Source organism: Corynebacterium sp. ACRPF (genome assembly GCF_022347395.1).
Classification (GTDB): Bacteria; Actinomycetota; Actinomycetes; order Mycobacteriales; family Mycobacteriaceae; genus Corynebacterium; species Corynebacterium tuberculostearicum_D.
Genome location: NZ_JAKRNB010000010.1, coordinates 56,363 through 104,810, shown reverse-complemented (window position 1 = coordinate 104,810; position 48,448 = coordinate 56,363). Strand labels below are relative to the sequence as shown.

General features: G+C 59.3%; 44 protein-coding genes (1 of these 44 only partly in view). 9 read left to right on the top strand and 35 right to left on the bottom strand.

Going from position 1 to position 48,448, the window contains the following annotated elements; all coding sequences use genetic code 11:
• Positions 1-150 precede the first annotated feature (150 nt).
• The 18 genes from MHX61_RS06380 to MHX61_RS06295 all read right to left on the bottom strand — a co-directional run bounded on the left by MHX61_RS06380 (position 151) and on the right by MHX61_RS06295 (position 20,014).
• A complete protein-coding gene (locus tag MHX61_RS06380; protein WP_005328906.1) occupies positions 151-603 on the bottom strand; it encodes a cell division protein SepF in 453 nt (150 codons plus the stop codon).
• Positions 604-707: 104 nt separating this feature from the next.
• A complete protein-coding gene (locus tag MHX61_RS06375; protein ID WP_239193623.1) occupies positions 708-1,406 on the bottom strand; it encodes a YggS family pyridoxal phosphate-dependent enzyme in 699 nt (232 codons plus the stop codon).
• Complete coding sequence (gene pgeF / locus MHX61_RS06370) at positions 1,406-2,137, bottom strand: peptidoglycan editing factor PgeF (RefSeq protein WP_204608365.1); 732 nt, start codon at positions 2,135-2,137, stop codon at positions 1,406-1,408. The genes MHX61_RS06375 and pgeF overlap by 1 nt, the downstream gene beginning before the upstream one ends.
• Positions 2,138-2,161: 24 nt before the next feature.
• Positions 2,162-3,481, bottom strand: a complete 1,320-nt coding sequence (gene ftsZ, locus MHX61_RS06365) for a cell division protein FtsZ (protein ID WP_204608363.1) — start codon at positions 3,479-3,481, stop codon at positions 2,162-2,164.
• 312 nt (positions 3,482-3,793) lie between these two features.
• A complete protein-coding gene (locus tag MHX61_RS06360) occupies positions 3,794-4,465 on the bottom strand; it encodes an FtsQ-type POTRA domain-containing protein (RefSeq protein ID WP_239193622.1) in 672 nt (223 codons plus the stop codon).
• Entirely contained in the window at positions 4,465-5,928 is a 1,464-nt protein-coding gene (gene murC / locus MHX61_RS06355; protein WP_239193621.1) for a UDP-N-acetylmuramate--L-alanine ligase, read from the bottom strand. Before murC ends, MHX61_RS06360 begins: the two co-directional genes overlap by 1 nt.
• A complete protein-coding gene (gene murG / locus MHX61_RS06350; RefSeq protein ID WP_239193620.1) occupies positions 5,929-7,029 on the bottom strand; it encodes an undecaprenyldiphospho-muramoylpentapeptide beta-N-acetylglucosaminyltransferase in 1,101 nt (366 codons plus the stop codon). It lies immediately after the preceding gene.
• A gap of 23 nt (positions 7,030-7,052) precedes the next feature.
• Positions 7,053-8,453 (bottom strand): FtsW/RodA/SpoVE family cell cycle protein, encoded by a 1,401-nt coding sequence (locus MHX61_RS06345; RefSeq protein WP_239193619.1) that lies wholly within the window; start codon positions 8,451-8,453, stop codon positions 7,053-7,055.
• A gap of 29 nt (positions 8,454-8,482) precedes the next feature.
• The gene (murD, locus tag MHX61_RS06340) at positions 8,483-9,874 is read right to left on the bottom strand and encodes a UDP-N-acetylmuramoyl-L-alanine--D-glutamate ligase (RefSeq protein ID WP_239193618.1); all 1,392 of its coding nucleotides are present in this window, start codon (positions 9,872-9,874) and stop codon (positions 8,483-8,485) included.
• A 42-nt stretch (positions 9,875-9,916) separates the two neighbouring features.
• Positions 9,917-11,023, bottom strand: coding sequence for a phospho-N-acetylmuramoyl-pentapeptide-transferase (gene mraY, locus MHX61_RS06335; protein WP_005328919.1), 1,107 nt, complete (start codon positions 11,021-11,023; stop codon positions 9,917-9,919).
• 30 nt (positions 11,024-11,053) lie between these two features.
• On the bottom strand, positions 11,054-12,583 hold the full coding sequence (murF, locus tag MHX61_RS06330; RefSeq protein WP_005328922.1) for a UDP-N-acetylmuramoyl-tripeptide--D-alanyl-D-alanine ligase: 1,530 nt from the start codon (positions 12,581-12,583) through the stop codon (positions 11,054-11,056).
• A gap of 2 nt (positions 12,584-12,585) precedes the next feature.
• Positions 12,586-14,121 carry a UDP-N-acetylmuramoyl-L-alanyl-D-glutamate--2,6-diaminopimelate ligase gene (locus MHX61_RS06325; RefSeq protein WP_239193617.1) on the bottom strand — a complete coding sequence of 512 codons (1,536 nt, stop codon included), beginning with the start codon at positions 14,119-14,121 and terminating at the stop codon, positions 12,586-12,588.
• 9 nt (positions 14,122-14,130) lie between these two features.
• Positions 14,131-16,002, bottom strand: coding sequence for a peptidoglycan D,D-transpeptidase FtsI family protein (locus MHX61_RS06320; protein WP_370658407.1), 1,872 nt, complete (start codon positions 16,000-16,002; stop codon positions 14,131-14,133).
• Positions 16,003-16,197: 195 nt separating this feature from the next.
• A complete protein-coding gene (locus tag MHX61_RS06315; protein ID WP_239193616.1) occupies positions 16,198-16,995 on the bottom strand; it encodes a hypothetical protein in 798 nt (265 codons plus the stop codon).
• Entirely contained in the window at positions 16,992-18,032 is a 1,041-nt protein-coding gene (gene rsmH, locus MHX61_RS06310; protein ID WP_239193614.1) for a 16S rRNA (cytosine(1402)-N(4))-methyltransferase RsmH, read from the bottom strand. The genes MHX61_RS06315 and rsmH overlap by 4 nt, the downstream gene beginning before the upstream one ends.
• Before the next feature lie 158 nt (positions 18,033-18,190).
• Complete coding sequence (gene mraZ / locus MHX61_RS06305; RefSeq protein WP_005324499.1) at positions 18,191-18,625, bottom strand: division/cell wall cluster transcriptional repressor MraZ; 435 nt, start codon at positions 18,623-18,625, stop codon at positions 18,191-18,193.
• A gap of 449 nt (positions 18,626-19,074) precedes the next feature.
• The gene (locus MHX61_RS06300; protein ID WP_239193612.1) at positions 19,075-19,473 is read right to left on the bottom strand and encodes a DUF3040 domain-containing protein; all 399 of its coding nucleotides are present in this window, start codon (positions 19,471-19,473) and stop codon (positions 19,075-19,077) included.
• Positions 19,474-19,582: 109 nt separating this feature from the next.
• Complete coding sequence (locus tag MHX61_RS06295; RefSeq protein ID WP_204608338.1) at positions 19,583-20,014, bottom strand: SAV_6107 family HEPN domain-containing protein; 432 nt, start codon at positions 20,012-20,014, stop codon at positions 19,583-19,585.
• A gap of 227 nt (positions 20,015-20,241) precedes the next feature.
• Here MHX61_RS06295 and MHX61_RS06290 point away from each other — a divergent pair, with 227 nt between their 5' ends.
• From MHX61_RS06290 to MHX61_RS06280, 3 genes are read left to right on the top strand one after another with little or no spacing between them, the layout of a single operon-like run.
• Positions 20,242-20,796 (top strand): GNAT family N-acetyltransferase, encoded by a 555-nt coding sequence (locus MHX61_RS06290; protein WP_239193610.1) that lies wholly within the window; start codon positions 20,242-20,244, stop codon positions 20,794-20,796.
• A 50-nt stretch (positions 20,797-20,846) separates the two neighbouring features.
• Positions 20,847-21,926: a polyprenyl synthetase family protein gene (locus tag MHX61_RS06285; protein ID WP_239193625.1), complete on the top strand. Its 1,080-nt coding sequence runs from the start codon at positions 20,847-20,849 to the stop codon at positions 21,924-21,926.
• A gap of 8 nt (positions 21,927-21,934) precedes the next feature.
• On the top strand, positions 21,935-23,425 hold the full coding sequence (locus tag MHX61_RS06280; protein ID WP_239193608.1) for an alpha-(1->6)-mannopyranosyltransferase A: 1,491 nt from the start codon (positions 21,935-21,937) through the stop codon (positions 23,423-23,425).
• Here MHX61_RS06280 and MHX61_RS06275 read toward each other — a convergent pair.
• Positions 23,394-23,798: an Rv2175c family DNA-binding protein gene (locus MHX61_RS06275; RefSeq protein ID WP_239193606.1), complete on the bottom strand. Its 405-nt coding sequence runs from the start codon at positions 23,796-23,798 to the stop codon at positions 23,394-23,396. The two genes, MHX61_RS06280 and MHX61_RS06275, sit on opposite strands and share 32 nt — an antisense overlap.
• A 10-nt stretch (positions 23,799-23,808) precedes the next feature.
• Between MHX61_RS06275 and MHX61_RS06270 the strand changes: the two genes are divergently transcribed.
• Complete coding sequence (locus MHX61_RS06270) at positions 23,809-25,161, top strand: protein kinase (protein WP_239193604.1); 1,353 nt, start codon at positions 23,809-23,811, stop codon at positions 25,159-25,161.
• On the opposite strand, the gene MHX61_RS06265 is transcribed toward MHX61_RS06270, so the two are convergent.
• Positions 25,158-26,546: a class II 3-deoxy-7-phosphoheptulonate synthase gene (locus MHX61_RS06265; protein ID WP_239193602.1), complete on the bottom strand. Its 1,389-nt coding sequence runs from the start codon at positions 26,544-26,546 to the stop codon at positions 25,158-25,160. The genes MHX61_RS06270 and MHX61_RS06265 overlap by 4 nt on opposite strands.
• 44 nt (positions 26,547-26,590) lie before the next feature.
• Positions 26,591-27,100, bottom strand: a complete 510-nt coding sequence (locus MHX61_RS06260; protein ID WP_204611416.1) for a polyadenylate-specific 3'-exoribonuclease AS — start codon at positions 27,098-27,100, stop codon at positions 26,591-26,593.
• Positions 27,101-27,174: 74 nt separating this feature from the next.
• On the opposite strand from MHX61_RS06260, the gene MHX61_RS06255 reads away from it, so the two are divergent.
• Entirely contained in the window at positions 27,175-28,356 is a 1,182-nt protein-coding gene (locus MHX61_RS06255; protein WP_239193600.1) for a glycosyltransferase family 87 protein, read from the top strand.
• Here the strand turns inward: MHX61_RS06255 and MHX61_RS06250 are convergent.
• The 12 genes from MHX61_RS06250 to MHX61_RS06195 form a co-directional block, all read right to left on the bottom strand.
• Positions 28,262-29,353, bottom strand: coding sequence for a hypothetical protein (locus MHX61_RS06250; protein ID WP_239193598.1), 1,092 nt, complete (start codon positions 29,351-29,353; stop codon positions 28,262-28,264). The two genes, MHX61_RS06255 and MHX61_RS06250, sit on opposite strands and share 95 nt — an antisense overlap.
• 65 nt (positions 29,354-29,418) lie before the next feature.
• The gene (locus MHX61_RS06245) at positions 29,419-30,159 is read right to left on the bottom strand and encodes a 1-acyl-sn-glycerol-3-phosphate acyltransferase (RefSeq protein ID WP_239193596.1); all 741 of its coding nucleotides are present in this window, start codon (positions 30,157-30,159) and stop codon (positions 29,419-29,421) included.
• A gap of 23 nt (positions 30,160-30,182) precedes the next feature.
• A complete protein-coding gene (locus MHX61_RS06240; protein ID WP_239193594.1) occupies positions 30,183-31,115 on the bottom strand; it encodes an ROK family protein in 933 nt (310 codons plus the stop codon).
• A 38-nt stretch (positions 31,116-31,153) separates the two neighbouring features.
• Positions 31,154-32,257 carry a glycosyltransferase family 4 protein gene (locus tag MHX61_RS06235; RefSeq protein ID WP_239193592.1) on the bottom strand — a complete coding sequence of 368 codons (1,104 nt, stop codon included), beginning with the start codon at positions 32,255-32,257 and terminating at the stop codon, positions 31,154-31,156.
• Positions 32,258-33,301, bottom strand: coding sequence for an NlpC/P60 family protein (locus tag MHX61_RS06230; protein WP_239193590.1), 1,044 nt, complete (start codon positions 33,299-33,301; stop codon positions 32,258-32,260).
• 114 nt (positions 33,302-33,415) lie between these two features.
• Positions 33,416-34,045 (bottom strand): C40 family peptidase, encoded by a 630-nt coding sequence (locus MHX61_RS06225; RefSeq protein ID WP_204608313.1) that lies wholly within the window; start codon positions 34,043-34,045, stop codon positions 33,416-33,418.
• A gap of 957 nt (positions 34,046-35,002) precedes the next feature.
• Positions 35,003-36,625, bottom strand: a complete 1,623-nt coding sequence (locus tag MHX61_RS06220) for a cytochrome bc complex cytochrome b subunit (RefSeq protein WP_239193588.1) — start codon at positions 36,623-36,625, stop codon at positions 35,003-35,005.
• Positions 36,625-37,845 (bottom strand): ubiquinol-cytochrome c reductase iron-sulfur subunit, encoded by a 1,221-nt coding sequence (locus MHX61_RS06215; protein ID WP_239193586.1) that lies wholly within the window; start codon positions 37,843-37,845, stop codon positions 36,625-36,627. Before MHX61_RS06215 ends, MHX61_RS06220 begins: the two co-directional genes overlap by 1 nt.
• Positions 37,842-38,729, bottom strand: coding sequence for a c-type cytochrome (locus MHX61_RS06210; RefSeq protein WP_005324465.1), 888 nt, complete (start codon positions 38,727-38,729; stop codon positions 37,842-37,844). Before MHX61_RS06210 ends, MHX61_RS06215 begins: the two co-directional genes overlap by 4 nt.
• A gap of 53 nt (positions 38,730-38,782) precedes the next feature.
• Positions 38,783-39,367, bottom strand: a complete 585-nt coding sequence (locus MHX61_RS06205) for a heme-copper oxidase subunit III (protein ID WP_179386734.1) — start codon at positions 39,365-39,367, stop codon at positions 38,783-38,785.
• Between the two features lie 572 nt (positions 39,368-39,939).
• Positions 39,940-40,371 carry a cytochrome c oxidase subunit 4 gene (locus MHX61_RS06200; protein WP_005328946.1) on the bottom strand — a complete coding sequence of 144 codons (432 nt, stop codon included), beginning with the start codon at positions 40,369-40,371 and terminating at the stop codon, positions 39,940-39,942.
• Positions 40,372-40,390: 19 nt separating this feature from the next.
• Complete coding sequence (locus MHX61_RS06195) at positions 40,391-41,464, bottom strand: cytochrome c oxidase subunit II (protein ID WP_005324460.1); 1,074 nt, start codon at positions 41,462-41,464, stop codon at positions 40,391-40,393.
• Between the two features lie 390 nt (positions 41,465-41,854).
• Between MHX61_RS06195 and asnB the strand changes: the two genes are divergently transcribed.
• Positions 41,855-43,777 (top strand): asparagine synthase (glutamine-hydrolyzing), encoded by a 1,923-nt coding sequence (asnB, locus tag MHX61_RS06190; RefSeq protein WP_239193584.1) that lies wholly within the window; start codon positions 41,855-41,857, stop codon positions 43,775-43,777.
• A gap of 64 nt (positions 43,778-43,841) precedes the next feature.
• Here asnB and MHX61_RS06185 read toward each other — a convergent pair whose 3' ends face one another.
• Positions 43,842-44,186, bottom strand: coding sequence for an iron-sulfur cluster assembly accessory protein (locus MHX61_RS06185; RefSeq protein ID WP_005324455.1), 345 nt, complete (start codon positions 44,184-44,186; stop codon positions 43,842-43,844).
• Positions 44,187-44,327: 141 nt separating this feature from the next.
• Here MHX61_RS06185 and MHX61_RS06180 point away from each other — a divergent pair, with 141 nt between their 5' ends.
• Both MHX61_RS06180 and MHX61_RS06175 read left to right on the top strand, forming a co-directional pair.
• Positions 44,328-45,020: a DUF3043 domain-containing protein gene (locus MHX61_RS06180; RefSeq protein WP_239193582.1), complete on the top strand. Its 693-nt coding sequence runs from the start codon at positions 44,328-44,330 to the stop codon at positions 45,018-45,020.
• A gap of 11 nt (positions 45,021-45,031) precedes the next feature.
• Positions 45,032-45,826 carry a nicotinate-nucleotide--dimethylbenzimidazole phosphoribosyltransferase gene (locus MHX61_RS06175; RefSeq protein ID WP_239193580.1) on the top strand — a complete coding sequence of 265 codons (795 nt, stop codon included), beginning with the start codon at positions 45,032-45,034 and terminating at the stop codon, positions 45,824-45,826.
• A gap of 8 nt (positions 45,827-45,834) precedes the next feature.
• On the opposite strand, the gene MHX61_RS06170 is transcribed toward MHX61_RS06175, so the two are convergent.
• A complete protein-coding gene (locus MHX61_RS06170; RefSeq protein ID WP_239193578.1) occupies positions 45,835-46,932 on the bottom strand; it encodes a branched-chain amino acid aminotransferase in 1,098 nt (365 codons plus the stop codon).
• 103 nt (positions 46,933-47,035) lie between these two features.
• On the opposite strand from MHX61_RS06170, the gene MHX61_RS06165 reads away from it, so the two are divergent.
• Positions 47,036-48,448 carry the 5' portion of a leucyl aminopeptidase gene (locus MHX61_RS06165; protein WP_239193576.1) on the top strand. 75 nt of this gene lie beyond the right edge of the window, so only the first 1,413 of its 1,488 coding nucleotides appear in the window; its start codon is at positions 47,036-47,038; its stop codon lies beyond the right edge, outside the window.

Here is a 48,448-nt window from a genome sequence, read left to right as displayed (position 1 = left end):
CATGCAACTCAACCGCCGCCCCCGCAAAACCCTGGGCTTTCAAACACCAGCCGAGAAAATGGCCGCACTGATAAACTCAACCGAAACATAAGACGTGTTTCCACGACCACTAGAATCCGCCCTCCACGGGGGCTAAATGAACCGCGCCGCTTAGCGCAGGCCTGCGGCACGCTCGAGCTCGTGCTTTGCAATGTCCGCAGACTTCGGCACGATGGAAAAGACCTTGCGCTCAGTGTCCATGCCCTTGGTGAGGTTGAGCATACGCCCCTCCAGGCCGAAGCAGAGGCCGGCAGCGAAGTCGATGAAGCGCTTGGCGGTGGCCTTTTCGGCGTCAGTCAACTCGAAGACAACGGCATCGCCGTCGCGGAAGGGCTCGCCTACCTTGGCGGCATCATTGAAAGACGTCAGCGAGATGGCCACGATGGTCGGAACGAATTCCTCCTGCGCTGGGGCCGGCTCATAGGACTGCGGGGCGCGGCGAGGTGCGTAGGCCGAGGAGCTATTTTCGGAGTAACGCGGCTCCTCGTTGTAGTAGGCATCGTCCTCTTCGATGTCCACCGGGCCCAGCCCGAAGAAATCCTTCGTCTTATCAATGAATGACATTTTTGGGTCTCCCTCTGACCTAAATTTGTACAAGTCTGAACGCGTAAAATGTGTCTGGTGTGACTCATGTGATTTACGCCGTGAAATGCGCTTTTGCGATGTTTTTAACCTACTGGCCGCGGCCCCATGATACTGGTTCCGACACGCACGATATCACTGCCCGCAGCAATTGCCTCGGCCATGTCCGCGCTCATGCCAGCAGAGAATTTCAACGGTCGATTCAGCTCAGAGGATAAGCGATCTACCTCTCCGCGGACGTTTCGGAATACCTCGCCAGCATCGGCATCAAGTGGCGGAACCACCATGAGTCCGGCAAGTTCTAGGTGCTGCGCTTTTTCCACGGCACGCACGACCTCATCGAGCGCGTCCGGAGTTACCCCACCTCGAGCGCCATCGCCGTCGGCGGAGACTTGGATAAATACCGGCAAATTGCTTTCGCGCTCGCCTCGTTCCTTGGCTAAGGAAACTCCCCGCTCCAGCGCGTGGGCGAGCTTGAGGGAATCAAGCGAATGGACGCTGGCGGCCCAACGAGCCACATGGTTGGCTTTTTTGGTCTGAATTTGGCCAATCATGTGGAAACGCAGCTGCGGCAGCTCAGCGGCCTTGGCGCGGGCTTCTTGCTCCCGGTTTTCGGCGACGTCGGTAATTCCTAGCTCTGCCAGCAGGGCAATATCGGCAGCTGGGTGAAACTTCGTTACCGGCAACAGCTGCGGTGGTTTTCGCCCTGACTGCGCTGCTAGCCGTTCAATCTTGGCAAGGGTGGCCGATAGGTTTTGTTCTAGCTGTGCCTTTCGGTCTGACATTACTTAGCCTCCAACCAAATTAATCCAGCCTGGCGGCCGGTGGTGCCTTCGCGGCGATAGGAAAAGAAGTCTTCGTCTTCGATGGTGCAGCGCGGGTCGGATTCAATCGCGGTGATGCCTAGCCCCATGAGCTGGCGAATCAGCCCTGCGCGCACATCGATGCCCCACGTGCCCTTCGACGTCCGAGTCTTGGAACCGGGCAAGCGACTCTCGACGTCATTGGCCATTTCCTCAGGCACTTCGTAGTTCTTTCCGGAAGCGGCCGGCCCCATGACCACCTGAATGCGCTCGGGCTGTGCGCCAAGCTTCTGCATTTCGCGCACGGTATTGACCACAAGGCCGTTGCGGGCGCCAAGGCGGCCAGCGTGGGCGGCGGCGATGACGCCAGCGGTGACGTCGACAAGCAGCACCGGCGTGCAATCCGCAACAAGGACGCCCAAGCCCAAGCGGCGCTGGGTGGTGACAATTGCGTCTGTGGCTGGCACGGGCTCGTCCTGTGGACCATCGACGACGGTGACGGTATTGGTGTGAAGCTGTTCCATCCACACGATGTCGTCCAGACCGGTCACGCGCTTCAGGCGCTCGCGGTTAGCGGCAACCGCGTCGGGGTCATCGCCGACGTGGTGCCCCAAGTTGAAGGAGTCGTATGGAATAGCAGACGCCCCGCCAGCACGGCTAGTAAAAACCATGCGGACGGGGCGTGTGGTGCGATGTTCCTCGTTTACTGGCATGCACACCAGCGTAGCGCTTTGCGCTTAGCGCATGAAGGAAGGCACGTCCAGATCGTCGTCGCCGTCATCGTCACGACGCTGCGACGGGCGGGACAAACGGTAGTCATCGCGGCGCTCCTCGCGGGAGAAACGGTCAGAGTTGGTGAACAGACCGCTAGATTCTGGGCGACGCTCCTCGGCGGGGCGCTGCGGGGCGTAGCGCTCTCGCTCCTGGCCGGCGCGCGGCTCGTAGGAGTGGCGCGGAGAGTAGTCATCCTGTACCGGCTGAGCGGCAGCGGGCTGCGCCGGTGCCGGGGTGACGGGTTCTGCGGCTTCGCGCTGGCGATTGTCAAAAAGGGAGCCCGGCTTGCGCTGTTCCTGCTGCGGCTGCTGCTGCGCAGCGGCCTGGGTCATATTGGCCTCGGCATCGAAACCGGTGGCAATGATAGTGATGCGGATTTCATCGCCCAGGGTGTCATCGATGATGGTACCGAAGATGAGGTTGACGTCTTCGTCAGCGCGCTCTTCCACCATGGAGGCGGCGGCGTTTACTTCGTGCAGGCCGAGATCGGAGCCGCCGGCGATGGACAGCAGCACGCCCTTGGCGCCTTCCATCGTGGATTCCAACAGCGGGGAGTTAATGGCTTGCTCAGCAGCGGTCATGGCGCGGTTATCACCGCGGGCGGAACCGATGCCCATCAGCGCGGAGCCAGCGTCAGACATAACGGAGCGGACGTCCGCAAAGTCGACGTTGATCATGCCCGGGATGGTGATCAGGTTGGTAATACCCTGCACACCATTGTGCAGCACCTCATCGGCAGCACGGAAAGCCTCAACGATGGAGAGCTCTTCCCCACCGAGCTGCATCAGGCGATCGTTCGGAATGACGATGAGGGTATCGCAGACCTCGCGCAGCTCCTCAATGCCGGCCATGGCCTGGCGGGTACGGCGAGCGCCTTCGAACTTGAACGGGCGGGTGACAACACCGACGGTCAGCGCACCCATTTTCTTCGCGATAGACGCCACGACCGGAGCAGCACCGGTGCCGGTGCCGCCACCCTCGCCGGCAGTCACGAAGACCATGTCGGAGCCCTCGAGGGCGTCTTCAATTTCGGACTTGTGGTCTTCTGCGGAGGTCTTTCCTACCTCAGGGTTAGCGCCGGCGCCGAGGCCACGGGTGGCCTCACGGCCAATGTCGAGCTTGGTGTCTGCATCGGAGAAAATGAGGGCCTGGGAGTCGGTGTTGATGGCGACGAACTGAACACCCTTGAGGCCTTCTTCGATCATGCGGTTGACGGCGTTGACGCCGCCGCCGCCGACGCCGACGACCTTGATATCCGCGAGATTGTTATTGGAAGAGATCATGTGAGTAGGTCTCACCTTTCGCTACTTTAAGTCTGCACGTGCATTAAACGAGGAATGTAATGCGCTCCGCCGAAGGCGAATCGCGTTCCTTTCCATCTTTAACGACAGCGGTGTAATTTTCACGCACATTTTCCGCGTGTCGAGACCCTCAAGTTCCACTTTAGGGTTGCTCACCTGCGGTTTTACAAGTCACACCCGCATCATCCGCCCCACGGTTCAGGCACTAAAAAGAGCCCGTGCAGCGCACACGCCTAAGCGGTGCTGCACGGGCCCACAAGAGCGATAAAGGCACCTGCGGGGGCACCCGTCGCCCTATCCGCGGGTGGTGACCAACTCAGGGTTGGAAATATTCCACTCGCGGCCTTCCATCTTCAACACTGTGGCAAAAGCATGCGCCTTGTCCTCATCGTTAGAATCGCTGGCACCCCAGAAGATGCGCCGGTCATCTTTGGTGGTGAAAGTCAGCGAATATTCGCCCGCCACTTCCAGCTTTGCTACTTGTTTGCGGACGTCGTCGGAAAGCGCTGCAATCGCTCGCACGGCATCCTGGATTTGCGGCGAGCCACTATCGACGGAGCCCGTCACCTCAACCGCGCCCGCGGGAGGCTCAGCGGAGGTAAACTCCTCGCCCTTATCATCGATCAGGAAGGGCTTATTATCGCGCTTTACAAACGCCACAGCCTTGTGCTCGGACACGTTGATGGTCAAGGTCGAAGGGAAATCGCGAGAGACTGTCACCGAATCGACCCAGTCCAATCCAGCAACACCGGAAGCTGCCTCACGCGCATTAACGCGTAGCAAATTTTCGCCCTTGGGAACCCCAGAGGCTTCCTCCACCTGTGCGGGATCGAGCTGATGGACGCCCTCCACCTGAAAATTACGTACCTTTAGGACGGGAACTGTCCACATCACGGCGGCCACTATGAGGACCACAGCGACAATTGCAGCGATGACCCCAGCGATGAGCTTTGCGGATACGCGCACTAGCTTGCCCGCAATTCATCGAGGATTTCCGCCGCCACCATGGTTACCGAGCCAGCTCCGATGGTCAGCACCACATCGCCTGGCTCCGCCACCGACACGACGTCGCGGGCAGCGGCGGAAAAGTCTGGCTCGAAGATGACCTGCATGTCAGCGGGCATCTTATCGGTAATGATGCGGGAGGTAATTCCCTCCACGGGCTGTTCGCGAGCGCCGTAGATGTCGAGTACCACGGCGGCGTCGGCAAGCGAGAGTGCCTGGGCAAACTCGGCGTCGAATTCCATGGTGCGCGAGTACAGGTGCGGCTGGAAGCACGCGATAACGCGCCCGCCGTGGCCTTCCGCCTCGACCTTTGCGCGGGCGGCCCGCAGCACTGCCGCAACCTCAGTGGGATGGTGCGCATAATCATCAAAGACCCGCACGGGTTTGCCCTGCTTGTCGACGCTCCCCCGGTACTCAAAGCGCCGCCGCACACCGCCAAAATCAGCCAATCCCTCGGCGATGGCGGCCGGGGTGCCGCCGGAGAGCACGCCAGCGATCAACGCGCCCATGGAATTGAGCACCATGTGGTGGCCTGGGATCTGCAGCTCGTAGCGCACGGTTTCAGAAACGCCAGGAAGGTTGACTTTGACGGTGGTGTCCATGCCTTCCGCGGTGGTCTCTTCGCGGACCAACTCGGCCGCCAGTGGCACGGTAGAGGTAAAAGACTTCTCCGGCGAGCCGTAGGCCACGACGTTGATGCCGCGCTCCAGCGCCCGCTCGCCAGCCCGGGCAGCATGCTCGTCTTCAGCACACACAACAAGGTAGCCGGTCTCCGGGGTAACCAAGTCAGCAAAGTCATCGAAGACTTGGAAATAGGCTTCCTCGCTGTGGAAGAAGTCGAGGTGGTCGGGCTCGATAGTCGTGAGCACCGCGACGTCAGGGCTATAGCGCAGCAGGGAGGCATCAGATTCATCGGCCTCGGCGACGAAAGCTTCCCCGGTGCCACCGTGGGCATTGGTACCCGCGCGGTTGAGCTGGCCGCCGATGGCGAAGGAAGGATCAAGACCCGCGTGTTGCATCGCGCTTACGGTCATCGACGTGGTGGAGGTTTTGCCATGGGTGCCAGCCAGCAACACCTGCTGGTGGCCTTCCATCAAGGCGGCGAGCAGATCGGAGCGGCGAATTACCGGGATATCGTTATCCTTTGCGGCTACTAGCTCCGGGTTGTCTTGGGGAATGGCGGCAAACGAGGTAACTACGACGGTAGGCAGCTCACCTGACAGTCGCAGATTTTCCGCGGCATGGCCGATGGCGACCTTGGCGCCCATGGTCCGCAGCACCTCCACCGGGGTGGAGTCTTTGACATCGGAACCAGTGACCACTCCGCCGCGAGCGGCGAGGATTCGCGCGAGCCCCGACATTCCGGAACCACCAATGCCGATGAGGTGGACGCGGCGCAGATCGTAATGTGCGGGATCGGTCATTTACTTATCCTTCCTTCCAGCGGCGTCTTCGGCCTCGGATACGCGGGCGGCGATGCGGTCTGCGATGGAATTGGCCACGTCTCCGGCGCTAGCATGGGCGGCGGCGTGCGTCATCGACTCGAGGCGTTGCGGGTCATCGAGAATGCCACGCACCTCGGAGATGAGTCGTTCTGCGGTCAGCTCCGCGTCCGGAATCTGGATGGCAGCGCCTGCCTCGACCACGTCGCGGGAATTGAGCGCCTGTTCGCCATTGCCGTGCGGCAGCGGAACGTAAATGGCCGGCAGGCCTGCGGCGGATACTTCGGCAACGGTCATCGCGCCAGACCGGCACACGACGAGGTCGGCTACCGCAAGGGCGGAGCCCATGTCCTCGATATACGGCAGTGCGGCGTAGTTCGGGTGTTCCGCGGGCGGATCATTCTTCTTGCCATAGGCGTGCAGGAGCTGGAAGTCCTGCGCCAGGTCCTCCACCGCTCCAGCAACGGCGCGGTTGATGCTGGCCGCACCTTGGGACCCGCCGGTGATGAGAATGGTGGGAAGCTCGGCCAGGTTCCACTTGGTGCGCGCGTCTGCGGCCAGGTTGCCATTCGGGTCGTCTGCCAGGCTCGGCCGAACGGGAATGCCAACGACCTCGCCCGGCATGCCAGAATCCGGGTGGGCGTTGAGTCCAATGCCGCCCATCTTCACGCCGAGCTTATTGGCCATTCCAGCCAAAGCATTGGTCTCGAGAACATAAAAGGGGATGCCGAGGGATCGCGCAGCAATATAGGCCGGCCCGGCCACGTAGCCGCCGGTGCCAAAGACGACATCCGCCTCGACGTCTTTGAGTACCTGCTTGGCCTCCCCCACCGCGCGGGAGAGGTTGAACGGTAGCTTGAAGAGCTGCGCGTTGACCTTGCGCGGGATTGGCACGGGGGTAATCAGGCTAAGGTCCACGCCGCGGGCGGGAATGATATCGCGCTCGAGGCCCTTTTCGGTACCGAGAGCAGTGATGCGTGCGCCGTGGCGCTCGCGCAAAGCTTCGCCCACGGCGAGGGCGGGTTCAATGTGTCCGGCGGTGCCGCCACCTGCGATGACGACGGAAATAGGCGTGGAATTCATAGCCTAAAGGCTACCAGCGCCGCCTAGCGATAGCGGCGCTCGGCGCGCGGATAGCGGCGGCCGCTTCCGGTTACGGGGCGACCAAAGCGCTCCTCGCGCACGCGGGATCGCGGCTCCTGCGGACGAGCGTGACGGCCCTGCTGCTTCTTCTTCGGCTTCGGCACTGGCTGCGGCTCGCCGATGAACAAAAGGCGGTCGAACAGCGGGCGGCCGAAATTCTGCATGGCGGAAATTTGCATCGGCTCGTGACGCGCCACGTTGCACAGGATGCCCATCGAGCCAATCGTGATGATCGCCGCGGTACCGCCGGCAGAAATCATGGGCAGCTGAATACCGGTCACCGGCAGCAGGCCAATGACGTAGCCAATATTTACGAAGGCCTGCGTGACCACACCGATGGTCAGCGTTGCGGCCAGCAGGGACTGGAACTGGTTCTGTGCGCGCATCGCGGTGCGCAGGCCCACATAGCCCAAGGCGGCGAATAGCACGATGACGAGCGCACCGCCCCACCAGCCGAGTTCCTCACCCACGATGGCGAAAATAAAGTCATTTTTCGCCTCGGGCAGGTAGAACCACTTGGCACGGGATTGGCCAATGCCAACGCCCCAGAAGCCGCCGTCGGCAAGCGAGAGAAAGCCCTGATAGGACTGGAAACCCGTACCTTGAGTATCGGAGATATTGCCCACTAGGGCGTCGAAATAGGTGTGGAAGCGGTTGGACCGGAAGCCGCCAGAAAGGAAGATAAACAGCAAACCGCACACGGCTGCGACGCCGATGGTCGCCGGAACGCGCCAGTCGACACCCGCGAAAATCAGGGTGAAGACAACCACGAGGGCCAAGGACAAAGCCATACCGAAGTCGCCCTGAAGGACGATGAGCAAGAACATAACGCCGGCAATGAGGGAGTACATCATGAAGGGATCCGTCACCTTCATGGATTTGTGCTCCTTATCCGCCAATACGGTCGCACCAAACATGCCTACGGCGACGCGGGCAAGCTCCGAGGGCTGCAGGGAGAACGGTCCCAAGTAAATCCAGGACTGGGAACCTACCTCCTCGCGGCCGGTACCGACGCCAGGGATCAGCACCGCGATGAGCAAAATGATGGACAAGCCCACAATCCACGGCACGCATTTGCGCAGGGTATGCGGCGACACCTTGAGGCCAAACCAAAAGGCAACGAGACCCAAGAACACCATCACGCACTGGCGCAATGCTTGGTTCCATACTCCGCCGTCCTCGGTTAGGGAAGTAGCCATGGAGGAAGAAAAGACCATGAGCACGCCGATGCCCACGAGGAAGAAGATGATAAAGCGCAGCAGCTGGTAATCAAGGCCTGCTTCCTGGCGGGCTCGCTCGCGCAGCTCGCGAACGCGGTCGCCAAAACTCTTGGAGCGCGGGCGCTGCTGGGAGGTGGCCGTCATGTGTTCTCCTGATCCTTAAATCTATAGCTCTAGTTGCGGGTAAGCTCCCGCGCGGCCGCGGCAAATACATCACCGCGTTGAGCCATGCCGGTATACATATCCAACGATGCCGCAGCCGGCGCCAAAAGAACGGTATCCCCGGCGTCGGCGTGTTGCAGTGCAGCCTCCACCGCAGCGTTCATGGCTGCAAAAGGCTCCTGCGTTTCAATGACGTCCACCGGGGCATGCGGCGCGTGCGCGGCGAGGGCCCGGGCCACCTCTTCCCTATCCACACCTAGGACTACCGCGGCCTTGATGTGGGCGGCGTGCTTGGCGACGAGCCCGTCTACCTCCGCGCCCTTCAACTGCCCGCCGGCAATCCAGACCACGGAGTTGAGCCCCTTGAGCGCCGCATCCGCCGCGTGCGGGTTGGTGGCCTTGGAATTATCGATGAACGTGATGCCGGAATGCTCATGGACCACAGCGCCGCGGTGCCCGGCGACGGTATATGCGGACAGCCCCTGCGCAATGGACTCCGGGGTGGCGCCTGCCAGACGCGCGACGCTGGCTGCGGCCGCAGCGTCTAGGACTCCTGCCAGGCCGGCGGGCTCAATGCCCTCTGCGGACGCGAGATCCTCGCGCTGCTCGTTAAGCCGCGAGACAAGACGGCCGGCGCTTACGCCCACCTCTCCCTGTGTGGGTTCAGCGGCAGTAAAGCCGAAGAGGTCTGCGGTATCCGCGGCGTAGCGGACCGCCTCGGCGTCATCCTTGCCTACCACAGCGACGTCACCGGAGAGCACCTTGGCCTTCGCGCGGGCATAGGCATCGAACGATCCGTGCCAATCTAGGTGATCATCTGCCAGGTTCAGCAACACGCCCACATCCGGGCGCAAGTGGCTCGACCAATGCAACTGGAAAGAAGACAGCTCTGCGCAGAGAACGTCGACGCGAGGGGTGGCAGTGAGGGCGTCGAAAAGCGAAACGCCGATATTGCCCACCGCCAGTGCGCGGTTGCCGGTGCGCTTGGCATCAGCCTGCATAATCTGGGCCAACATACCGGTAGTGGTGGTTTTGCCGTTAGTCCCGGTAACTACCAGCCAGGTACGCGGCGCGCCGAAGACGCCCGCACGATCCAGGCGGTAGGCCAGCTCCACGTCACCGATGACCTCTACCCCAGCGTCCTGGAAAGCAACCAACAAAGGCGAATCGGGACGCCAGCCCGGCGAAGTAACCACAAGGTCAAACTCGCCCTGGGCGGCAGAATCGACGGAGACGGTTGCTACACCGAATTCCTCCGCCAATTCCGCCAGCGCGGTCTGGTTGGAATCTGCCACGGTGGTATCCACCCCGAGGCTTGCCAGCATAGCGACGCAACCGCGCCCCGATACTCCCGCCCCGGCTACGAGCACTCGCCCGCGCAACGAGGATGGCAACTCGGTCATCTCTATTCCTCTTTCCTCGATAAAGCTAAAAAGGCATGAGTTTTAGGAAGCAAAGCCGACGGCAGACAGCCAGTCGCCGTAGAAGATGCATACTCCGGCAATAGCGGCCATGGCGCTCAGCAGCCAGAAGCGGGTGACGACGGCGGTCTCAGCCCAGCCACCATTTTCAAAGTGGTGGTGGATAGGCGCCATGCGGAAGAAGCGCTTACCGGTACTGCGGAAGACGATGATCTGGATAACCACGGAGACCGTCTCAATCACGAAGATGGCGCCGATGATGATCATGAGCAGCTCGGTGCGAGTGGTCACCGATAGGCCGGCGACGAGGCCGCCCAGTGCAAGCGAACCGGTATCGCCCATGAAGATCTTTGCCGGTGCGGCATTCCACCACAAAAAGCCCAAGCAACCGCCCAGGCCGGCTGCAGCCAGCACGGCCAAGTCGAGCGGATCGCGAACTTCATAGCACCCTGCCGCTGGCGACACGGCGCAAGAGTTGCGGAACTGCCAGAAGGAAATCAGTGCGTAGGCGCCCATCACCATCGCGGTGGTGCCTGCGGCCAAGCCGTCGAGGCCGTCGGTGAGGTTCACGGCGTTCGACCACGCAGCAATGAGTAGGTAAAGAAAGACCAGGAAAACGATGGTGCCGATGATGGCGCCGCCCACGGCGATGTCGAAGGTTTCAAAATCGCGAACGAAGGAAAGGTTGGTAGACGCCGGAGTCAAGCCGTGCTCGTCTGGGAACTGCAGCGCCAGGATGCCGAAGATGAGCGCCACGGCCAGCTGACCTACCAGCTTGGCGGTCTTGTTCAGGCCAAGGTTGCGCTTTTTGAATAGCTTGATGAAGTCATCGGCAAAGCCCAGACCGCCAAGGCCCATCGTGAGGAAATAAACCAAGAGACCAGAGGGGCTAAAACCACCGTTGCCAGTCACGCGGGCATAAATTCCCACCACGAGGTAGGCCACGGTGATAGCCAGCAAAATCGCGAGACCGCCCATGGTGGGCGTACCGCGCTTGCGCAAGTGCAACTGCGGCCCGTCCTCGCGAATTTCTTGCCCCTTGCCTACCCCGGAAAAGTAGCGGACCAACATGGGAGTGGTAAAGATCGCGACGAGGAAGCTGAGGATGCCCGCGATAATGATCTGAGTCATTGCTAGAGGTCTTTCTCCTTGTACTGAGGACTAACGGCGATTGAGCTGTTCTGCCACGCGCCACAGGCGCTGGGCATTCGATGACTTGATGAGGACTACATCTTTGGCCTCGCGCCCGGTCCAATCTTCGATGCCGGCAGGCGCTACCCTGATGATGTCTTCGACCGCCGCCGCAGCGGCGTCAACATCCGGGCTGATAGTAGTATTTATACCCCGCGCCTGTGCGGCCTCGACCATGGCCCTCATATTATCGTTGTCTCCCACGGCCACGAGGTGGTCAACGTGGTACTTGGAAAGCACCTCTCCCAATGCGCGGTGGGCGGCCACCGCTTCTCCACCGAGCTCGCCCATCTCACCGAGCACGGCGATGGCGCGGGCATCCGGTCGGGCGGCAGAAGTATAGGCCAGGGCGGCAATGGCCGCGTGCATGGAATCGGGGTTGGCGTTATAGGAATCATCGATGGTGGTTACTCCATCGCGGCGGGTACGCACGTCCATGCGGTGTTCCGAGGCATTCTGGTGCCCGGATAGCGCGTTGGCTACCACCTGCGGGTCCATGCCCGATTCGATAGCAGCCGCGGCCGCTGCCAAAGCGTTAGAAACCTGGTGCTTGCCAAAGACCTGCAGCTTCACCGGAAGTGGGTCCGTTCCCGGAGCATGCAGCACAAACGAGGGGCGGGCGACGTCATCGAGCTGGATATCGCTGGCGTAGTACTGGGCGTCGGAAGCCGGCGGCTTATTGGCCGAGTAGTAGACGACCTTGGCTGAGGTGCGCGGCGCCATGCCGGCGACGAAAGGATCATCGGCATTGAGCACGGCGACGCCGCCCTCAGCTGCCGAGGGCAAGGCTTCCACGAGCTCGCCCTTGGCCTGGGCAATATTCTCGCGTGAGCCAAACTCACCCAAGTGTGCGGTACCGACGTTGAGTACCACGCCGACAGTAGGCGCGGTAATGGTGGTCAGGTGGCGGATATGGCCGATGCCGCGGGCAGACATTTCGGCGACTAGGAAGCGGGTATGCTCATCGCAGCGCAAAGCGGTATACGGCAGGCCGACCTCGTTATTAAAGGAGCCGGGAGGAGCCACGGTGTCGCCCTCAGCGCGGAAAATCGTGGCCAGTAGGTCCTTGGTGGAGGTCTTTCCGGCCGAGCCGGTTACGCCCACGATGTCTAGGCCTTGCTCGGCGGTCAGGCGGCGGGTGACCTCCCGCGCGATATCGGAAAGCGCCTGCACCACCGCGGCGGCCGAGCCGTCCTCGTCATGGGCATAGATATCGGCGTTGGCGGCATCGCCGGTAACGCGGCCTTGGGGCTTGACGACGACCGCCGGAACCCCCACCGGCCGCGCCGCCAACACCGCCACTGCGCCCTGCTCGATGGCCTTTTCTGCATAGTCATGGCCATCCACACGGGCACCGGGCAGGGCAAGGAAGAGCCCGCCCTTAGTTACCTTGCGGGAATCGAATTCGATGAACCCGGTAACGCGCTGGTCTGGGTCAGACACGCAATCGAGGCTGCCCCCGGTAATTTCGGCAATATCGGCAATAGAAAGTGGAATCATGTCTACTCCTTCGCATCCCCAAGGGTATCGCGGTGCGGGGTTCCGGCCAGCTTTTCCTCGATGGCGCGGGCCATTTCCTCGCGGTCATCAAAATGCAAGGTCTTTCCGTTCACGAGCTGTCCCACCTCGTGGCCCTTGCCTACGACGATGACGGCATCGCCCGGCTCGGCCCAATCGACGACCTCATCGATGGCACGGGCGCGGGAGCCTACCTCGCGGATATCGCCCTGCGGGGCGGCTTCCCGTGCACCCGCCATCACCGCCGCGCGAATGGTGGCGGGGTCCTCGGAGCGCGGGTTGTCATCGGTAACCACGGTAAGGTCAGCGCGGCTGGCTGCGGCTGCGCCCATGATGGGGCGCTTAGAGCTATCACGGTCTCCGCCGGCGCCGACGACGATGCCGACGCGGCCCGTGGTTCCCTCCAGCTGGCCGCGCAAGGTGTCGAGCACCGCTGCGATGGCCGCCGGCTTATGCGCATAGTCCACTACGGCTACAAAGTCTTGGCCGCGGTCGATGCGCTCCATGCGGCCGGGGACTGCGACCTTCTCCACTCCCGATAGGAACTCCGCTGGGTCCTCTCCTACCGCGGTGGCCATGCCGAGCGCCAAGCAAGCATTGGCGATATTGAACTCGCCAGGCAGCGGCAGCCAGAAGGTGAAATCGGCACCGTCATAATTCAGGGCTACCTCTTGGGCACCGGTGGCCTCAGTGGCGGTTTGGCGCGCGCTAATCGTGGCCGCAGCGCCCTGGGTGGCAACCGTAGCAACTGGGTGGCCTGCGCTCTTGGCGACGTCGCGCATGCGCTCGCCCCACTCATCATCGATGCAGAGGACGGCTCGTTCGGCCGCCTGCTCCCCGGCGAAGAGCTTCGCTTTTGCCTGGAAGTAGTCCTCCATCGTGGGGTGAAAATCAAGGTGGTCCTGGCTCAGGTTCGTAAACCCGCCTACCGCAAACCGAGTTCCGCGCACGCGTCCTAGCTCCAGCGCGTGCGAGGACACTTCCATCACCACGTGGGTAACGCCCTCGTTCTTCATGCGCGCGAAAAGCTCTTGTAGGGTCGGCGCCTCAGGCGTGGTGAGCGAGGTGGGAACCGGCGTGCGGTTAATACGGGTACCGGTGGTTCCGATAAGGCCCACGGAGTGCCCGGCGTGAAGCAGGCCGGCCTCCAGCAGGTAGCTGGTGGTGGTCTTGCCGGAGGTGCCGGTAACACCGATGACCGTCAGGTCACGGGTCGGGTGGCCATATATCTCAGCGGAGATTGGACCGAGCACGGCTCGAATATCCTCCACCACCACAATGGGGCGGGTCTCTTGGGCCTCGGTAAGCAGGTCGAGCCCGGCGGCGTCGGTAAGCACAGCTCCAGCCTTGGTATCGCGAGCGAACTGCGCGCCGTGTACGCGCGTGCCCGGCAGGGCGGCAAAGAGCGCGCCTTCCGGCAAACGGGAAGAATCCAGCCCGCACGCGGAGACCTCCACGGAGGCATCACCAATGACGCGCCCACCAGAAAGCTGGGCGAGAGTATCCAAAGAAACGGTCATACTAAGCTCCTATTGTGCCCGCAGGGTCAGCCGCGGTGCTGGTTTCGAAGTCGGAATATTGTCACGATTAAGTAGCCACGAGGCGATATCGCGGAAGATAGGTGCCGCCGACTGGACGCCGCCTCCATTGTCCTCCACGCCGGACTTGGGTTCATCCAACATGACGGCAACAACGAAGCGCGGATCATCGGCCGGCGCAATGCCAGCAAAGGTGATCCAATAGGCGGAATTCGAATATGCCCCAGTATTTGGGTCCACCTTCTGGGCTGTACCGGTCTTGCCGGAAAGCTGATAGCCCTTAAGCTGCGCATTGCCGGCCGTACCGTTTTGTAGGCCTGCATCATCGTCTTGGAAGACGGCACGGAACATATCCACCGTAGTCTTGGCGGTCTCTGGGCTCACCACCTGGTTCTTTTCCGGTTCCTCTAGCTTTTCGTCCTTGCCGTCCGGCCCCTTGACCGAGTCAATGATGCGCGGCTCGATACGCTCGCCGCCATTGGCCAACGCTTGGTACACGCTGGCCATCTGCAAGGTGGTCCACGACTGGCCCTGACCAATAGGCAGGTTAGCGAAGGTGCCGCCGGACCATTGCTCCAAGTCTGGGACGCTGCCGGCCGATTCGTTCGGCAGCTCAATACCGGTGGTATTGCCCAACCCAAACTTCTTGAGGTACTCGGCGTACTTTTCTTGGCCCAACTTATCGGCGATCATCAAGGTACCGACGTTGGAGGACTTACCAAAGATGCCGGTGGTGGTATACGGCTCGGTGCCGTGTTCCCAGGCATCGTTGACCGTCACGCCCGCCATATCGATGGAACCGGGGACCTGGTGCACCTCATCCGGGGTGGTCACGCCCTCCTGCAGTGCAGCAGCCGCGGTAACCACCTTGGCTACAGAACCCGGCTCATAAGGGTGGGAGACGCTGCGGTTTTCAAAGTCCTTACCCTCATCAAGCTGATCCTCAACATTCTTATTGGGATCCACGGTATCGGTATTGGCCATGGCAAGGACCTGGCCGGTGGCAGCATCGAGGACCACTGCTTCCGCACCGGAAGCCTTAGAGTTGGCCTTGGCCTTTTCCAGCTTTTGCTGAACGTAGGTTTGCAGGTCCAAATCCAGAGTGAGGGTGACGTCGCGACCATCAACGGTATCCACGACGTCACGCAGAGTGCCTGGGATCACCTGGCCATCTGCGGATACGTCCTCGGTGGACTGGCCGTCAATGCCAGTAAGTTCCGTATCGCGCGCGGCCTCGAAACCGAACTGTCCATGGCCGTCCATCGACACCTTGCCCACAACGTTTTCGCCAATGGCGCCGTTGGGGTACTGGCGGATGTCTTGGCGGTCCGCTGCCACTCCGTGGTACTTATTGGCGATCTCTACGGCAACATCCGGATCGACGTTGCGCACCAGTACCTCATACTGGGTATCGGCCTTGAGCTTATTGAGGATGTCGTCCTTATCCACCTTGGAGGTCGAGGCGCCGGAATCTTCAATCAGCTTCGGGATTCCCTCAGACATGTCCTTGAGGGTCTCCTCCATCTTCTTGGTGAGGAAGCTATCCAGCTTCTCATCATCCATGCCCTCGGTCGAGCCATCTTTTTGGGCCTCGATCTCGGCCTTGTCTTTTAGCTCATCGCGCAGGCGGGTCGGTGAGACGGTCAAGGAACGAGACTTCATCGTGTAGGCCAAGCGCTGGCCATCGCGGTCTAAGATCTCTCCCCTACGGGCCGGCTCGATATAAACGCGCTCGCGCTGGGTGACGGCTTTGGCGGAAAGGTCCGGGCCCCACACAAGTTGTACCCAGGCCAAGCGGCCAGCGAGGACGACCATCGCCACGAGCACCACGGATACGATGATGCGCAGGCGTTTGCGCATCATCTTCTTTTGCGGCACCGCGGAGCTGGTCGAGCGGCGCGGGCGGCGCCTAGCCTTACTTGGCGTAGTCACAGTCCAGTGTCACCTTCCCTATTTCCGCCACAATTTCTTGCGTGTATTGATTGTGCCCTACAAAAGTGAGAATGCCCGCGCCACCACGCGCGAGCATCATCTTTTTCACCGATTATTCTTCCCTAGCTACTCGGCGCGGCTGGCATACGGCGCACGGGCCGGAAGGTTAGGTCGCGCATTGTCTTGGGCGGCACCGGCATCGCTGGTCTCGCGGTCCGAGTTGCGGTCTCCGGCATCGCCACCATTGCTGGTGCGCTGCTGTCCCTGTGGCACGGCATTGAGGGAATCCGACATCCCCTCAGTGTCCTTTGGGTCGCTAGAAGCCTGGCCCGGGCGGATTGGTTCACCGTTGACATCAATGAGCTTCTCGGTATCCGGGGTGCCTTCGCGCTTGTCGACGATCTTTCCATCGCCGCCAACTTCCGCAATGCCCGGCTGCTTAGGAATAGCCATTCCCATCTCGTCCGCGCGGCGCGCAATATCAGCAGAAGAGCTGAGATTCTCCGCATCGCGGTTGAGGGTCTCAATCTGGTTATCCAGTTGGGAATCCTGCACGGTCAGCTGCTGGATGGCAAAGGTTTGCTTGGTGGACAGACCAGACAGCCACATGGCCAAGGCCACACCGACGATAAGCAGCGTGAGGGAAATGACGCCCAAACGGGTAAGGAGCCCGTTCTTCTTCGACTGCGGCTGCAGCTGACGGCCACGGAAGCTCACTACCTGCTTCGAGCCTAGGCGCTTCGTGCTGCGGTGCGGCACGCGAGTGCGGCTCGGAGCACGCTTAGTGCTGGGACGCTCGCGCAGCGCCGTCGGGGCTCCGGTATCGATTCCGGTGGTGAAGTCTCGGCTGGCGCCCATGGTGCGAGTGGCCTCTCTGTCGCGGCTGTCAGTCTTTAGGTGGTTGCGGCGTGGGATGGTGCTCATTGCCTGCCTCCCGGCGGTAGAAATTCTGGCATTCCCTCGAGTCTTTCGATGGCACGAACACGCACCGACGCGGCTCGCGAATTTTCCACGATTTCCTCTTCAGAGGCCTTTTCCGCCCCGCGCGTAACGATCTTGAACTTTGGCGCGGTGCCTGGCAGTTCCATCGGCAACCCAGCCGGCGTCTTGGAAGTGGTCAGTTCTTTGAAGACTGCTTTAACGATGCGGTCTTCCAAAGATTGGTAGCTCATGAATACGGCACGGCCGCCTTCCGAAAGTGCTTGGGTTATAACCGGCAGGACATTTTCAATAGCTTCCAACTCGCGATTGACCTCAACCCGCAGCGCCTGGAAGGTGCGCTTGGCGGGGTGTCCTCCGGTACGGCGGGTCGCAGCGGGAATGACATCATAAAGTAGCTCAACGAGCCGCGCGGAGTTGACGAAAGGCTCCTTGTCGCGCTCTTTCAACACGGCGGAGGCAATTTTTCCAGCGAAGCGCTCATCGCCATAGGTCTTGAGGACCCGCGCTAAGTCACCGTGCGAATAGGTATTGAGTACATCCGCCGCAGTAATCCCCTGCGAAGGATCCATGCGCATATCCAGCGGCGCATCCGCTTTATAAGCGAATCCGCGGTCTGCCTGGTCTAGCTGCATTGAGGAAACACCAAGGTCAAAAAGGGCGCCGGCAATGCCTACAGAGCGAGCCGAATCAAAGATATCGCCCTCCCCTTCCGCGATGGCGCTGCCTAGCTCATCGAATCGTGCATTAACGCCGACGAAGCGATCGCCGTAGGGCGCAAGACGTTCGGATGCATTGCGCAGCGCCTGCTTATCGCGGTCAACGCCTATGACTCGAGCCTCGGGGAAAGATTCCAGGAAGTAGCGAGTGTGGCCACCGGCGCCCAAGGTGGCGTCGACAAGCACTGCCTTATCCCCCGCCGCTTCTACCTGGGGGCGCAGGAGATCAGCCATGCGCTCGCGCATGACCGGCACGTGGCCGTGGTTTTCGGCCACATCATAATTTAGGTCTTTGGTAGCCATGTCTCCCCGCAACCCCCTTTCTCAAATTCCCTGACTTCCAGTGGTGGAAAGCATGCGAGTGCGTATAGGGCCCTGTCCGAGGCAGGTTTCTGATATCGGGGAAGTACACCAGAATCATCCGCCTCGGACAGAGTCCTTACACGCACTCTTGTGCAGGCTTAGAGCAAGCCTGCCAGTACGTCATCGGCATCTGCTGCCGAATAAGCATCTTCAGTTTGCGACTGGTACTCAGCCCACGCGGCTGCGTCCCAAATTTCGAGAAAGTCCACAGAGCCAACCACAACGCACTCCTTAGACAAGTTGGCATATTCCCGATGCCCCGCAGACAACGTAATGCGCCCATGCCCATCCGGCCGCTGTTCGTCCGCACTTGCTGCCAAGTTACGAATGAAAGCTCGTGCTTCTGGGTTGGTTCGAGAAACCGCCGCAGCCTTCCGTGCGCGTGCCGCAAATTCCTCCCGCGGGTACACGGCCAGCGAGTGGTCCTGCCCCTTGGTGACCATGAGGCCACCCGCGAGTTCATCGCGAAACTTTGCCGGAAGCGTAAGACGTCCCTTGTCATCGAGCTTCGGAGTGTAGGTTCCGAGAAACATCCCGGCGTCCACCTTCCTTACTCGAAAACTCCGGATTCTCTTACTTCAGAATCGAGGCCCTTGAGCCCCTCTTTCCTCCGCTGCGCCCCACTCTACCCCACTTTCCCCCACCTAACCCACTTAAAGCGGCGTGTCCCCCGGATTACTCTCGATTACCTGCAGCTAGATAATGGTTTTTCCAGTGGGAAGAAATCCCACAAAAGGCCTTGACAGCCTGCCGCAACCACCCCTTTGACCCCACCTGCAACACCAACATAATGAGCCCCACTCCACACACCGACCCCATATGCTGTGTTATCGAGGACTTTTAGCTAAGTCCATGGGGCAACCACCCCACCATTGCCCACCCAGCGCCTCATCCGTGGGGCAAAGTGGGGAATTTTGGCGCGGCACAAAAATCCCCGGTTGACCCTTACTGGGCCAACCGGGGCAAACTAAATTAAAAAGCGCTAACGCTCCTCAAAGCGGCGACGGAAGTTTTCCTCCAACTTGCCGCTGACTCCACCACTGCGGGAGGCGGACTTCTTTGCACGAGCGCCGGAATAATGACCCTGGGCAGAATGCCCAGATCCGTCTCCGCGCAACATCCACACGCCGGCGGCAAACATCACCAAAAAGCCCGCGATAGAAAGCACGATAAACCACAGGCTTTGCTGCGCGAGAGCAACACCGCCGACAAGCATGCAAAGGCCAACGACAACGAGCGCTACACCTCGGAGGGTTACCGCACCGCCAGATCCGCCGAACGACGCAGGCTCAGAAACGGAAGCGCCAAACTTAGGATCGTCAGCAAGTAACGATTCCTCAATTTCACGGAGCGTGCGTTGCTCCTGCTCGGAAAGGGACACTGTTCCTCCAACTAGGGATTGAGCTTCGGGCGGTAATAGTTCTATCTATATTAACGCCCAGAATAATCAGTATGTTCCCCAAAAGGTAGTGAGCGCCCCCACGGAGTGACTACGCAGCAAAAGAGCCGAAAGTAGTCCCCGCCTCACTTTCATCCAAAAATTGTGCGGCATGCTGCATGAGGCCATAAACATATTCCTCGCTCGGCGCTTCATCCAGCCCCGAAGACACGCGCGCACGAGTCCGCGAATATCCCTTAAAGGATTCAGCCCACCGCTTGTCTTCCACACCGACGAGCGCTAAACGATCCCATGCACTGGAGGGAAGGCGGCGGCGCCGAGCCACTACAGATGCAGCTACTCGTGCGCCAGCAGTACGTAGAGCCGATTGGTACGCCACCTCTAAGGCTTGATCGAATCGCCCCTCAGCCGCATAACCGCGCGCGGCGTCCAATAATTCTCGTGCCTGAAAGAGGAACCGTGCCCGCTTGCCGCCTTCTCGCCCAAGAGAACGGGTACGCGTTGCCGAAATAATCTGTGCCATTGTCTTTGCCCTTAACTAAATAAATAACATCGTTGAACTGCCCCCGACCCTAAGCAAGCCGCCAGACATTCCACCCTTGATAATAGTTCACGTGTTCGATTTGATCAACGTTGATTGCAGGCCACAACTTAACTGCAGCCCGCTTGTTCGATTCCCTATTGCGACTTTCGAAGAACGGAGTAAGCCTCGCTTTCCCTCCGCTACAGACATCTGGTGTCATAGGAAGTGTGAGCTTTGAAATTCGCCGCCTAACCCCGCCGGAATTCTCCCTGCTAGCCCCGCAGTTGGTGGAAATCTACATCGAGGCAATGCACTACAATCCCGCGATCTTGCATAGCCGCATCTCAAGCTGGCGAAATGACGTGACCCGCCCCGGATTCAGCGCGCAGATTGTCACCCATGACAATGGCATCGTCGGCGTGGCCTATGGGTTCTTAGGCTCCCCAGATAGCTGGTGGGACGCTGAGCTTCGCCGGGGGCTCCGACTACAAGACGGGCCCACCGAAGAGCAATGGGACATCGTGCGCAACTACTTTGAGTTGGCAGAGATTCACGTCTTGCCGCAGTACCAGGGGCACGGCCTAGGCAGAAAACTATTAGAGGGATTGCTATGGAATGCCCCGGCGCGCTACGCACTGTTGTCCACGCCCGAGGTACCGAACGAGGATAACGGTGCCTTCCGCCTTTATAGAGCCGCCGGCTTCTTCGATGTCCTCCGTGATCATCTCTACCCCGCCGATTCCCGCCCCTTTGCCATATTGGGCGCGAGCCTGCCGCTGTAAACCTCTGTTATTTCTTGCGCAACCTAGCCGGTATCGTGTGGGGTGTGACTATGCAGAATATTCCTGAGCTTGCGGACATCCCCGGTGCGGTGCGCGAGGAACTCGCCACCTTTCTCGATCAACGCCGAGAGCAGGTGGCCGCAATTGGCGCCCCTGTAACAAAGGCCGTGAGCTTTTTGGAATCCTTCGTGCTTGACGGCGGCAAGCGAGTGCGACCTACCTATGCCTGGGCGGGCTACCTTGCCGCAGGTCGAGGAGAAGAAGATCCCGCGGCTATGCTCCGCACGGCCGCCTCTTTGGAATTTATCCAGGCCTGCGCCCTTATCCACGATGACATTATCGATGCTTCCAATACCCGTCGCGGCAATCCTACGGTCCACCGGGGCGTCGAAAAGCTGCACCGCGAATCGGAATACTTGGGAGATCCAGAGTTCTTCGGCACCTCCGTAGCGATCTTGGTAGGCGATTTAGCGCTGGTGTACGCAGAGGACATGTTCCAAGATTCCGGCCTTAGTGCAGCCGCTTTGCACCGTGCTCGCAGCCCGTGGCGCGGCATGCGCACTGAGGTTATCGGTGGACAGCTCTTGGATATCTCTTTGGAGGCGGCAGGTTCCGAATCAGTAGAGCTTGCCAATTCCGTCAACCGCTATAAGACGGCCGCTTATACCATTGAACGCCCGCTGCACTTGGGCGCCGCCATTGCCGGTGCAAGCGAGGAACTTATCGCAGCCTTCCGCGGCTATGGGCACGATATTGGCATTGCCTACCAGTTGCGCGACGATCAGCTGGGTGTTTTTGGCGATCCCGCGGTAACCGGCAAACCTGCCGGTGATGACCTGCGCGAAGGCAAGCGAACCGAACTGTTAGCGCTAGCGCTCCAGCGCGCGGATGAGTCTGATCCACAAGCTGCTGCTACCTTGCGCAAGCTCATTGGCCACACCTCAGATCCCCAAGAGCTATCGCGTTTGGCCCAGATCATCGCTGATTCGGGCGCACCAGAAGAGATTGAGCGCCGCATCGATGCCCTAACGCAGTCGGGCCTGCAGCACCTGCGCGCTGCACAGGTGGATCCCACGGTCACCGAAACCCTAGAGCAGTTGGCTATCAAGGCCACTGCTCGCCGCAAGTAGGTTGTGCCGTGGCAAAGACGTACTCTTTTCCCATTCCACGCGCGCTGCCGCTGGGGATATCTGCCTCCTGCATTTTGCTGCTCGCGTCCTTTTCTGGCGGCGCCACCCGCAACCGTGGAGGACTCCTCGAAGCATTAAATATTGGCTTCTTGTCCTATGGGCACGGGCGCAATCTCGGCCTCGCGCTGTACTGGGTGGGTATTTTCCTCTTAGCCGCAGCGTGGGTGCTTGCTGGGCGCACCATCATTCGCCCACAGCTCAAAAATCCTCTCCCCGAGGGCGGCTTGCGCGACATCCAGCGCATCCTCATCGCCTGGGTAGCTCCCCTTTTATTAGCCGGGCCATTGGCCTCACGCGATGTGTATTCCTACCTCATGCAAGGTGCTATGGTTCGCGATGGCTTCGATCCGTATACCGAAGGTGCCGCCGTTAACCCCGGACCCTTCCTCCTTGAGGTATCACAAGATTGGCGCAATACCACCACACCTTATGGTCCCCTCCACCTGTGGATAGGAGAACTGGTCACCAGCCTGGTAGGAGATAACGTCACGGCAGGCGTGGTGATCTATAAGGTTCTTTCTCTGCTCGGGTTTATTGCCATCGCCTGGTCAATCCCCCGCATCGCCCGCAAACTCGGCGCGGATCCTGCGGTAGCACTGTGGCTTGGTGTAGCTAATCCAGTTATTATCGTGCACCTTATCGGCGGCATGCATAATGAGTCACTCATGGTGGGGCTCGTGTCTATCGGCCTGCTAGCGGCATTGCATAAGCGCTTCCACGCCGCCCTCATCCTCGTGGGCACGGCCGTGGCTATGAAGGCAACTGCGGTTATTGCGGCACCGTTTATCGTATGGATGATGCCCCACCACTACGCTCCCAAGGGCTCCAGTAAGTGGCGACAACTTGCTGTCTTTGTGCTATCTGGCATCGCCGCACTGGCAGAAATCATCGCCGCAGTAGCCCTCATCACGTGGGTTTCCGGCACGTCATGGGGCTGGCTATCGCAGGTAAGCGGCAATTCCAAGGTGATTAACCCGCTGGCAGGTCCCACCTTGGCCACCGATATTATCTTCCCAGCGGTACAAATATTTATGCCGGATGCGTCCTATAACGCCATCCTGGCCGTCCTGCGCAGCATCGCCATGGCCTGCATGCTCATTGGGCTGGTGACAGTGTGGTGGCTTTGCCGCAAGGACAACCGCGACGCTGTTATGGGCACCGCGGCCGCATACCAAGTTGCCTTCGTTTTCAATGCCGTGACCCTACCGTGGTACTACGCCTCTATCTTTACCCTGATGGGCACCTTCCGGCCGCCGCTCTGGCTCATCAAATTCACCACCGGCGTGGCCCTGTTTATCGGCGTCTCGTTCTCTGGCGATGGCAATCACCAGCTCTACAACTGGTTCTGGGTCATCGGCATGATTGTGGTGGCATGGTTTGCCACCCAATGGATCTTTGAAGACGTGCCTAAAAAGCGGCAGCCTGCGCGCGCCGAATAACCTCGCGGGCAAGGTGACCGTGCAAAGCATCGATCGGGCGGCCCGGCAGCGAGTCGTCCTCGGTAAAGAGATGCTTGAAGATTTCGTCGTCCTTATAGCCGCCGTCTGTCAACACGGTAATTGTCGCAGTTACATGCTTGGCAATGACGCCCTTGTCGTTGAAGAAGGCTAGCGGCACGCGCTTTCCTTCTGGGGAATCCCACGCAATGAACTTTCGGTCCTGCAGCAGGTCATAAGCGCGGGTGATGGGCAGGTCTAGCTTTTCTGCCACCTGCTGCATGCTGAGCAGTTCTTCGTTAGCGAGCAAGGAATCGAGGGATTTTTCTTGGTTAGTCACGTTCTCTACTTTAACGCGGGCTAGATGATCAGCCATACTGGGAAGCATGACTAGGTTGGAAATTGGTGACGTTCTGGAGAATCGTTACCGGATCGATCGCCCCATTGCCCGCGGTGGCATGTCTACCGTCTATCGCTGCGTGGACATGCGGCTGGGGCGAGCGGTCGCGGCCAAGGTCATGGACGAGCGCTATTCCGATGACCCGGTCTTTATTAAGCGTTTTTCTCGCGAGGCTCGCGCCATGGCCCGCCTGCAGCATCCCAATCTCGTAGCTATTCACGATTTTTCCGCCGACGGCGAGCCTATCTATCTCATCATGGAGCTCATCGATGGCGGTACGCTGCGCGAGCTATTGGCTGAGGGTGGCCCCTTTCCGGTGCAGGCGGCCGCCTCTACCCTGCGTAATGTTCTGCGCGGCTTGGAAGAGGTGCACTCGACCGGGCTTATCCACCGCGACATCAAGCCCGATAATGTGCTTATTACATCCCATCACCGGGTAAAGGTGGGCGATTTTGGGCTGGTGCGTGCCACCAATGCCGAGGCTACCTCGGACATGATCGTGGGCACCGTATCCTACCTCGCGCCGGAGCAGGTCACGGGCGAAGAAATTACACCGGCCTCAGATGTCTATTCAGCCGGCATTGTTCTCTTCGAGCTTCTTACCGGCACCGTTCCTTTCTCGGGAGATACTCCCCTAGCGCATGCCACGGCCCGCTTGGATTCCGACGTCCCCGCGCCGTCCTCGCGGATTTCTGGGGTGCCCAAGCTTGTCGACGCCCTCGTGGCCACCGCCACCGCCCGCGATCCTCGCGAGCGCTTCGCCGACGCCGGAGAATTCCTCGAGGCGCTCGATGATGTTTGCCGGGAGCTCGATCTCCCAGACGTGACCATCCCAGTGCCAAGGAACGCTGCCGCGGCGCGCACGGCACAAGCACCCACGGATTTTTCGGGCACTGGGGCCACGGAAATTTTCGAACCCACCCGCAGCATTCCGCAGGGCGAAACGGAGCATCTCGACGGCGGCCCGACTGAAGTCATCCCGCCGCAGCGCCTAAGCTTTGAGACGAAACTGGATTTACCAAAGGCCGGGGCCGCTCCTGAACCGGAGCCGCAACCATTGTCACGCCCCCAGGCACAGCCGTATTCCGCGTCCGAGCCCCCACTCGAACCATTTGCGCCGGCAGCTGCCTCTGCGCCTGCACCGGTACCTGCTCCAGTCCCCGAGCAGCCGGTCCAGAGCGCGCATGAAGAACCCGCCGAGCGTCCGCTGACCAACCGCAATCCGCTGTCACTAGTGCTGTACTTAGTAGTGGTCGCGATTGCGGTGGGCGCAGTGGCTATCGGCGGGTGGTGGTTCGGCTCCTCGCTCTACGGCACGACGCCGCACCTGTGGATTTAGTTACGTAGCATCTCCGCGATAAGGAAGGACAGCTCGAGCGACTGCTGCGTATTCAGGCGCGGGTCCACGGCAGACTCGTAGCGGCCTGGCAGATCCACGTCGGTAATGTCCTCGGCGCCGCCCAAGCACTCGGTGACGTCTTCGCCGGTGAACTCAAGGTGTACGCCACCCGGGTGGGTGCCCAGTTCGCGGTGAACCTCGAAGAAGCCTTGGACCTCGTCCACAATCTTGTCAAAGTGGCGAGTCTTGTAGCCATTAGAAGCGGTGAAGGTATTACCGTGCATCGGATCGGACTGCCATACCACCTTGTGACCGGAGTCTTCCACCGCCTTGATAATGGCAGGCAGAACCGTGCGCACCTTATCGTGGCCCATGCGCGAGATCATGGTCAGGCGCCCCGGCTCGCGATTCGGGTCCAGCCTTTCCGCGTACTCCACGGCCTGCTCCGGGGTGACGCCCGGCCCCAGCTTGATGCCCACTGGGTTACCAATCATCGCCGCAAAGTTCACGTGGAAATCTTCGATGCCACGAGTGCGCTCACCAATCCATACCTGGTGTGCAGAGAGATCGTAGAGCTTGGTATCGCCGTTATTGTCCTGGCCCAAGCGCAGCATGGAGCGCTCATAGTCCTTCAGCAAAGCCTCGTGCGAGCAGTAGATATCGGCCGAGCGCAGGGTGTCATCATGCACGCCGCAGGCATTCATGAAGTTCAGTCCGTTTTCAATCTCCCGGGCCAAGTCCTGGTAGCGGGCACCAGCGCGGGAATTGCGCACGAACTCGCGGTTCCACTCATGCAGGCGGTAGAGATCCGCAGTGCCGGAAGAGGTCAAAGAACGCACGAGGTTCATTGCCGCCGAAGAGTTCGCGTAAGCGCGGATCATGCGGGCCGGGTCGTGGCGACGAGCCTCTTCGGTCGGCTCCACGGCGTTGACAATGTCACCGCGGTAGTTCAGCAAACCATTGGAGTCCGTATCGGAAGAACGTGGCTTGGCGTACTGGCCAGCGATGCGGCCGAGTTTAACCACGGGAACGGATGCGCCGTAGGTCAACACCACGGCCATCTGCAGCAGCGTTTTCACATTGCCACGGATATGCGGCTCAGTGTTGGACTCAAAGGTTTCCGCACAATCGCCGCCCTGCAGCAAAAAGGCGTTACCCAAGGCAACGTCTGCCAGCTTCTTCTTGAGCGCCTCGATCTCGGGGGCAACCACGATGGGCGGCACGGACTCGAGAATCTTGCGCACGTTATCGGCCTGGGAAGTATCCCAGCTGGGCTGCTGCTTTGCGTCACGCTTGATGACGTCCTGGAAGACCTCGTCGATGCCGGCGGGCAATGGCGGGAGGTCTGGGAGAACGCCTTGCGGAATATCTACTGTCCAACTCACACTGCTATTTAACCATCAAGCGCCTATCGCGCGTTAGTTAAATTCTAGATATTAATTCTATTGCCCTTAGACAGCGGAAGTACCTGGGCGCAGGCACGGAACTTGGCGAGGTTATGGCGGGCGTCGACAAGCGCATCGTGATTGCCCTTAGGCACAGCCGGCAGGCTGGGACGCCCCGCAAACTCCCAGTACTGCTTCAGCTCGCGGGTATAGCGTGGCATGCGCTTAGGTAGTCCGGCCATATCGCCCCACAGCTGCGCCAAAACCACATGATCATAAGCGCCCACCCACGCCCACAGCTCTACCGGAGTTGAGCTCTGGGTCAGAAACTCGAAGACCTCAGCGCGAATGGTCTCCAAAGGCTTCCACACTGGGTCCCGCGGGCTGGGCAGCTTGGCCAATACATTGTCTTTGACCCAAGAATTGGCCTTGGACGGATCGAAATCCGTAGACACGGCGTAGTATTCGCTGCCATTCTCACCGACGATGCCGATGGAGACCAATTCAATGGTTTGTCCATCTTCGATAAATTCGGTGTCATAGAAGTAGCGCACGTCTCCCAAGCCTACTGCTGCCTTGTCTGCCGCGATAAATTGGCCCCTTAAAGAGACGGTTGTAGACTTCTGGCGTGAAGAAATCTTTGTGGTTTACTGCTTTGCCCTTGTGCCTCTCTGCCCTCGTGGCCCTCTGGTGGCTCATTGATATCCCGGAGCTTTTCTCCGGCCGTTTTTCCACGTATTACCACATTGACCTCGATGTTTACCGCGAAGGCGGGGCCGGCTTTGGCAGCGACCTCTACGCCAAGGACTACCTCGTTGGCAGCAATCGCGATGTCTCTCTTCCCTTCACCTATCCACCCTTTGCGGCGCTGCTTTTTGCCCCGCTGAGCTGGATTCCCCTCACCGCCGCGAGCATCCTCGTATCTGTCGCCTCCTTTCTTGCCCTGTGGGTCTGCGTTGCCCTGGTCCTGCGCTCTCTTGGCTGCCCGGGATGGGAAGGCTGGGCGTTTCTAGCGGCGATGCTTACTGAACCGATTACGGAGACCTTTAGCTTCGGGCAGGTCAATATCCTGCTTACCGCACTCGTTGTGGTCGATATTCTCTGGCTGCGCCCTGGACGCGGCAGGGGCGTGCTTACCGGTATCGCTATGGCGATCAAGCTCACCCCTGCGGTATTCCTTGCCGTATTTTTCGTCCGCCGCGAATGGCGCGCATTTTTCAGCGCCCTCGGTTCCTTTCTGGCAGCAGGGCTCATCGCCTTCGCCTGCAATCCACATAGCTCCATCCAGTACTGGAGCGAAACACTGCGCGATTCCAACCGCATCGGTGGACTTGCCTATAGCTCCAACCAATCTCTGCGCGGTTTCTTTAGCCGCCTAGCCCCCGACCACGCTGAAAAGCTGTGGCTTGTGGCCGTCGTCCTCGTCGTTGCCATCGTGTGGTTTGCCATGGAGCGCCTCTCCCACGAGAACCAGGCGGTACTCATGCTGCTGGCCGCTTCAGTATCGCTCCTGTGCTCGCCCGTGTCATGGTCACACCACTTCACCTGGCTAGTGTTGGCGGGTGTGCTGCTAGTGGCGCAGCGCTACTGGGCGCTCGCTGCGCTGACGTGGCTCGCGCTTTTGGCCCGCGGACATTGGCTTGTCCCCCATGCCAATGACCAAGAGCTGAACTGGGAATGGTGGCAGCATATTGTGGGCAATGACTACGCCATTGTTACTGCGCTGCTGGTTCTTTGCTCGCTACCATTGGCTCTACGACGGGCCGGCGCTTATCAATCCGCGGCGGAACCAGCGTCCAGCCAAGGATAGGCACCTTCCCGAGCGCCCAAAGCGCTACCGATGCCGCAGCGGAGTAGAAGAAACACATTCCGATCCAGGACCAGGTATTTTCCATCGGCCACTGGCCAGCAAGGCTCACCACATAGTCGCGGTGGGCCATGAAGAAGCCGTACCCCAGCGTCATGCCGATCGGGTGGGCCAAGTAAATGGGCAGGGTATGCCGGCCCACGAACTTTACAAAAGTAGACAGCGCCGGAACATGACTAATAAGGACAGCACCGACGATGCCCGCTGGGGTTTCAAGCGTCTGCTCCGCAAAGCGGATCAGCAGGTCTAGATCGCCTCGGCCAAGAATATCCCCGCCTGGCAGTGGCCACTGCACCGCTACCTCGCCTTCGACGGCATTCCAGGTGTGCCGGATGGTAAGTCCCGCGATGTAGCTGATGATTGCCGCACCATATGCCCACATAGAGGCCTTGCGGAAGGTGCCTTTGAAGGGTGCTTCGGCGGCGTCGGCAAACCGCGTAATAGGCCCGCGCAAATAGGCCGCACCGACGAAGATGGGCAAGAACATGATTGCCTTGCCAATAAAGTAGTAATGATGCTGCCACGCTATAAACAGCAGCGGCGCAAAGCTCAGGCCAATGCCTGCCCACGCGGGCAACTTGCGTACGGCCCACAAAAATATATTGAAAAAGATAAGCGCGTGAATGAACCACGCCATGGTATGGCCTAGCAGCAGGTTATAGAGCAGATCCGTAAGCTGCAGATAGGGATCACCAAATACCCAGTGGTACTCGATGCGCTTAGTCCACAGCTCAACGGTCATCCACACCGTGTATGGGACGAGGAAAAACCAGAGGCGGCGCGTAAAAAGCTCGCTGAAAGAATAGCGAAAAATCTTGGTAGAGAAATAGCCGGATACGAGGAAAAACAAGGGTAGGCGGAGCGGGTCCAGCCACACGTTTAGGTCAGCCAACCACGTTAGCTCACCTTCCGGAACCACCAGCGTGACGTGCAAGAGCACGACGCCGATAATGGATACGCCTTTAGCGGTATCTGGCCAAGCTAAACGGGCCTTGGGAATAGTGATTACCTCCCCTTGTATTCAGCACCGGCGGGGTAACCATGGCCGGCTTTGAGCGAAGCCTTCACATCGGAGGCGTACACATCAACATAAGGCTTATCGCTCAGCTCGGCCAAATTGCGCATCATAAAGTCAGTGAAGGCGCGAATAGTCTCGTGCTCGGCCGGATTCATGCCGCGCTCCTTGGCCCAGTCATGCGGCCAGATAGGATCACCTACCCGCACGCCGACCTTAAACGGGCGCGGGATCCACGATCCAATGGGATTGGCCTTACGCGAATTGATCATCGCGATGGGAAATACTGGCTGGTTAGTCTCCATGGCGATGCGCCCCATGCCGGTACGGCCCTTGTACACACGGCCATCTGGGGAACGAGTTCCTTCCGGATAGATACCGAAGAGATCGCCGCGGGACAAAATACCTTCTGCGGTTTCCACAATGGCGTCGCCAGCGTCCTCGCTATCGCGCTCGATGGGGACTTGGCCTACCGAGGTAAAGAACCACTTTTGCAGGCTACCAACAAGACCCGGAGTGGTGAAGTATTCCGACTTAGCCGGAAACGTGATCTGGCGCGGACACATCAAAGGAAAGAAAAAGGAATCCATAACCGCCTGGTGATTCGACACCAAAATCGCAGGCCCTTCAGCGGGGATTTTCTCGATGCCCTCGCTCCACGGTCGATTCCATACTTGCAGGGCGGGTCCGAAGAAGATGTGCTTAAAAGCCCAGTACCACTTGTTTTTCATCGCCAGATCGTCCTTTGTTAGTTTTAACGGCCGCTGCGGGCCAAATCGGCTACGCCAATCATACCCGCTGCCGACCCTAATTCTGCGGTGGCAACACGTGCGAGGGGGCGATGCCCTGCCCCGACAATATCCTGTCCCATGGCTTGGGCAGCGCCCTCGAGGTAGAGGTCCGCATCTTGGGATACGCCGCCGCCGAGCACGATGAGCTCCGGATCCAAAACATCAGCAACAATGGATAGGCCCTGGCCCAGCCACCGGCTGAAGTCTTCCATTACCGCTACGGCAAGCGGATCTCCACGGCGCGCCGCTTGGGTAATTTCCTTACCGGTGGGCTCAGCCGGCAGCGAGGTTTCATAGCTCCCACGCAAATCGGCGCAGGTATCCGGCAACGCGGTGCCGGAGGCATAGCGTTCCAAGCAGCCGCGCTTGCCGCAGGAGCACTGCCGACCATTAGGGACTACCACGATATGCCCAAATTCTGGGGCGGTGCCAAACGCGCCGCGGTAGATGGTGTCATGCGTCATCAGCGTGGCGCCGATACCTGTTCCTACCGCAAAGAAAACCCAATCCTCCGCTCCGCGGCCAGCACCAAAGCACCACTCACCCCACGCGGCGGAATTTGCATCATGCTCCAACCGCACGTGCATACCGAGCTTCTGCGAGAGTGATTCCCGCACTTTGGCGTGCCGCCAGGGAAGGTGCGGGGCGAAGCGCACTACCTCGCACGTAGGATCCAAAAATCCCGCCAAGGCGAGGCCAACGGCGTCCACCTCATAGTCAGCGCGCAGCTCATCGACGATGCCCACAATGTCCGCTTCCAGCTGCTCTGCGTCCATGGAAGTAGGAACCGTGCGGCTCGCGAGAATCTCACCCTCCCGAGTGATCACTCCGCCGCGCACGTTGGTGCCACCGACGTCGAAGCCGATAGTCAGATCGGCGGAGTTGTTCTTAAGCATGCATAACAGAATATACCGACAACCGGGTTAGGGTCACATCAAGACATCAGCTGCCGCAATCGCTGCCCCATTATCCGCCACGTCCAATTCTCTTCCACATGGCGACGCCCCGCCTGCCCCATGCGAAGCCTACGCTGCGGGTCAGCCAAGAGAGCTTTCAACGCTCCAGCTAGTTCCGGCACAGATCCGCCCTTGACGACGACCCCCGTTTCCCCCGTCACCGTCTCCGGTGCACCACCGGAGTCTCCAGCGACAACCGGCAGGCCGCACGCTTGCGCCTCCAAATAGACGATTCCCAAGCCCTCGACGTCAAGCCCTCCGCCGCGAGTGCGGGCCGGCATGGCAAAAACATCCGCTGCATGCAATGCAGTCTCAATGCTTTCTGCTTCTTGGATCACTGCGTCCGGGCAGTACATTTCCGCCAGTTGCTCTAGGGCCGCGCGATAGCGTCCGCGGCCTATGAGCAGTAGCTGTGCATCTGGGAATTCCTCGCGCACTAAAGGCATAGCGCGGAGCAGCTGGTCTTGACCCTTGCGCGGGACAAACCGTGAAATGCAGACGATGGTCGGCCCTGCAACCCCGAACTCTGCCTTCGCCGCTGCGCGGTTCTCTGGCGTGGCTGGAGAAAGGCCTTCCACGCTCACTCCGGAAGGCAGGTGCTCCCAGCGCGGATTCGGTCCAAATGGTCGACGCAACCGACGCAGGGTGTAGTCAGAAATATAGGTAATCACGTCAGCATTGTCACCAATGCGGCGCAGGCACTGCCGAGCAACGGGCACCATTGACCACCCCACTTCGTGCCCGTGCGTCGTAGCTACCACACAGGTCGCCCCCGCCTCCTTTGCGGCCTTGCCCATCAAAGCAAGGGGCGCGGCTGCACCAAACCATACGATGTCAATATTTTCTGCGCGGATGATCTCCTGCATCCGACGCACCGTGGCGGGCGTCGGCAACATCACGCGGCGAGGCCAGCGGATGACCTTGTAGTCCACCCCAGCATCGAATTCCGCCGGCGATTCCTGGGTTGAGGCGAAGACCACGACATCGCGCGGATCTAAGGTCGCTACGAAATCGCGCAGGTAAGACTGAATCCCGCCAATCTTGGGCGGGAAGTCATTGGTTACCAGCAGAACGCGGGCCACTTAGTACCGCGCCGTTCCGGTAATCGGCATGGACTTCAGCGGTACTACCTGAACAGGCACGCCATAGGTAGAGGCATGGACCACCTGACCATTACCGATGTACATGCCCACGTGAGTTACTCCCGGGTAATAGCCCACGATATCGCCCGGCTGTAGGTCTTCCAGCGGTACCGATGTGCCACCGGCAATCTGAGCTTGGGACGTACGCGGAATGGACTTGCCAATCTGCTGATACGCCCAGAACATCAATCCAGAGCAGTCGAACTGATCGGGGCCAGCCGCACCCCAGCCATATGGAGCGCCCAGCTTCGACAACGCTGCGGAAGCAGCGCCGTCTGCGACCTCGCCCAAATCCATATCCGGCTTATCAGATCCGCCGAACTGGCCTTCCCAGGCCTCGCGCTGCTGCTCATCGAGAGCGTCCACCTGCTTCTCGATGTCCTTTTGCTGCTTTTCCAGCTCCTCTTTCTCCTTGAGGAGCTCTTCACGCTGCTCTTCCAGCGCCTTCTTTTCCTCGCGCACCTTCGCGGCGGCGTCGGCAGCCTTATGCTTTTCCTCCTCCGCCATGGAAGCGGCATTAGCCTTTGCATCAAGAGTGCGCTGGGCCTTGCGGGAAAGCGCGCCGAGGTAGCCCATGCGCTCTACGGCATCGGAGGGATCTTCTGCAGCCAAGGCACCAGACACTGCCGAACGGGAATCACCACGGTAGCGCGACTGCGCAATGCCATCGACACGGTCCTGCTGGGTGGAAACATCGCCCTTCGCATCGTCCGCACGCGTTTGTGCCTCAGCGGCGGCCTGCTCAGATTCAGCAACCTCAGCCTGCTTTTCCTCGAGCTTGACCTCGAGCTCTTTTACTTCTTCATTCTTGGCAGAAACCTTGCGCGCAACTTCGCCAACGCGCTCTACCAAGGCGTCCACATCTTCGGTGACGCTCTCCTGTTGTGGAGCCGCCTCCTGCGCAACAACCTGCGAAATCCCAGAAACCGACGAAACAGCAAGAGCCGCCACAAGTGCAGCTGCAGGAAGTACTCGTTTAGACACGTAAGGACCCTTAGACTAAGAAAATTTTAAAAATCGTACTAACTATAGCGGGTTTTACCCCCTAATGCACGACAAAGCCCTCCCCGCGAAGGGGAGGGCAAGATCCGCTGCTTCCTAGAAGCGAACTGCGGAGTGAATCGGCATGTAGTTCAGGTCGCGCTCCTGAACCGGGACGCCGGAGTTAAGGGCGTCGATGATGGTGCCGTGGCCGGTGTAAATACCAACGTGGGAAGCACCACCGTAGTAAGCGATGATGTCACCCGGCTGCAGCTGATCCAGGGATACCGGGGTACCGGCGGCAGCCTGTGCCTGAGAGGTACGCGGGATCTGCTTGCCAGCCTGAGCGTATGCCCAGCTGGTCAGACCGGAGCAGTCAAAGGCGTTCGGGCCAGCGGCGCCGTATACGTACGGGGAGCCGATGACGGAGCGTGCTGCAGCCAGTGCCTTCTGGCCAACGGTCTGCTGTGCCGGAGCGGCCTGCTTGTGGCCAGCTGCTGCGTAGTTGGTGTTCTGCTGGTTAGAAACCTTGCCCAGGGACGGAACGTAGCGGTCAATGTTCGGAACCTGGTCAATGTTCGGGACGTTTTCCAGACCTGCTACCTCAAAGCGGTAGTCAGTATTAGGTACGACGACCTCTGCTGCCTGTGCGACGCCCGGTGCGACGACGGCGGCGGTTGCAGCCAGTGCTGCAGTAGATGCGATGCGACGGGTGTTCTTCATGCCCTGACGACGGTGCTGTGCCATGAGTAAAACTCCAAATCTTCCTGCGCGCCTACTCCCCTTGTAAAGGAAGCTCTGACCCTGGGGGACTAGCGTTCGTTGGGAATCCGTTCCTTTAGGATTTCCTCCACTCGGCCCCTCAGTAGGAGGGGCCAGATGCGGCGCTGTAATTCTTCTGTTTAGATTGAGCACCTTTTCGGGCGGTAACTCAATGTCTCGAATAGGTTACGAAATCATCACAAGCAATGTCCATTCGCGACACCAAAATAACGTTTGTTATCGCTTCGTTACCTTCTGTTGACCTTGTCGAGATTTAACCTCCACATCGACGCTAGTTCCCACCAGAACTTGATGCTTTAAGGTCACAAGCTGCACAAACGACAGAGGATGGCAGACACCCCACCAAGAAATACCCTTACTAAGAAAACGATTAACAATTAAGAGAAATCTAAATTGTGACTTTCAGCACTAAGACATTTTGGCAGCCCCTTCTTCCCCACCAATTGACTCCTCTACCGCACGCCTAGAGCCTAGTTTTCATCGCAACTGCGCCCCGCTTTGCCGCTTTTCCTTGCGGTGCTTCTAGCTAAACCGCTTTCCGACGCCCATTAAGGCGCTCAATCTCCGAGCGCAGCGTGTCTCAAGCCAATAGCCTTTCGGCATTCACACCTACCTGAGCCCACGCACTAGGCTCCTAAGGCTGTAAATCACGAGAGAACCACTAACCACCGACAATTCGCGCACCAGAACACGTACTAAACCGACTTCACAACAAGCTTCAGCAGCAGTTCTTCAAATGCTTCAAGACTCATAAAGACTCACAGAAGCGCAACAGCCCCCTTCAAAAACTCTTGTTGCAGCTAGGAGAATAAGGACTGGGTTCGGAATTGATCTTTACATACGCAAGACCCGCCCTTGCTCCTTCAACAGGAGCAAGGGCGGGTCTGTGAGCGCGTTTCGAGTAATCCTCAGGAAAAGCGGTTAGATGCGGCCGTTTTCCTCGTCTTCACGGCGGTTAGCCTCGTTAAGGCGGCGGAACATCTCCGCTTCCTCGTCGTGGTTATCCGAGTGGATTTCGTGTACTCGGTGCATGAGGGCCGAATCATCAGGGCTGAAAGTGCCCTGGGTCTCGGAGTCAGCGAGTCCGAGGTGGTTCAGCTGCTTCGGCACCTGAGCACCTGCGTACTCGAGCGGAACCGGGTGTCCATCGGCATCAACCGGGCCGAGCGGCTGGTGAACCTCGATGAAGGCACCATTCGGCATCTGCTTGATAACGCCGGTTTCAATACCGTGCTCCAGCACCTCGCGGTCAGAGCGCTGCAGACCAACACAAATGCGGTAGGTCATGAAGTACGCAATCGGAGGCAGCACGATGAGACCGATACGACCAACCCAGGTCATAGCGTTCAGCGAAATCTGGAAGAAGTTTGCCACGTGGTCGTTACCACCGGACAGCGTAACCAGCAGGAAGAACACGATGGCAACCGCACCAATAGCGGAGCGGGTAGGAACATCGCGCGGACGCTGCAGCAGGTTGTGGTGTGCATCGTCACCGGTGAACTTCTTCTCCAAGAACGGGTACGCCATCAGCAGGACGACCATGAGGCCACACAGCAGGGCTACCCAGAACGCGGAAGGAATGGTGTAGTTGCCGATGTAGAGCTCCCATGCCGGCATGACACGAGCGACACCGTCAGTCCACAGCATGTAGATATCTGGCTGGGAACCAGCAGAAACCTGGGATGGGTTATAAGGTCCAAGCGTCCAGATTGCGTTGATGGTCAGCAGACCAGACATCAGCGCCAGTACGCCAGCAACCATCATGCCCATGCCGATAGCCTTAGTAGCGAAGACCGGCATAATGCGCACACCAACCACGTTGTTCTCTGCACGGCCTGGTCCAGGGAACTGGGTGTGCTTCTGGAACCAAACCATAATCAGGTGGGCTGCAATCAAGCCAAGGATGATGCCCGGAATAACCAGAACGTGCAGGATGTAGAAACGATCCAGCATCAGGTCAGACGGGAAGTCACCGCTAAAGATTGCCCAGTGCAGCCAGGTGCCGATAATCGGCAGGCCCAGGATGATGGCGGACATGATTCGCAGACCAACACCGGAAAGCAGGTCGTCCGGCAGGGAGTAACCAAGGAAGCCCTCGATCATGCCCAGCAGGATAAGTGCGCAACCGATAATCCAGTTTGCTTCACGCGGACGACGGAACGCACCGGTGAAGAAGATGCGCAGCATGTGCGCAACCATGGACATCATGAACAGCAGAGCTGCCCAGTGGTGCATCTGGCGTACGAACAGGCCACCACGAACTTCGAAGGAGATATCCAGCGCGGTGGCGTATGCGCGGGACATTTCTACACCATTAAGCGGTGCGTAGGTGCCGTCGTAAATGACCTTGGTGATGGAAGGGTCGAAGAACAGCGCCAGGTAGATACCGGTCAGTACAAGAATGATGAAGCTGTATAGCGCCATCTCACCGAGCATGAAGGACCAGTGGGTCGGAAAGACCTTGTTCAGCTGAGTCCTCAGCACGCCGGCGGCGCTATAGCGCTCATCCATGTTGTTGCCCATTTGGGCGAGTTTATTGCTCATTATGACTTACGCTCCCAGAATGCCGGGCCGACAGGCTCAATGAAGTTGCCCTGTGCAACGAGGTAGCCCTCGTCGTCCACCGTGATAGGCAGCTGTGGCAATGCGCGGGCAGCCGGGCCGAAGACCGGCTTTCCGTAGTGCAAAGCGTCGAACTGCGATTGGTGGCACGGGCACAGGATTCGGTTGGTCTGAGCCTCATACAGAGAGGTCGGGCAACCGATGTGGGTACAGATCTTGGAGTAGGCGTAGTAGTCGCCGTGGTGGAAGTCTTCCTGACCTTCGCGCTCGATTGCCTTCTGGGCGTCGTTGTGACGCAGGCGAATCAGCATGACCGCGTTGCGGTTGCCGTGAATCGAGTGCATGTGGTGCTCGTAGACATCGCGCTCGGCATCGTACTTGTCGCCATCGTTGACGTCTTCTTCTGCCAGCGGGAAGACGGTCTCCATGCCGCCTGCTGCCAGATCCTCCGGGCGCACACGGACCAAGCGGGTAACACCCTTGGTGCTGTAGTGCTCACCGGTTTCGCCAGAATGCTTCTCGGCGATAGTGCCGGTGTCGCGCGCCAGGTAAAGCTTGACGCCTTCATTGTGCAGGGTCCAACCGGAAGTCCACAGGGTGCCGTCGCCGGCATAGTTCATATTGTGGCGAACCTTCCAGGGGTTCTTGATTGCGCCGCCAAGCGGAGCAATCACGGTTAGACCGAACAGAACGCCGGCGCCGCCCAGCAGACCTTGGACGGTCTTGCGGCGACCCAGAGTCGAGGTCTTCCAAGAATCGTTCAGAAGGGCGGTCAGGGTACGGCGATCAACCTCTTCGGAAGGACCGTCGTGACGACGCTGAACGGAGATCTCCTCGGGGAGAATCTTCTTTACGTACTGAACGATGGCGATGCCCAAGCCGCAAATTGCGAGGGCAGCAGTAATTCCCAGCAGCGGGGTGTAGAGAGTGTGCCAAATATGGCCCTCCTCCCCTAGCTGCTTGTACTGCCACGGCCAGAACAGGTAAACGCCAAGGAATCCGAGGCCGCCGATGACGGACAGGAACAACCAGATAGCAACGTTACGTCCAGCGCGCTTTTCAGCTGGGTCACCTTCGACTGGGAAACGCTCCTTGCGGAACGCAACGGTGACGTCATCGAGCTCGGTACCAAGAGCAGCGAGTTCATCGTTGCTCATCTTGTCGAGCTCAGCGTTAGTGTAATTCTTCTTCACATTGCTCATGAGCGCGATCCAATCCACATAGCGGCAGCGCACAGGGCGCTAATACCGATAATCCACATTGCCAGGCCTTCCGCTACTGGGCCGAGACCACCAAGGTCCCAACCTGCTGGGGAAGGAGTTTCCTTTGCAGACTTGAGGTAGGCAATGATGTCCTTCTTCTCATCTGCGGTCAGCTGGCGGTCAGAGAACTTAGGCATGTTCTGCGGGCCGGTCAGCATTGCCTGGTAGATTTCCTGCTCGCTTGCCGGAGCCAGCTCCGGAGCGAACTTACCGGAGGACAGAGCGCCGCCCTGGCCGGTGAAGTTGTGGCAGGAAGCGCAGTTCATGCGGAAGAGCTCGGAGCCCTTCGCTACGTCTTCTGCCTGGATTTCGCCATTGTAGTTAGCACCACGCAGCGATTCCTGAGCAACACTTCCGTCGTCGTTGTAGACAATGTCTGCGCCGCCACCGTTGGCTGCAACATATGCAGCAAGAGCCAGAGTCTGCTGCTCGGTGTAGCGAGGAGCCTTGCGCTCTGCTTGGGCGTCGTTAGACATCATCGGCATACGGCCGGAGTGCACCTGGAAGTACACGGAACCAGCACCGATACCGACGAGGGACGGACCGCGACCTTCGATGCCCTGCAGATTGGCACCGTGGCAGGTGATACAAGCGGTGTCATAGATGTCCTTACCCTCTTGGACGAGGGCTTGGTCATCTTTTTCCGCCGTGGCGACCTGTGCGTCCGGGGTCAAGGCAGAAGCCAAGACGCCCGCACCGGACAGGCCAATCGCCAAAGCGAAGCCACCGGCAAGGGTGCGCTTCGCCTTGCGGCGACGGCGGGTCTTCTTAGCCGCCGCAGTGGTCTGCTCCACTGCCACGGACTGCGAATTGTTATCCATCATTTTCCTTTAGATAACTCGAACACGGGAGGACTGATTGGGGATTGTGGCCAGTGCTACTGGACCAAGTAAATAACGGTGAAAACGCCGATCCACACAACGTCAACGAAGTGCCAGTAGTAGGACACTGCCATTGCTGCGGTCGCCTGTGCCGGCGTGAACTTGGACTTAGCAACGCGCGCGAGAATGATTGCAAAAGAAATCAGACCCGCGGTCACGTGCGCAGCGTGGAAGCCGGTGATGATGTAGAACACCGAACCGAAGACGCTGGACTGCACAGTCACACCTGCGTGAATCAACTCGGTCCACTCAAACGCCATGATGCCCAGGAACACAACGCCCAGTACCAGCGTTACGGTGTACCAGAGTCGAAGCTTGTAAACGTCACCCCTTTCTGCGGCAAACACGCCGAACTGCGAGGTCACAGAAGAAGAAATCAGCACTGCCGTAATGAGGAAACCCATGGGCAGGTTGATATGGGCGGTGTGCTCCGCCCAATCGCCTTCCTGACCGTTTGCTCGCGAGGTAAACCACATCGCGAACAGTCCGGCAAAGAACATCAATTCCTGAGACAGGAACACGATAGTGCCGACACTGACCATATTGGGTCGGTTCAGTGAGGCAGCACGTGGTGCTGTCATACCTTGGTTAGAAACTACGCTCGTCACAGTGGCTATTATGGCCGTTCCGGGCGCTGAAGTCACCTCGATTCCCCCCGCTTTCTCCATTCTTTTTTGATGCTTCGTCCAGCAAAAGGCCAGCAAGTCAGAGTCAAAAACTTTATTTTTCCAAACGGGAACTTTTCGCCCCGCTTTCCGACGTCCCATTGATGCAGGTGACACCACACGTCGGGCCCTACCCTGAAATTCCGAAGCACCCCGGCCACCCGACGCCTCCACTTATCGATGCACCAGTCCGTGTACCCGCCCCCGTTGCCTGGAGAGATAAATCACACTCCACGAGCTCCCTAAACGCCCCGCTTTACAACTTTCGAACGACCCCCGCAAAAATCGGCTCCTACGTGCCAGAATGCAGAAGAAGTGCCATCGCGAACATGCAGCAAGATCAGCCACTCCTCCCCCACCGGTAAAACTTTTGAAACTCTCGGGAACTTTCTTGCGTCGCGAACGACGCTGGATCGCCAAAGCCCTCCTAGCCATAGTGACTAGGAGGGCGGAGAAGTTTTAGGCAGGGATTCCTTTACATCGAGGAATTAGTGCTTTTCCTTCGGCAGGCCGTACTGGAGGGACAGGCCGGTGCAGGCCGCGATGAGGCAGACAGCGCCGAGGGCAATCAGCCAGAAGTAGAGGAAGATGATTCCCAAGCCAAGAAGGCCAATGGCGCCAGTCATAGCCAGCGGCCAGATGGAGCCTGGGGAGAAGAAGCCAAGGATGCCAGCGGCATCTTCAGTTTCTGCCTCTTCCCAATCCTCTGGCAGGACGTCACTGCGGTCATCAGTGAAGTGAAGGTAAGCACCCAGCATCATGCACAGCAGGAAGGCAAGGAACATGCCCACGATGCCAACCCACTCGGCACCGTAGAGGTAGCCATCGTCCTTAACGAAGGTGACGCCGAAGATGTAGACAATCAGCGAGACAAGAAGGTACGTCGCGATTGAGTAAAAGACTTTCGATGTTGCACGCATTGTGTTGTGTCCTTATCTCTTATGCCGCGGTGTTTACGTAGTTGTCGCCCTTAGCGGTGTCACGCTCGCCGGAGAACGGGTGGGTGGTTACCGCATATGGGTCCTGGCCGATTTCTTCCAGGGCTTCCGCGTTGGTGGCCTCTGGGTTGTCCTCTCGGAACTTCAGGTAGGTATTGAAGTCCTCCGGAGAGACAACGCGGATTTCAAAGTTCATCATCGAGTGGTAGGTACCGCACATCTCGGCACAACGGCCAACGAATGCGCCCTGCTTCTCAATCTTTTCCACCTGGAAGCTACGCTCCTGAGCGTTTGCCTCTGGGTGTGCGTAGACGTCGCGCTTGAACAAGAACTCCGGTACCCAGAATGCGTGGGACACGTCGCCGGAAGCGAGGCGGAACTCAATCGCAGTATCGGAAGGAAGAACCAGAACCGGAACCTCTTCGGTGGTACCGACGGTCTCAATCTTGTTGTAGTTCAGGTAGGAAAGGTCGCCCATGGACTTGCCGTGGATTGGGTTCGGGTTGTCCACACCCTCAGGGTCGTGAGCAGTCTTCTCTGCCTCAGCCTGACGCTCCTTGTCGGCGCCGTCGTAGTTCTCACCATTGACATGGTTCTCGGCGTAACCAAACTTCCAGTTCCACTGGAACGCGGTGACGTCGACGACAACCTTTGGATCCTTATCCAAGGCGGTGACCTTCTGCTGAGTCTGAACGGTAAAGAAGAACAGGCCCATGATGATGAGGATAGGGACGATGGTCAGAACCATCTCCAGTGGAACGTTGTACTGGATCTGGCGCGGGAACTCGCCCTTGCCATCCTTCTTTGCCTTCTTCGCGCTCCAGCGGAAGATTGCAGTGAGGAACAGGCCCCACATAATAAAACCAACGATCCATGCGGCAACCCAGACCCAAATCCAGAAGTTGTACATGGCCTCCGCCTCAGGGGTAATGCCCTTCGGCCAACCGAATCCCAGGAGGTTCTCTACAGCAGTTGGCGCCTGAACGTCACAACCTGCCAGAGCGAGTCCACCCAGGGCAAGTGCGCCAGCTACGCCCGCCTTACGGGCAAAGGTGCGCTTATTACGCTGTCCCACGTGTGTTCTGCCTTTCTGTCCACACAAAACTTCTCGAATACTCACAGAGCACTCTTACCCAATCAGAATAGAGGATAATTGCCAGATTCCCAGCCTGTTTAAAGGCATAAAAGGGCACCTAGTGCACTCATTTCATATTCTCCTTCAGGTAGGTTACCGCCCCACCTGCACAATGTTCCAACCGCACCCCCAGCAGCCACAGAATCCGTGTGCGCCAATTCACAGGGATCCGGCGGAACCATCATCCGAAAGTTCGCACCCCTATCGGGGAAGCTAATTCCAAGGCGGTCGGCAGGTTTCCTTAAGCCGTGGCGTGTTCTGGTTTCACGCCCTCTGGCCGTAAAGTGGGTGACTAGCAATAGACGCTTATATATAAGGAGCAATCTTTTCATGTGCGGACTTCTTGGCATGCTCGCCGCCACGGGCAACGTAGATAAGTACGTTGACGCGCTGGAACGTTCCCTGCCCTGCATGCGCCACCGCGGCCCAGATGCGGCCGGCACGTGGCATGACGGCGATGCCGCCTTCGGCTTCAACCGCCTGTCCATTATTGACTTGGAGCACTCCCATCAGCCCCTCCGCTGGGGCCCAGAGGACGAGCCCGACCGCTACGCCATGACCTTTAATGGCGAAATCTACAACTACGTGGAGCTGCGCGAGGAGCTCAAGGGCCTCGGCTACACCTTCCACACCGAGGGCGATGGCGAGCCCATCGTGGTGGGCTACCACCACTGGGGCAAGGACGTAGTCAACCATCTGCGCGGCATGTTCGGCATTGTCATCTGGGACACCCACACCAAGACGATGTTTGCCGCTCGCGACCAATTTGGCATCAAGCCGCTGTATTACGCCACTACCGAGGCGGGTACCGTTTTCGCTTCGGAGATGAAGTGCATCTTGGAGATGGCGGATCAGCTCGGTCTAGATCTCAACCTTGACCGTCGCGCCATTGAACACTACGTGGACCTGCAATACGTCCCGGAGCCAGAATCCCTCCACGCGAATATTCGCCGCGTTGAATCCGGCTGCACTGTCACTCTTCGCCCGGGCGAAGATGTTGTCGCCGAGCGCTACTTCAAGCCTCGCTTCCCTGTGCAGCAGGTTAAGCAAGGCGAAGAGCAGCAGCTATTTAACCGCATTGCAGAGGCGCTGGAAGATTCCGTCGCTAAGCACATGCGTGCCGACGTCACCGTGGGTTCCTTCCTATCTGGCGGCATTGACTCCACCGCTATTGCCACCCTGGCCAAGCGCCACAACCCAGATCTACTAACCTTTACCACCGGCTTCGAGCGCGAGGGCTATTCTGAGGTCGATGTCGCGGCAGAGTCCGCAGAGGCTATTGGCGTGGAGCACATCGTCAAGATTGTTTCTCCTGAAGAATATGCCGAGTCCATCCCGAAGATTATGTGGTACCTGGACAATCCGGTGGCTGACCCCTCGCTGGTCCCGCTGTACTTTGTGGCGCAGGAAGCCCGCAAACATGTCAAGGTAGTTCTTTCCGGCGAGGGCGCGGACGAGCTCTTTGGTGGCTACACCATCTACAAGGAACCACTATCCCTCGCCCCGTTTGAGAAGATCCCTTCGCCACTGCGTCGCGGACTGGGCAAGCTCTCCCAGGTTCTACCGGAGGGCATGAAGGGCAAGTCCCTGCTTAATCGCGGCTCGATGACGATGGAAGAGCGCTACTACGGCAACGCTCGTTCCTTCAACTTTGACCAGATGCAGCGCGTTATCCCGTGGGCAAAGCGCGAATGGGACCACCGCGAGGTTACCGCCCCCATCTACGCCCAGTCCAAGGACTTTGATCCGGTTGCCCGCATGCAGCATTTGGATCTATTCACTTGGATGCGCGGTGACATCCTGGTCAAGGCCGATAAGATCAATATGGCCAACTCGCTGGAGCTGCGCGTGCCATTCTTGGACAAGGAAGTCTTCAAGGTTGCCGAATCCATCCCGTATGACCTGAAGATCTCGCACGGCACCACCAAATACGCCCTGCGCAAGGCCATGGAGCAAATCGTCCCGGCGCATGTTCTACACCGCAAGAAGTTGGGCTTCCCAGTGCCGATGCGCCACTGGCTGGCCGGCGATGAGCTATATGGTTGGGCCCAGGACACCATCAATGAGTCCCAGACCGAGGACATCTTCAACAAGAAGGAAGTTCTCGAGATGCTCAAGGAGCACCGAGATGGCGTTTCCGATCACTCCCGCCGCTTGTGGACCGTGCTGTCCTTTATGATTTGGCACGGCATCTTTGTGGAAAAGCGCATCGATCCGCAGATCGAGCAGCGCGACTACCCAGTCAAGCTCTAAGAGCCTTCCACACGCAAAAAGAGGGTGGGTGCCAGTGGCACCCACCCTCTTTTTGTCCTTCTATTTAGTTGAAGGAATCGCCACAAGCGCAAGAGCCGGTGGCATTAGGGTTATCAATGGTGAAACCCTGGGACTCGATGGTGTCAGCGAAGTCAATCTTGGCACCGGTCAGGTAGGGAACGGACATCTTGTCCACAACGAGGTTTACGCCGCCTACCTGGTCAACCTTGTCACCGTCCAAAGTGCGGTCATCAAAGTAGAGCTGGTAGCGCAGGCCAGCGCAGCCACCAGGCTGGACGGCAATGCGCAGGGAGAGATCGTCGCGGCCTTCCTGATCAAGCAGCGCCTTTGCCTTTGCGGCTGCTGCTTCAGTCAGAATGACGCCGGTTGCGGAAGCTGGAGCGGTCATCACTTCTCCTCAATAAGTATTGGATTCGTTGCCACTACCCTACCCGGTTAGTTCAGGTGGGAAAAGGTAGCCAATACCTACAACACCATCTGGGCCGAGCCTATTCCCCTATTCACACCTACACCTTGTAGTGTGAGGAACGTGAAACTCCCGTGGCAAAAAGATGATAAGACCTCCACTGAGCCTGCTCCTGTACAGGACAAAGCTCAGGCAGAAGTTCAGGAAGTGCCCCAGCGCAAGGGCTACACCCCACCGAAGGGTCGTCCTACGCCAAAGCGCGCAGAGCAAGAGATTGCACGCGGCGTAAAGCGCGATCCCAATGGCATGTCCGATGCGCAGCGGTACCAGCATCGCAAGGACATGAAGAAGTCCATGAGCAAGGACGAGTGGAAGGAATATAAGAAGAAGGAGCGCCAAGAGCGCCAGCAGGCCAACCGCGAGCAGCAGGCCCGCATGGCAGAGGGCGATCCGCGCTTCCTGCCCGCCCGCGACCAGGGTGAAGTGCGCGCCTATGTGCGCGATTGGGTGGATGCCCGCCGCAGCCTGAGCAACTGGGTCATGCCGATGGCCCTGGTGCTCATCGTGGTCATGTTCTTGACCTACGCGGTACCCAGCATTGCAACACTCATCAACGCGGTAGCGATGGTTATCCTCGTTATCTTCGCCATCGAGGGCGTCATTCTGGCCCGTCGCTGCAATAATGCCGTGCGCGCCAAGTTCCCCGGCACCACCGAAGCCGGCTTTAGCCTTGGTTTTTATGCGTATTCTCGCGCCAGCCAGCCGCGCAAGTGGCGCATCCCGCGCCCCCGCGTGGAGCTCGGCGCTGACGTTTAAGGGGACTACTCATGGCCATTCCGCAGCCCGATAAGCAGGCACGCACCGCACAGGACGCACAGCTCGCCCCTTGGGGGCGCCTGACCGACGCCGCTCAATGGCTGGCTGCTTGCCAAGGCGCGGCGCCTGCCCATGAGCCGCGGCGCGTGCGGGCCGTGATTTTCGCGGATCAAGAGACCTCGCTTTCGGCCGCTGAGACCGCTGCGCGTCGCGCCGAGGCCGGGCTGAATGTAGTCACCGTGACGGATTATTCCCAGGCCTACAGCCTTGGAGCCGCAACAGCGGATGCGGAAATTGATGCCGGGGCTGACCTACTGATTCCCGGCGGCGAGGAGCACGCCCGAGTACCGGCCGTGGTAATGGCGACGATTACGCAAACGGAGCCGGTAGTGATCGTCGGCAAGCAGCGCAGCGTAGAAACCTGGAAGCGCGAGGTCACCGCAATCCGGGACGCCATGTTCCGCGCGCGCAACCTCGAGGGCATGGAGCTGGTGGAATCGTGCCAGTCCACCGTGCTAGCAGCCACGGTGGGGTTCATTGCCCGGGCCGCGGAGCGCCGTACGCCCCTGCTTATCGACGCCCCCTTGACCGCCACCGCCGCGCTTCTTGCTGAGCGCGATAATCCCGGTGTGAAAGACTGGCTCTTCGCCACCACGCTGTCCCCTGCCCCTGCGCATAAGTTGGCACTGGAAAAGCTAGGGCTCCACCCCCTGCTGGAACTGGGAATGGAGCCACAACCTACGCTCGGTGCCCTCGCGGCGCTGCCACTGCTGCTCACCGGAGTGGAGATCGCCGCGGACGCCTAAGCGTGGGACTACTTCACTAGGGTATGGAGCCAACCGTGGGTATCCTCCACTGCGCCGCGCTGGATTCCGGTGAGACGCTCACGCAGGGCCATGGTGATCTCACCCGCTTCATTCCCATTGACCTGGAAATCCGCAGAATCTCCCATTACGTGACCCACCGGCGTAATAACCGCGGCAGTGCCACAAGCAAAGGCCTCTGACATAGCGCCGGATTCGGCATCGCGCTGCCACTCTTCGGTAGTAATGCGGCGCTCGGTGACCTTGTAGCCCAAATCCTGCGCTACCTGCAATAGCGATTCGCGGGTAATGCCGGGCAGCAAGGATCCCGATAGTTCTGGTGTAACAATCTCCGCGCTATCACCAGAGCCATACACAAACATCAGGTTCATTCCGCCCATCTCCTCGATGTAACGGCGCTCGATGGCGTCCAACCAGACCACCTGGTCACAGCCCTTTTCATCTGCCTGGGCCTGCGCCAAGAGCGAGCCTGCGTAGTTGCCCGCAAACTTGGCCGCGCCGGTGCCGCCAGGGGCTGCGCGCACGTAGTCGGTGGATAGCCACACCGAAACCGGCTTGATCCCGCCGCTGAAGTAGGAACCCGCTGGGGAGGCAATGAGCACATAGCGGTAGGAATTGGCGGGGTGAACACCCAAGGAGACCTCGGTGGAGATCATAAACGGGCGCAGGTACAGCGCTGCTTCCCCGCCGGCTTCTGGTACCCAGTCCTGATCCGCTTCCACCAATTGGCGCAGGGACTCGATAAACTCCTCCTGCGGAAGCTCGGGCATAGCCAGGCGCTCAGCGGAGTTGATAAAGCGCTGCGCATTGTGGTCCGGACGAAAGGTAGCGATAGAACCATCCGGCTGACGGTAGGCCTTGATGCCTTCAAAGATTGCCTGCCCATAATGGAATACGTTGCTGGCAGGTTCCATGGTCATCGGACCGTACGGGCGCACCTTAGCATCGTGCCATCCCTTTTCTTCGGTCCAGTCAATGGTGACCATGTGGTCTGTAAAGTGCTTGCCAAAGCCGGGATTGGCGAGGATATCGCTCAATTCTTCCGCGGACGTAGGGTTATCGGTACGAGTAATCGTGTAATCAAGCATGCCCACAATCTACCCCTTTATCTATAGCGAGGCAGGAATAAGTTCATCACCGCGCGGTACAGTGGTGGAAAGATTGATAAGCCTTTCCATAAAGGAGGAGACAATGGCACAGTCCGATCTACCAGCACGCGGCCACTTTCCCCAGGTAAAGCTGGGAAAGAAGGTTCCTAAGAAGGCGGAAGCTCTACTTATCGCCGCTTTCGAGGGCGAAGGCGGCCTAGAACTGCCAGGCACCGAATTACTTGGGGGCGCAGCGCTGCGCTCCACTTATGAGGCACTGGTGGCCGTCGGGGCCTCTGGCAAGACCGGTGAAGTCACGCGCGTGCCGGCTCCAGCTAAGGCCGGCGTGGCATCCATTATCGCCGTTGGCTTGGGCGATGCGGAAGAAGTAGACGATGAGACGCTGCGCCGCGCTGCCGGCCAGGCCGCGCGTTCCATCACCAAGGTGGGGGCCGTAGCCACCTCCCTGGGCGATTTCGGTATCACCCCAGTGGTGGAAGGCCTCATCCTCGGCGGCTATAAGTATTCTGGCCTGCGCTCCGAGTCGGCCGCGGAGACCACCACTTACACCGTGGTGGCGGAGAAGTCCGCACAAAAGGAATTCGACAGCGCCAAGATTACCGCCGAGTCCGTTCTCATCGCCCGCGACCTGGTCAATACCCCTTCCAACCTGCTCTACCCAGAAACCTATGCCGAATTCCTCTCTGCCCAAGCAGCAGAGGCCGGCCTTGAGGTGGAGGTCTTGGATGAAAAGGCGCTGGAAAAGCAAGGCTTTGGTGGCATCATGGCCGTCGGTCGCGGATCCGCCCGCCCGCCGCGCTTGGTCCGCTTGAGCTGGAAGCCGAAGAAGGCCAAGCACCACGTCGCCCTAGTAGGCAAGGGCATTACCTTTGATACCGGCGGAATTTCCCTGAAGCCGGGCGCCAAGATGTGGGACATGATTTCTGACATGGGCGGTTCCGCTGCAATGGCCGCCGCCATCATCGCTGCAGCAAAGCTGAACCTGAAGGTGGGTATCACCGCTACCCTGCCGCTGGCAGAAAACATGCCGGGCAGCGATGCCACCCGCCCGGGTGACGTCATCACCCACTACGGCGGCATTACCTCCGAGGTACTCAACACTGACGCGGAGGGCCGCCTCGTGCTTGCCGACGCCATTGCGCGCGCCAGCGAAGACAACCCCGATTACCTCATCGAAACCGCGACCTTGACCGGCGCCCAGATGGTCGCCCTGGGTGAGCGCACCGCCGGCGTGATGGGCTCGGAAGAATTCCGCGATCGCATGGCCGAGATTGGCCGCGAGGTGGGCGAAAAGGCATGGGCCATGCCTTTGCTAGAGGAACACGAGGAATCCGTGAAGTCCGCCAGCGCCGATATCCGCAATATCAACGCCAAGCGTGAGGGCGGCATGGAATACGCCGGCACCTACCTCCAGCACTTCGTGGGCGAGGGAATCGAATGGGCCCATATCGATGTGGCTGGCCCTTCCTTCAACACCACGGGCCCTTATGGATAC

Coding starts and splice junctions, on each gene's coding strand:
- MHX61_RS06380 (WP_005328906.1), bottom strand. CDS start 603: ATGTCATTCATTGATAAGACGAAGGATTTCTTCGGGCTGGGCCCGGTG.
- MHX61_RS06375 (WP_239193623.1), bottom strand. CDS start 1,406: ATGTCAGACCGAAAGGCACAGCTAGAACAAAACCTATCGGCCACCCTT.
- pgeF (WP_204608365.1), bottom strand. CDS start 2,137: ATGCCAGTAAACGAGGAACATCGCACCACACGCCCCGTCCGCATGGTT.
- ftsZ (WP_204608363.1), bottom strand. CDS start 3,481: ATGATCTCTTCCAATAACAATCTCGCGGATATCAAGGTCGTCGGCGTC.
- murC (WP_239193621.1), bottom strand. CDS start 5,928: ATGACCGATCCCGCACATTACGATCTGCGCCGCGTCCACCTCATCGGC.
- murG (WP_239193620.1), bottom strand. CDS start 7,029: ATGAATTCCACGCCTATTTCCGTCGTCATCGCAGGTGGCGGCACCGCC.
- MHX61_RS06345 (WP_239193619.1), bottom strand. CDS start 8,453: ATGACGGCCACCTCCCAGCAGCGCCCGCGCTCCAAGAGTTTTGGCGAC.
- murD (WP_239193618.1), bottom strand. CDS start 9,874: ATGACCGAGTTGCCATCCTCGTTGCGCGGGCGAGTGCTCGTAGCCGGG.
- mraY (WP_005328919.1), bottom strand. CDS start 11,023: ATGACTCAGATCATTATCGCGGGCATCCTCAGCTTCCTCGTCGCGATC.
- murF (WP_005328922.1), bottom strand. CDS start 12,583: ATGATTCCACTTTCTATTGCCGATATTGCCGAAATTACCGGGGGCAGC.
- MHX61_RS06325 (WP_239193617.1), bottom strand. CDS start 14,121: ATGACCGTTTCTTTGGATACTCTCGCCCAGCTTTCTGGTGGGCGCGTC.
- MHX61_RS06320 (WP_370658407.1), bottom strand. CDS start 16,002: ATGATGCGCAAACGCCTGCGCATCATCGTATCCGTGGTGCTCGTGGCG.
- MHX61_RS06315 (WP_239193616.1), bottom strand. CDS start 16,995: ATGAGCACCATCCCACGCCGCAACCACCTAAAGACTGACAGCCGCGAC.
- rsmH (WP_239193614.1), bottom strand. CDS start 18,032: ATGGCTACCAAAGACCTAAATTATGATGTGGCCGAAAACCACGGCCAC.
- mraZ (WP_005324499.1), bottom strand. CDS start 18,625: ATGTTTCTCGGAACCTACACTCCGAAGCTCGATGACAAGGGACGTCTT.
- MHX61_RS06295 (WP_204608338.1), bottom strand. CDS start 20,014: ATGGCACAGATTATTTCGGCAACGCGTACCCGTTCTCTTGGGCGAGAA.
- MHX61_RS06285 (WP_239193625.1), top strand. CDS start 20,847: ATGCAGAATATTCCTGAGCTTGCGGACATCCCCGGTGCGGTGCGCGAG.
- MHX61_RS06275 (WP_239193606.1), bottom strand. CDS start 23,798: ATGGCTGATCATCTAGCCCGCGTTAAAGTAGAGAACGTGACTAACCAA.
- MHX61_RS06270 (WP_239193604.1), top strand. CDS start 23,809: ATGACTAGGTTGGAAATTGGTGACGTTCTGGAGAATCGTTACCGGATC.
- MHX61_RS06245 (WP_239193596.1), bottom strand. CDS start 30,159: ATGAAAAACAAGTGGTACTGGGCTTTTAAGCACATCTTCTTCGGACCC.
- MHX61_RS06240 (WP_239193594.1), bottom strand. CDS start 31,115: ATGCTTAAGAACAACTCCGCCGATCTGACTATCGGCTTCGACGTCGGT.
- MHX61_RS06225 (WP_204608313.1), bottom strand. CDS start 34,045: ATGGCACAGCACCGTCGTCAGGGCATGAAGAACACCCGTCGCATCGCA.
- MHX61_RS06220 (WP_239193588.1), bottom strand. CDS start 36,625: ATGAGCAATAAACTCGCCCAAATGGGCAACAACATGGATGAGCGCTAT.
- MHX61_RS06215 (WP_239193586.1), bottom strand. CDS start 37,845: ATGAGCAATGTGAAGAAGAATTACACTAACGCTGAGCTCGACAAGATG.
- MHX61_RS06210 (WP_005324465.1), bottom strand. CDS start 38,729: ATGATGGATAACAATTCGCAGTCCGTGGCAGTGGAGCAGACCACTGCG.
- MHX61_RS06205 (WP_179386734.1), bottom strand. CDS start 39,367: ATGACAGCACCACGTGCTGCCTCACTGAACCGACCCAATATGGTCAGT.
- MHX61_RS06200 (WP_005328946.1), bottom strand. CDS start 40,371: ATGCGTGCAACATCGAAAGTCTTTTACTCAATCGCGACGTACCTTCTT.
- asnB (WP_239193584.1), top strand. CDS start 41,855: ATGTGCGGACTTCTTGGCATGCTCGCCGCCACGGGCAACGTAGATAAG.
- MHX61_RS06185 (WP_005324455.1), bottom strand. CDS start 44,186: ATGACCGCTCCAGCTTCCGCAACCGGCGTCATTCTGACTGAAGCAGCA.
- MHX61_RS06175 (WP_239193580.1), top strand. CDS start 45,032: ATGGCCATTCCGCAGCCCGATAAGCAGGCACGCACCGCACAGGACGCA.
- MHX61_RS06170 (WP_239193578.1), bottom strand. CDS start 46,932: ATGCTTGATTACACGATTACTCGTACCGATAACCCTACGTCCGCGGAA.